Below are 57,671 nucleotides of genomic sequence, written 5' to 3'. Positions count from 1 at the left end.
TGCAGAGCCGACTGCTTGGCAGCCAACTGCTCAGCCGCCACCTTCTGCTGTTCTATCGTCATTCGGTGCATTTCCTGCTTCAGACTCTCGAGTTTCTGTGCCCACTGCTGGTCGCTTTCCGCCCTGAGTTTCGCCGCATACAGCCGCTCGTTCTCCATTTGAGATTTCATTGATTGAACCTCAGAAGCATGATGCAGTTTTATCTGTTCGATGTTAGCCGCCAGCACTTGAGCTTTCGCTACGAGCTGGGTTTTCTCCTCTCCCGCACTTTTTGCTTCCATCAGTTTCCCCACGAAGAATCCGATGGCAAGCCCTATGATGATTCCAATTACTATTTCCATTTATCCTTGTTTTGAATGATTCTGTAAATCTGCAAAAATTATGATTTGCAAAAGTAATCATTTCAAGACATAACACCAAACATCATGGGGGATTCTTGTAGATATTTAACTCTTCTGCATTTTACTATGCAAACAAAAAGAGCGCACCGCTATTGGCACGCTCTTTTCTTTAAATCATCTTTTAAATATACATTATCGGTTGGCAGTAGGCCACTGATAAGTATCAGTGCAATGGATATCAGCACTCTGGTCGGCAATCATCAACTTGAAATCGCCTTCCTCCAATCTCCATTTGCCATTCCAACCTACGAAGGCCAAATCGTCTGCCTTTAATTCAAATGTCACGGTCTTGGTCTCACCAGGCTGAAGTTCCACCTTGTCGAAGGCACGGAGACGACGGCCATCAGGCACAACACTAGCGATGAGATCGCTACTGAACAGGAGGACACTCTCCTTGCCTGCCACCTTTCCCGTATTCTTCACATCCACGCTCACCTTGATGATGTCGCCGTGGCGGAAATCAGACTGAGAAACCTTCAGGTTGCTATATTTGTAAGAGGTATAACTCAAACCATATCCGAAGCCCCACTGCTGGGTAATCTTCGCATTATAGTCGTAAGCACCTTCCATCGTACCCACCTCCTCACTCTTCTTGAAGTCATAGTTGGCGAGCGAATTGATTTCCTTAGGATAGGTGTAAGGCATCTTGCCACTGAAGTTTGACTTGCCCGATACCAGGTTTGCCAAAGCATCGCCGCCCATGTTGCCAGGGATAAGGATGTTGATGATGCCCTGTGCCAATGGTTCGATGTCAGCGATGAGACGAGGACGACCTTCATTCAGCACCAAGATGACAGGCTTGCCTGTCTGAGCCAAAGCCTTGACCAGATTACGCTGGTTCTCTGAGAGCCAAAGGTCGGTCAGGTTGCCCGGAGTCTCTGTATAGGAGTTCTCGCCAATGCAAGCCACGATGACGTCAGCATCCTTCGCTGCAGCCACTGCCTCCTGAATCTGAGGTTCGTTCTCCTCCCAGTATTTTCCCTTCTCATTATAGGTAACACCCTGGTTCAAGATAACATTCTCCTTGCCATACTCATTACAGAATGCCTCATAGATGGTATTGTACTTGCCGGCAAACTCATCAGCACGATGACCCTGCCAGGTATAGCTCCATCCACCGTTCAGACAACGCATCTGATTAGCATTAGGACCTGTAAGGAGAATCTTCTTGCCATGCTGCAAAGGAAGGATATTACCCTCGTTCTTCAGGAGCACCATACTTTCGGTAGCTCCCTCCAAGGCGAGCTTGGCAAACTCCTCACCACCAAACTTAGGATAATTCTTCAGTTTCTGGGTTGGGTTCTTGAAGAGGTCGAGACGGTACTTCATGCGAAGCACACGGCGACAGGCATCGTCGATGCGACTCATCGGAATCTTACCTTCCTTCACCAGTTCTACAAGATAGCCACAAGCATCGCAAGAATAAGGTTCCATAATCATGTCGATACCGGCATTGATGGCGATGCGGAGCGCATCCTTCTTGTCCTTTGCCACCATCTCACGAGTATAGAGATTGTTGATGTCTGCCCAGTCGGTGATGAGCACACCATCCCATCCAGTCTCTTCCTTCAGCCATCCTGTCAGGAATTCCTTGTTGGCATGCATCGGCACACCATTGACGGAAGCGGAATTCACCATCACGGTTAAGGCTCCAGCCTGCAGACCCGCCAGGAAAGGAGCAAAGTGCTTCTCTCGCAAGTCGGCAGGAGAGATATAGGCTGGCGTACGGTCTTTACCGGTCCAAGGCACACCATAGCCCATGAAGTGCTTCATTGAAGTAGCAATGTGATACTGGTCGATGTTGTTTGGGTCCTCGCCCTGGAAACCATAGACCATCGCCTTGCCCATCTCAGAACTGAGGTAGCAATCCTCGCCAAAGTTCTCCCAGATGCGAGGCCAACGGGCATCACGACCGAGATCAACGGTAGGACTGTAAGTCCAAGGCACGCTCACCGCACGAGTCTCATAAGCGGTAGCCTCAGCCGAACGGCGAGCTATCTCACGATTAAAGGTGGCAGCCACATTGATGTTCTGCGGGAAGAGGGTTCCACCCTGTGTATAAGTAGAACCGTGGTTCTGGTCGAGACCGAAGACACAAGGGATGCCGATGCGCTTCATCGAGATCTTCTGGATTTGTGCGATATACTTCTCCCACTGCTTAGCGGTTGGTGCGCAGGTATTTGGAGCGTTGAGGATAGAGCCAATCTTATAGCGGGAAAGGATAGAATCGGTCTTGTGCTCGTCGATATAGAACACACCATTCTTGTCGTTGGCACCAAAGAGGTCGGTCACCAATTCCATCATCTGACCTATCTTTTCCTCCAAGGTGAGTTTCTTCAGAGTTTGTTCTACCTGAGCCTCAATCTTAGGGTCGCTCTTGATAACCGGAACATTGGCACTGGCTGTATAAGCCAATGCCAACAATGAAATAGATAATAAAATTTTCTTCATAAACAGTAAAGGTTTGACGCTTTATGATAAAAACGGAAATCTTTCTAATATATTATTCAATAGTTACTTTCTTTACGGTGTAACCATCACCCACGAGGAGGAAACCATCCTGCTCTGTCAAGAGTTGGATAGAGAGGTCGGTCAGTACAAACTCCCATGTAGCAGGACCATCCACCATGAAGTCGCCACGTTCTATGTCGCCTCCCTTACCAGTAAGGATGTTGTTCCACCAAGCTGTGGTAGCGGTACCCTGACCTTTTCCATCCACATAGACACGGAGGATGGTGCCAACCTTCACCTTTGAGAGGAAGGTTTCCTTCAAGGCCTCGAATGGTGTACCCCATGTCACGGCAAACTCACCTTCCCAGAGGGTAGTCTCCATAGATGGACGCGGCTCTGTAGTTACCTTGATTTTACCGCAAGGGAACTGTACACCACTGCCATCTACCAATGTAATGTCGTAATCGCCATTGGCGAGGTCGGAAGGAGCAGTAACTTTCAATGCTGTACCCTTATCGAGAACTTCGAAGTCAGCCTCCTTACCATCGATGAGTACTTTCTGAACGTGATCCACCAGGTTCTTGCAGTTGCGGATGGTTGTAGTTTCTCCCGGAGCTACCCAAAGCTCGTTGGCATTGGTACCCAAGACTGGATCATCAGCAGCAGGAGTCACGGTAACGTTCAAGGTGCGAGAAGTGGTCTTGCCCTTGGTGGTGGTTGCCACAATCTTCAGTTCATGATCACCTAAAGGCAAAGTCTGGTCGATAGTATTACCTTCGGCAATCTGCTTGCCGTCGAGCAACCATGTCACAGTGGTGTAGTGAGCTGGAGTCACCTTGATTTCCAACTTATAATTAGTCTTGCGGTCTATCTTGGAATCAGCCAAGTCGGTGTTCAAGATACGTGGATTGTCATCTTCGCTGGCTGTGAAGTATGGTTCATCATCAGAAGAGCAAGAAGACAAGGTAGATGTACCAGCCAGTGCGAAACCCACGGCTAAGAGCATCATCATAGCCTTCAAGACTTTTCCCTTATATTGTTTCATTGTCTTATTCATAATTAATTATTCTATTCTATTGTCCTATAAGACTTAACATTTAACACTTAACATTAAACACTACTTGCTATATCCCTTTCCGAATGGAGGATTGAAGTCTGGCTGAAGGTTTACATCAGCCTTGTCCCACCAGAGGCGCTTGTGCCAATCGTCTGTACCACCCATGCGGTCGATGGCAGCCTTGTAGTTGGCATTGTTGTACTGAGCTTCCAATACAGGATACTGCAAGCGGACAGGCATTGACCAATCGGGATCCGTATAAGTGAAACCATTCTTGGTCAAGAGATCACGATTCAAGATGGCAGGATAGTCAGAGCGGCGCAAGTTAGCCCAACCCTCGGAAGGGTTCATCATGTGGAGAATCCAAGCCTGGGTGTTGATGGTCTCCTTAGGATTGTCACCCAACGGATTGCTGGCAATGAACGCATCAATCTCTTCCTTGGAAATCTTGTTGGATGTAAGATAGTAGTTGTTGAGCAACTCCATGCTGGCACGAACACCAGCCTCGTAGTGACTCTCAGCATCACCACCACCAACATTCCAATCCTTGGTTGCAGCCTCAGCCTTGAGGAACTCCACCTCAGCATAGCTCATCAAGTCGCCAGGACAAGAAGGCATCTCGAAGTCGATGTTCAGGCAAGGACGACTAGCTCGGGCTATATAATCAGAGTTGGCATAAGTGTTCTCGTCTATCTCTGCATACTTCTTCAAGGTAGGAAGGTCATCCACCGTAGGTGTATTCATCCAGTCTGTGTACCAGGCTGCACCAGGGTTGCAAGGCTCCTCACCGAGGTTCTTGCTCTTGAAGTAAGCCAGGAAATCATCGGTCAAGTCGATGTTCTGCTCCTTATCTGGCTTCACCTGACTACGCTTGATATTGTAGTAGTGACGGCAGATGCGATAGAGACGAGGGTCGTTGGTATTCTGCAACTGATAGAACAAGGTAGAGCATATCATGGTAGGCGATGTGGCATCCTGACCATAGAGAATCTCTCCCAAGGCATTGGTACGGAAATCATAATCATTGGCACCATCATAATATGTATAAGGTGCATCAGCATACTTGATATAAGCATCATCTGCAGCACTGGCGATAGCACCGGCAGCCACAGCCTTCTCAAACTCCTCCTTTGCCTTCTGTGGATTAACATCGGAAATGCGCATGGCATAGCGCATACGGAGTGCATTGGCATACTTCTTCCACTTAGCTACATCACCACCCATGCTGGTGACATCACCAGAAATGCGGTCGGTACCTGTGCCAAGCTGCTTCTCGCAAGCGTCAAGTTCCTCGAAGAACCAGCTGTAGAGTTCCTCTACGGTATCATACTTAGGGGTGGAGATACCTGAGATATAACCCAGACCTGCCTCCGAACAAGGCACGTCACCGTAGGTATCTGCCAAAACTGCCGTGAGATAGACACGATGGATACGAAGTGCCGCATTCAAGTTTGCCTTGTCAGTAGATTTGTGGATGGCATCCACAAGGTTCTTGATACTGATTTCATAATAGCGGTCCCAGACACGACGGGTCATATCATCTTCTCTGAAATTAGAACCAGCGTAATTGGATACATTATAACCACCAGCGAAATACTGTGGAAAACCCGTTATATAGTTACGGTAGGTATCCATCAGACTGAAGTCACCGTAAGTCTGCAACAAAGCTGTTGTCAACTGTGCGTTAGGGTCGAGCTCGTTCACCTTGGTCTTGTCGGTATTGATGTTACTCAAGGTATCATCAGAGCAAGAAGTCATCGCAGTGCCGGTTGCCATCAGGGCGAAAGCCATCATCAGGCTGCTCTTACCTATATATTTCTTGATTATATTGTTCATTTTCTTACCTTATTATATATTAGAACTCTTCTAAAGAAATTGATTCATTTTTTTCGGGACTAGAACTTCACGTTCACGTTCAAACCATAACTCTTGCGAGATGGCAGGGAACCATATTCCAGACCGAGACCTGAGGTGTTGTAGCTGGAGTCTGGGTCGATGTTAGGAATGTTCTTCCAAACAATGAATGGGTTACGAGCCACGAAGGATACGGTCAAGCCCTTGACATACTTGCCCAGGATGCTCTCTGGGAAGGTATAGCCGAAAGTAATCTCACGACACTTCACGTAAGAGTTGTCGTAAACGAAGGCACTCTGCACGCCTTTTGCCACATGCTTCCAGTAATCTTCAGGGTTCACGGCGATGTCGTTCTTGCGATAAGTACCGTCGCCATTGTCGATGACACCATCTACGACAAATCCCTTGCAGTTACCTGCTGCACGCCATTCGGCAAGTTCCATACCCGAAGCCTTGCGAGCCTCCTCAGAAGAGTACCACTCCTCACGGCCTGCCAATGTTCCCTTTGCCTTACCTGTCTCGTATGCAGAACGCATGGACATAGAGTAGATGTCGGCACCTACCTTCACATCGAAGGATGCAGAGAGGCGGAAGTTCTTGTAGCTGAAGGTTGAGTAGAAACCACCTGTCCAGTCCCAAGTAGAGTTGCCGATGGTCTTGATTTCCTGGTCAACCTTTGGAAGACCAGTAGCTGCATCGACAACCACCTGTCCCTTGTCGTTGTAGAGGAAGTCGTGTCCACGGATAGCTCCATAGTTCTCACCTACCTTGGCACCTACAGAAACACCGCACCAGGTTGCCTTCGCCAACTCGAAGTAGTCCATGCCATCGATGAGCGACTTCACCTTGTTGGTATTCTTCGAGAAGTTGACACCCAAGTCCCAAGCGAAGTCCTTGATTTGCAAGGCACGGGCATTGAGGGCAATCTCGACACCCTGGTTCTGAATCTCACCGGCATTGATGAGGCGGTAAGCATAGCCAGAGGTGGTGGTTGAAGCCAAACTCAAAATCTGGTCCTTGGAGTTCTGGTTGTAATAGGTGGCATCCAAGCCCAAGCGTCCGTTGAGGAACTTCATCTCCAAACCTACCTCGTAAGAACCTGTCATAGTAGGCTTCAAATCCTTGTTCGGCTGTGTTGAGTTGGCTATCATACCGATGGTATAACCCGAGTAGCTGTACTTGCCCGTGGTATAGTTGAGTGCCAACAGGTATGGATCGGTATCGCTACCTACCTTTGCCCAAGATGCGCGAATCTTACCATAATTGATGAACTTCTTGTTCTTGATAAACTCAGAGAAAACCAAACTACCCGATACAGATGGATATACGTATGTATTGTTATTTGTAGGGAGCGTAGATGACTTATCGCCACGGATGGTTCCCTCCAAATAGTAAGTATGCTTGTAGCCGAGGCTCGCGCTGGCATAGAGAGAGCTGATCTGCTTCTTGTACATACTCTCACGAGTGTTCTGTTCCTGATAGTTCATGATGTTCTGGATGCCATTCATCTGCTGGTTGAGACCGACGTTGGTAGTGGTCTTGTTGTTCACCTTGAAGATGTTACCACCAGCGGTAGCGTTGACATCGAAGTCGCCCCATGAGTTGTTGTAGAGGGCAAGTATCTCGGCGTTGAGTGTGCGGTTGTTGAAGATTTGGTCGGTAAGCTTTCCGGCAGGAGTTCCTGGAGTTGTCTTGGCGATGAATTCCTGGAAGTTCATGCTGTTGATGTCGGTACCGATAGTACCCTGCAACTTGAGGTGCTTGTTGATGTTCCAGATTGCCTTACCCGTAAAACGGAACACGTCCTTGTCGGATGTATTGCTGTTCTTATAGAGATCCCAGTATGGGTTCTTGTTATACTGATCGTTACCATTCCAGTTGGAGTAGTTGCCGTCGGCATCCTCATAGTGCTTCAGCCAAGCCTGGTCGTAGGTACCCGCCAGGGTCATGAGGTTCTTACCCACGTTACTCTGGGAGTCACCAAGGGCAGGACGGTTCTTTACCTTCTCACGAGTATAGTTGGCGGTGAAGTCGAAGTCAACAGGACCTGCAGAGGTATTCACACGGAGGTTGAAGTTGTCACGACTCATATTGGTATTTGGCAAGATATCCTTGTTGCGCATATCCGTAACAGAGAAACGCATACCCGTCTTACCGGAATTAACTGAGAGGATGGCAGAGTTCTGGGTGGTGAAACCTGTGCGGAAGAAATCAGAAGCATTGTTAGGATGCATCATGAATGGACGTTCTTCGCCATCGAAATATTTGAACATGAAGTCATCGGCCTTAGGTCCCCAACTTGAGTTCGTACCAGAAGTGCTGGATGTAGGAAGCTCGCCATTGTAGCCAGCACCATATATCTCCTGGATGTCGTCCCATTTAGCCAACTGGGTATCGATAGTATAAGAACCATTGTACTCCACGGAAATTCTATCCTTCTCCGCCTTCTTGGTCGTAATCAAGATAACACCATGAGAAGCACGGCTACCATAGAGGGCAGAGGCAGCAGGACCTTTCAATACGGTCATCGTCTCGATGTCATCAGGATTGATGGCAGAGATACCATCACCGAGGTCATAACCACCACTTTCACCAGCACTGCCAAAGTTGGTATTATCCAAAGGCACACCATCCACCACGTAAAGAGGCTGGTTATTGCCTGCCATTTCTGTATTACCACGAAGAAGCACGCGGGTAGAACCAGAAGCACCGCCAGCGGTGTTCTGGACAACGAGACCAGCCACCTTACCAGAAAGAGAGTTGATGACGTTAGTTTCCTTCGCCTTGGTAAGTTCCTCACCTTTCACTTCCTCCAAGCCATAGCCGAGAGCCTTGCGGTCGCGCTTGATACCAAGGGCGGTAACAACGACCTCATTCAAGGCCTTACCATCCTCTTGCATCGTGATTTTCATGCCATTAGCAGCTTTCACGGTCATTGTCTTGTAACCGATGTAGCTCACTTCGAGCGTTGCTCCAGGCTTGCAGTTCAACGTAAAGTTACCATCTATATCGGTAACGGAACCGTTGGTTGTACCAGCCACCTTCACGCTAGCGCCAATCAAGGTTTCGCCAGTGGCATCCACCACTGTACCCTTGATGCCTTGGTTCTGCTGAACGCTCATCGCTGCATTGTTCATCTGGGCAGCGAGAATGGCAGAAGCAGGCATCCACATCAAACCTGCACCGAGCAGGCCGAGAAACATAGTTTTCTTTCTCATAATTGATATTTTTGTTTTTAGTTTAACATTATTCTTTCCCAAAGATTCCTTCGAGAATCCAAGGAGCATTCACCTTCATACTCTTGAAACGGTCGAAAATGCCATACTTCTCAGAGCCGTTGCCGAAGTGGTTGTTGTCCCAAACGAAAGTAGAGAAGCCTCGTTTGCGAGCCTCCGTAGTCAAGAACTTACAGTAGTAGGTCATGTTTTCATGCACTTTCTCTGAGTTAGACTTATAGTGATCGGTTACTCCCCACTCTCCTATTACGATACCCAGTCCTTTGTTGCTCCAGGTATTCACCGCCTTGTCGAAGAAATCCGTCATCGTCTTCTCGTTTTCTGCAGGTATCTTGCCAGCATCCTTGTAGGCATCACCCCAGTAATCGTAGGTGCAATCGCCAGCGTAGCTCCATGGCTGATAGTAGTGAAATTCCACACTCATATAGTTGTTGCCATTGCCTTCGGCATCCTTCGGAATGATGAAATCTCCATTCTCTATGCCAAACCATGGGTTACAAACGTAAGTCTGTAAGATGAGGTGGCGCTTGGCATTGTTGCCGCCTGTGGCACGAACCATATCCACGAATATCTGATTGTAAGCATTCTGCACTTCGAGGTTCTCGGCAGTAGGTTTGCCCCAGTTGTCCCTGATGTGAACCTCATTGGTACCGGCGAAAGCCAAGCGACTGTCATAATTGGCAAACTCAGAGGCGATATTCATCCAGAGAAGCGCAAGCTTCTGGCAGTTTTCTTCCTTATATTGATAGGTAGGACGACCTTCGAGCCATTTTTCATGATGCACATTGATGATAACCTTCAAACCGTTGTCAAGGCACCAGCCCACCACCTCCTTGATGCGAGCAATCCAAGCCTTGTCGATGCTCATCGCCTGAGCGTTGGTAATGTGGCACTGCCAACGGATTGGAATACGGATGGCATTGAAACCTGCCTTCTTCACGGCTTGTATCACCTTCTTGGTAACAACGGGACTGCCCCAGGCTGTCTCTGCATGGATAGAACCATCAGGGTTGCCAATCTGCATCGACTCACCATCCTGTCCAGGAGCTGAGCACTCGAATGCGTTGCCAAGATTCCACCCCACAACATCTTTATTCCATTGCTGGGCAGTAGGTATGGATTCGCCTACACCTTGAGAACTGCTGGATGAGTGCAACGTACTTGCTTCGCATGAGAGACATGTGAAGACGCCTATTAAAAAGAGGCTAATTTTCAAAAAGTTCCTTTTCATTTTTATGTTTATATTGTTATTGTTTCGTTTTTTAAATAACTGTTTGACTTACTTAACAGAATCTGGTTGCAAAGATAAAGAAAAGGAACTTCCAGAGGGTTAGATAACAAACAAAAAAAGGTTTCAATTCAGACATATCGTCTAAACAGAAACCTTTTCTTTGAATTTAAAACTCTAATTTACAGATACTTACTTGGAGAAACCCCAAAGTGTTTTTTAAATACAGTACTAAAGTACTTCACATTTACAAAACCGGCTTTCACAGATACATCCAGCACACTATCCCCCTGTTTCAGGAAGATTGCAGCCTGCTCCAGACGTATCAAACGCATAAAATCCTGCGGACTTTGGCCCGTAAGAGTCTTCAGCCTACCATAGAAAAGCGTTCTGCTCATCGCCATCTCTCTACAGAGTCGGTCGATATTAAAGTCTGTGTCGCTCAGATGAGCCAACACCAAACGGGTAGCTTTATCTACAAAAGCCTGGTCTTGCGGATTCAGAACAGCTTCTGCCACATTTTCGAATGTCTGGCCTTGCTTATTCAAGACAGTATCATCCTTTTTCTCTTCAGAAGTTCCAGTAGGTTCCAAGTGTTCATAGGATGAATCAGAACCCACAATCTGCTCGGAAGAAGCAGACTCAGAAGCAACCTCTCCTCTAACAAGAGCAAGGCTTCTGTCCATATAATACTGATTCAACCGGCGACGATTCTTCAAAATACTGGCAACCTTACTCGCAAGAATAGCAGTATCGAATGGCTTGGCTATATAGTCATCAGCACCAAGTCCGAGTCCCTCTATCATAAAGTCACGACCAGCCTTAGCAGTCAGCAGGATAACAGGCAGCCATGATGTTTCCTTATTTTCCTTGATGCTGCGACAGAACTCATCTCCGTGCATTCCCGGCATCATGACATCTGAAACAACGATATCACATATCCCGCCCTCTTTCAAATATTTCAGGGCAGCCTCTGCACTCTCCACATCAACTACTTGATAAGAATCACCAAAAGTCATTCTGATATATTTGCGAAGATCTTCATTGTCATCGACAAAAAGAAGTGTATCCGTTGAAACATCAGCATCCTGCAGAACCGCAGAAGACACAGTCTGGCAAGTTTCATCATGCTTATCTTCAGCTAAAGAAGATTCAGTTACAACATTTTTCTTTTCTCCAACAAGCCGGACAGAAGAATCTGTTACATGACCTAATGGCATCTTCACACAGAAAGTAGTACCCTTTCCTTCCTCACTTACGAAACTAAGCTTTCCTCCTAATTTCTCTACAAGCTTTCGTGTAAGCATCAGTCCTAATCCACTTCCCATTTCCTGAGAATTTATCGCATTAGAAGCCCTGAAGAAGGTCTTGAAGATACTCTTAATTTCGGCCTTTGGAATACCTATACCTGTATCACATACATGAATCACAGCCATCTTACCTTCAACAGAAGCCGACAACGTAACCTTTCCACCTTGAGGTGTATATTTGATAGCATTCGAGAGAAGATTTTCCAATATCAGATCCATCATTTTGACATCAGAATGAATCTGTTGCTGCGGACACGTTTCAATACACAGTTGAATATGCTTCTCCTGAGCTGCCAATACAAACTTTTCCAACTGCACACGTAAAAGCATCGGCAATTCTATATCTTGCAGGCGAACCTGTTCGGCAGACTGCTCTATCTTTTGGAAGTCAAGCAATTCTGTAACCATCTTCAATAGTTTGTTGCCGTTGCGATGCGCCATATCCAAGAATCCACGACTTTTCTCACTCAAGTTGGAATCATTAGCCAGATTATCAAGAGGAGCCAACACGAGACTCAAAGGAGTACGTATGTTATGGGCAGTATTAACGAAAAAATTGATTTTCTCATCATAATACTTTCGCTGTAAGCGCTCTTTGTAATACTGCCAGACAAAATATAAGATGGCAGCAAAAATACAGAGATAGATAATCCATGCCCACCAGGTATTCCACCAAGGCTGGGCTATATGAATCTCCAAAGTTGTTTCTCCCAATTCTCTACCATTACTTCTGCAGATAGCCTTTACATGAAGCAGATAGCTGCCCGAAGGCAAATTTACAAATCGTACCAACTGATTAGAAGATGGTTTACTCCAATTACGGTCGTATTCTTCCAAATAATATTGATATTGAATATCATACTGGTATTGATAATTGATACTCTCGAAAGAAACAACCAGCGTATTCTCATTATGGCTAAGACTCAATTTGCCTTCCTTCAACATTTCAAAGAGACATTCATTCCAGTAATCGGAACGTTCGACACCTTCAACCTCAACACTATGAATACGAAGTGGAGCGGCATAATTCAAACCTTTGGCAAACATAGGAGTCAAAGCGACAACTCCATCGTTGCTGCCAAAAAGCACCCTGCCATCTGAAGTACACGCAACAGACATTCGGTTATACTCACGTTCCATTCCCTTAAAGATGTTGAGGTTTACTATCTTCCCCTGTTTCATGAACGCCAAACCTTTATCCGTACTGATCCACAAATTGCCATTAATACCTTTTATAAGTCCATAAACAGTATTAGAAGGCAAAGCGTCCTGATTAGTATAACGCTTAAACTTCTTTGTCAGTAAATCATAATCATAGAGTCCTCCTCCATCCGTTCCAATCCAGATATGACGGGAATCCTGAAAAGCCATACTGTTGACAAACAAATTAATGTCTTTTTCGGGATACTGTTCAGGAGAAAAGAAACGACGAGGATGCAAAGGTTCGCGCTTATCAATCAAATAGCCTCCATGCGAAGTTCCTACAGCAATAAAACGCTTATCCAGTGATTCCGTGATGCATTGCACTTCGTTGACAGGCAGATAGAATACCGACTTTCCCGTTCCATTCAAATTATATTTATCTGAAGGGAAACAAGCCATATCTCCATCCAAACATCCCACCCAAATATTACCATCGCTATCAGTAAAAAGACTGAATACGTAATCACTCTTCAACATTCCTGTTTCCACAGAATAAGCAAGCATACTAGTGCCATCAGCATGAACCTGATATACGCCATTACCATAGGTACCAACCAGAATTCTGCCGTCTACAGTCTGACAAATCGTAAGCGCCACCTTATTATATAATCCATGATGCCAAAGACGAGTCTGCGCATCATAAACACTTACTCCTTTATCTGTGGCATACCATATTTTCCCATCACGGCTTTGGAAAACATCGTTCACACAATTATCTATCAGTGATTGATTGTTGAGATATTCATGTGTGATATATTCCAATGTATGTTTCATTGGTATCGCCAAATCTACTCCTCCCGAGTAAGAGCCTGTCCATAAATCGCCAAAACGATCGCAGCACAAGGTATATAATCCATTTCCATTCAGTACGTTACCAGGACGTCCATCTGTATCAAGCAAGAGCTTGGTTTGTTTATTCGAACTGTCATAAGCATATATTCCTGCTCCATCTACAGCCATCAGAAGAGTCTGCTTATCATATAAAATGATTGAACGTACGGGAATTTTAGGAATGTTTTGCAAAGATTGGAAATCAGCAGATTTTATCAGCTTCCAAGTACGATCATCCATCACTTTAACTCCTTCGTGAAAAGTACCCAGCCAGATACGATGTCCCACAATATCATGATAAGAGGATACTACAGAACTGCCACTAATCTTCTTTTCTAACTTCCGGGCAGGCATCGAATAGCAATAAACATCTTTAAATGTTCCTATCAAGAGTTTCTGACCTATAAATTGGATATGATTAATATAAGTATTTTTCAATACAAACCTACCCTTAGCTGTCTCCCGAACGATCTCCTTTCCATCAGTAGCTGCTGATAAGCAATAAATGCCTCTATCCATAGCTAACCAGAAATTGCCCTTTTCGTCTACCAACAGTTCGTTCAACACGATACTTCCACCTAAAATTTTCTGAAGATTACATTTCAAAACAAATGTATCTTTCCTCTTATCATATATATACACCTTTCCCTTGTTGTCGTAGGCGTAAATCAGATGTTGCGCATCCTTAGTCAGTTTAATACTTCTACCACAAGCATCACTATACGGCATCTCTGTGTATAAAGTATAATTGGTAACTTGTTGCCCATTATATCGGTCAACTCCACGCTTAGTACTTATCCACATGGCACCATCCTCTGCCTCGACAATAGAATAAACACGAGAGCAGGAAAGACCATTGTCTGTATTGAGATTGGAAAGCATGAACATATTTCTGGAAATATGCGCATATGCCTGAAGAGCCGATGCCAACAGCAGCAATATAATTAGAGTACAGGATTTATATCGTTTCATAATTCTTTCATTGATCTTATTTGGGGACAAAGATAATACAAAAAAATGAAAAACAAATAGAATAATGAGATAAAATGAAAAAAATCTATTATCTTTGCAAGATATTAATATAAAGATATAGACTATGATCAAAAGATTATTATCCTTTCTAGACGCATCGCCAGTGAATTTCCTGGCAGTAAAGAATATCTCCGAGGAATTGGAGAAGAACGGGTTCCGACGTATGAACCCACAGGAGCCTTTGGGCAAGATTGAAGCGGGTGAAAAGTTCTTCGTTACCAAGAACGACTCTTCCATCTACGCCTTCCAAATCGGAAAGAAACCTTTGGCAGATGCCGGTTTCCACATGATCTGCGCCCACTGCGATTCGCCTACCTTCCGCATCAAGCCAAATGCTGAGATGCTTTGCGAGGGCGGTATCGTAAAACTGAATACCGAGGTTTATGGTGGTCCAATCATGTCAACCTGGTTCGACCGTCCGCTCACCCTGGCAGGTAGAGTTATCGTGAAGGGCGAGAATGCGATGAATCCCCAGACGCTCCTTCTTCATGTGAAGCGCCCATTGCTGCAGATCAGCAATCTCGCTATCCACTTCAACCGTCAGGTGAATGATGGTGTGAAGTTAAGCAAGCAGAAGGATGTACTCCCTATCCTCGGCATCATCAATGATGAACTGGAGAAGGGTAACCTCCTGATGAATGTGATAACCGACGAACTGAATATCCTGAAAGAGGATGTTCTTGATTTCGATCTCTACCTGGCTGATGCCACTCCAGCCTGCACCTTCGGTGTACACGATGAGTTTATCTCTTCAGGCAGACTCGACGACCTGTCTATGTGCTGGGCTGGTGTAGAGGCGATGATTGCAGCAGATGCCAATGATACCACCCAGGTTCTCGCCATCTTCGATAATGAAGAGACGGGGTCCCAGACCAAACAGGGAGCCGGAAGTCCATTCCTTTCATATATGCTCCAGCGCATCGCCCTGGCACAGAGCCATACAGAAGAGGCTTATTATCAGGCAGTAGAGCGTGCCTTCATGATTTCAGCCGATAATGCGCATGCCTGGCATCCTAACTATAGCGAGAAGTTCGACCCTACGAATCATCCTAAGTTGGGCGGTGGTCCGGTCATCAAGTTCAATGCAGCCCAGAAGTATGCGAGCGATGCTGTATCAGCAGCCATCTTCGCCAACATCTGCGATGCAGCCAGTGTACCATGCCAGCGTTTCGTAAACCACAGCGATGTGGCAGGTGGCAGCACATTGGGCAATATCCTCGCCTCTTCCATCCCATTGAAGGGTGTGGATATGGGCAATGCCATCCTCGCTATGCACAGTTGCCGCGAAACCGGTAGTGTTATCGACCACGAATATTGCGTGAAGGCTTTCACCAAGTTCTATCAGTTGTAAGCAATCCCGATTTATCTCTTCACTCTTCACCTTCTCGCCTGTACCCCCTCTGTTTATCGGGGTTTCGGGAGGTGAAGAGTTTTCTTTATCTCTTCACCCACTCTTCACCCATATAGAAATATACTATACGCAATATGGGAAGAAAAAAAGAGAAAAAAGCCCCCGAAGCGTAATAGCTCCGGGGGCTTTTTGTTCAGCAGCAAACGCCAGCATATAACTTATCTATAGGGAATATCAAATCCCAATTTTTTCCCCAAACGATATTTCCAAACTCTATCTTGAACTTTTTGAATTTGTTTTCATTCAAGTAAGAGTTATATTGCGGATGTGGGTGATTTCTAATAAAAGCCCCAACATCTATCGTCTTAACAGTGTCATCATTAAAGTGTAATTCAACTTTTAATGGTGCCACATATCTTGCAGAAACAATACTTAAATTCATAATTTCTTCGTTATTTTTGTTGAACGTATTCTTTTCTTATAAATAAAGAAGTTTACCCATTTATCAACTATATTCTTATAGTACTTCTTCACAAAGGCCTCTGCTGTAGCAGCATCCTTCTCACTTAAAGGTGGTATCTTGCTAGAAGTTCTTCTGTGAATTTCAACAAGTTCACCATTTTCTAATATTATCTCGAAAATAGCTTCATGTCCATCCTTCATTACATGAACGTGTATCGGTTCATGCTCATTCGAATAGAACAGAAAGATAAATCCGAAGTATTCAAATATCTTTGGCATCGCAACCTCCTTTTTTAACCTATCTTGATTGCAAAGTTACGACTTTATTTTGAAAGTGCAAAGAAAACAGGAGAAAAGTTTCGGAAAAAATGTTGTGGATGTTCATGAACTTACCTATCAACATGATACCTAGAAAGCAGAAACAGCCCCCGAAGCGTAATAGCTCCGGGGCTTTTTATTTTGCTCCCAGACATCAAATGTGATGCCTGGGGGACGATAGAGTAACAGGGGATAGTCGGCCCATGGGGGTTCCATTTCCATGACGCTAACCACTGGCTTGATAAAATTTCACACCATGTTTTGTTATTATATTTTACCAAGAAATTATTGAATACTGATTGGCATCAGACTGACCACCAGACACACGAACGTGATAAACACTACGCCGAGAATGAGGCAGATATAGAAACGCCCTCTCCTGATGAAATCACCCAGGCTGAAATGATACATCGGGTGATCATCAAGATAGGTCCTGTATTCCCTCACCATGACATTAATCATGATGCCAACATAAATGAGGAGAAACAAAGCTACTATCAGGATAGCCTGTTCTTCTTAGGCAAATGAATCTGTTATACTTTTCATGGTGCAAATATAGTGTTTTTCTTTGAAACAAGGTGTCACATTCCCCCCACAATGGTGTCGCATTCCTACAAAAAAGGTGTCTCCTTCGTGGGGGAAGGAGACACCTAGTACATACTTTTTATAACCAGCCATCGTGACACTTCATATCGCCGGTTCATCCACTTCATGTGCAGACGGGTAATACCCAGGATGAGGATATTGACGAGCATAAATAGGAAACAGGTGAACTGCAATAAATATAATGTATCCATTTCGTTCTTATTTTTGTATTTGGCATCTGCCAAGATTACAGTTTAATCGTCTTAATATGCATGCAAAAGTACATTTTTTATTTTGAAATGAGGGTAGAAAAAGGAAAAAGTGATTTTTAAAAAGAAAAAAATGGTTTTATTTATCGGGGACAGCTGACGAGTGAAACAAGAACAGCAGACTGGAGAAACTAGAACAGCAGACTAGCGGTAGGAAGAACAGTGGGCTGTCTGAGCCAAACAGCGAACGAAAACCGGTTTGCCAGGTTTTTAAATAACCGAAATATAACACCGTTTACGGCTGATATCAGAAAAGAAGAAAAATTGATTTTACTCTTTACCCAATCGCTTGGAATGCCTTTATATAAAGGGGATTCGAGCTATCGGATGAAGAGTTTTGGACTATTCCATTGCCTCATATCCTTTGTTCTGAACCAACTTGCCATTGAAGGCAAGGCTTCGCTGAGGTATCGGGAAGACGATGGAAGAGGACGAGAGAGCGGACTGAACAGAACGGCGAAGATGCGAGGACTTGAGGAACTTGCCGAAACGGATAAGGTCCTGACGGTGACAAGTCTCGCCCGCCAGCACAACCTGACGGTCTTCCAGAATATTGGCAAGCGAAGACTTGCGCGCAGGCAAACCGGCATGCGCACGAACCATATTATACTCTGCCCTGCCATCCCCATCGTTGCGCTCCATCGCCTCAGCCTTCATCAGCAAAACATCAGCATAACGGAAACGGAAAAGAGGTTTGGCTGGTCGGGAATGCAGAACAGAATCAGCCTCATCCATCACCAGCGCATCCTTCGGCATCAGATAACGCGCAGAACTGTTGAAGATTTCATCCTCCTCTAAACTGCAGCCTTCATCAGCCAATCTGTTGCAATAGAAGATACAGGTTTCCCAAGCATTCAATATTCTGCTGCGGTTCTCACTCGCCTTGCCGCCCGTAATGAGCGAGGCGCCATCGGCAGTACGCACCATAAATTCCAGGTCCCTACCCTTCGGACGCTTCCTGTAACCCTGCGCCCAATCGTTATACATATAGATTTCAGCATTCAGCGCCAGTTTAGCCAGCAGGAAGTTGACCACAGGCTGCGTGATGCGTCCATAATGAGAGCCTTCCTCCAAACTGGACGTCTGAGGAAGATAAGGCAATACCTGCTGCAATTCGCTGAAGATGAAATGGAAGATTTCGCTCCGTTCGCTCTGAGCCGACAGCTTTTCATCGGTAACAGAAGAGCCCGATGCCGGTTCATAGATGAGTGATTCTGCCGCAGACAGGAGTACCGGAATCCTGCCATACAAATCCATCGCCTCATAATACATCATGGCTCTGATGGCACGCACCTCAGCCTTGAACTGCACCTTCTGGTTATCGGTAAGGCGTACTGACTGTAAATCAATCATATCCAGCGACTTGTTGCACATACCGATAGCCCGATAAAGATATTGCCAGGAAGAATAAAGCTGCTCATCATCAGGAGAAAGAGAAAGCAGACTGTCCAGACGCTGAATATCGCAGATGCCTTCCCCATCTATCGTTCCACCCATAAAATCATACAAAGGAGCTATGGTCGTATCAAATATTTCAGACGCAGAACCATTGCTGCCACCCCCATCGAGCTGATCCTTAGGATGCTCATTCAAGCACGATGAGAATGCCAACAGGGTCAGGAAAGAGATGACCCACGTGAACAAATGTGAAATATATCGTCTCATAACCATATCACATGAAGTTTAGGTTTCAAACTGTCAAGACTGCGAATAACAGCAATCCGACTGCAAATATAAGAAAAAAGAATGATAAAAGGACACAAATATAGTAAAAATCTACGTAAATTTTGCGGGATTAAAATTTATTTGTACCTTTGCACCCGGTTAGCAGAGAGCTAACTAAGGGGTGCTACCGCCGGAAAAGAGAAAAAAGCGGATGCTGAGAATATACCCATCGACCTGAACCAGGTAATGCTGGCGTAGGAAAATAAGGCACATTCCCCCCTTATATGATGTTTTTAATTTAAATAAATGAAAAGATTCAACGGGATCGCACTCAGTGTAGCGTTTTGCTCTTTGGCAAGCCAGGCTGCACTGGCACAGACAAAAATCGACACCTTGAAGGTGCAGAATTTGAATGAAGTGATTGTAAAAGGCGTACGTGCCGCAAAGGAAGCTCCATACGCCGTGGCTAACATCAGGAAATCAGAACTCAAACAATTCTCTTGCTCAGGTCAGGAATTGCCATTTCTCCTTTCTCGTACACCGGGCATCCTCGCCTGGAGTGAGAACGGTATCGGCACCGGTACTACCTATATGCGCATTCGTGGCGCTGCCGGAAGCCGCATCAATGTAACACTCGACGGAGTGGCTCTCAACTCACCGGAAGACCAGACCGTTTTCTGGGCTAACATGAACAGTTATTCTTCGCTCCTGGGCAGCATCCAGGTACAGCGCGGCGTAGGCTCTTCTACCAATGGCGACGGTGCCTTCGGTGGAAGCATCTCTATGGCTACAGCTGCTCCTTCGCTCACCCCTACTGCAGAAGTTACCGGTTCTTTCGGTTCTTACAATACCTATCATACAGGCGCCAGCTTCTCTACAGGTCTGCTCGGCAAGCATCTGATTTTTGACGGTGCTTATCACGAGACAGCTACCGACGGTTATGTAGACGGCACAGAAGGCCGCTCAGGTTCTTACTATGGCGGACTGACCTGGCTGAGCGATAACTTCAAGGTAAGCTACAAGAACATCGGCAACTTCGAGAAGACCGGTCAGGCTTGGAACGGTGTGCTGGGCGGAGATTACAACTCTAACTTCAGCCTCCTTCAGGATGGCATCCGCACTTATAAAGATATGTATAAGGCAGGTCTGGATAAGTTTAACGTGCTGACAGGCGATATGGTTCGCAACGGCAAGGGCGATTATACCATCACTCCTTATACCCTGCGCGACGGAAGCAAATGGGACAAGACTACTGATAACTTCTATCAGAACCACAACATCCTTTCGGCTACCTGGACACCAAGCAGCCACTGGAGCCACAGCCTCTCACTGCATTATACCTATGGCTACGGCTACTACAAGGAGTTCAAGAACAACGCCAAGTTTGCCAAGTTCGGACTCGTTTACAAGGATGCAGAGGGCAACAAGGTTAAGAAGTCAGACTTCATCCGCAAGAAGGGACTCAGCCAGCATACCTACGGCATGGTATACAATACCAACTACAAGGATGAGCACTGGGATGTTATCGGCGGATTGAACCTGCAGCAGTTCCGCGGCAACCACTGGGGATACCTTACTTATATCGCCAACCAGGATGCCGAGAAGAAATTCTTCGACAGCAACGGCCAGTATAAGTACTATGATTCTGATGCCCACAAGTATGACTACAGCGCCTTCGTCAAGGCAAGCTATCGCTTTGCAGACTACTGGAATGCCTTCGCTGACCTGCAGTATCGCCGTGTAGAATACAAGACCGACGGTATCAACGATAAATTTATCGCCCAGGCAGATGGCAGCTACAAGAACCAGGAGCTGAACATCAACGAGAAGTACAACTTCTTCAATCCTAAGGCAGGTATCAGCTTCAACAAGGATGGCCACAAGGCATACGCATCTGTAGCCTACAGCAACCGCGAGCCAGAGCGCAACAACTTTACCGACAACTTCAACTATCCATTCCCTAAAGAGGAGAAGTTGCTCGATGTAGAGTTCGGCTATCAGTATCAGGGCGACAACTGGCATGCAGGCGCCAACTTCTACTATATGGATTATGACAACCAGCTGGCTCAGACCGGACAGCTGAGTGACATCGGCGAGGCACTGACCACCAACATCAAGGATTCTTACCGTATGGGCGTAGAGCTGACAGCCGGCTGGGCACCATTGTCATGGTTGTCTGTAGAAGGAAATGCCGCTTTGAGCAAGAACAAGATTAAGGACTTTGATGAGTATGTAAGCAACTGGGAAGACGACAAGAAGCCAGGCGTAGTACATTACGACAACTCAACCCTGTCTTATTCTCCATCAGCTATCCTGAACGGATTCATCGATATCCACTATGCCGGTTTCTCAGCTACCTGGCACACCAACTTTGTAAGTCGCCAGTATATTACCAATACAGAAGACCGCGACTTCTCACTGCCATGCTATTCACAGAGCGACCTGAGCCTGAACTACAGTGCTAAGGTAACCAAGGCACTCGGCATCAAGGAGATAAGCTTCGGTGTAGACATCAACAATATCTTCAACCGCCACTATGCAGCCAGCGCATTCACCTGGGGCAATGCTATCGGTTACGGATATACATTGGACAACCGATTCAAGCAGATAGCCTACATCCCGATGGCAGATACCACCTGGATGACGCATCTTACATTGAAGTTCTAATCAGAAATCATCATGATGGATTATATTGCATCACATGGTTTAGACATCTTTACCACGGTACTCGGACTGGTTTATATCCTGTTGGAGTACCGTGCCAGTATCTGGCTTTGGCTGGTAGGCATCATCATGCCTGCCCTGGACGTATGGCTCTATTGGAGTCATGGTCTTTACGGCGATGCGGGTATGGCGGTCTACTATACGATAGCCGGTATATATGGTTATGCCGTATGGAAATATGGCAAGAAGCACAACCAGAAGGAGAAAGAAGAACTTCCGATTACCTATATGAAGAAGTCGCTCTATCTGCCTACTCTTCTGTTCTTCCTGGCAACCTGGGGTATCACCTATTATATACTGATAACTTTCACCAACTCTACAGTTCCTCTGCAAGACAGTTTCACCAATGCCCTGAGCTTTGTGGGGCTCTGGGCGCTGGCACGCAAATATATCGAGCAGTGGTTCTTCTGGATTATCGTAGATGCCGTTTGCTTCTATCTCTATATCGTCAAAGGTATCCCATTCAAGGCAGGACTTTACGGTCTCTACGTCATCATCGCCGTAGCCGGATACTTTAAATGGAAGAAGATGATGATGAAAAAGAGTTGATAGTTAATAGTTCAGATATTATAGACGGAAAAAGGAAGCCAAGGCAAAAACAAACTTGCCAGGCTTCCTTTATTTCATTTATATAAACAAGAACCACTATACCAAGGTTCCGCGCTTAAACTTATCCTATCAGCGAAAAGCACATCCTTTATGCCCTTTTCACCTTTAATCCGTTTTCGATACTAACCAGTTCATCGCTGAATCCAGCATCAATCTTCAGTCTTTCTTCCACTTTTGAACAACTGTGGATAACTGTGCTATGATCACGATTACCAACGAGTTTGCCGATTCTCGAAGCAGGCATTTTGGTATATTTCTGTGCCAGATACATCGTTACCTGTCTTGCCACGACATAATCACGCTTACGGCTCTTGCTGTTCACGGCAGTAACCGTTACATTATAATGATGGCAAACCGTTTCAACAATATCATCGATGGTGAGCGGCTTATCATCCACCTTCACCGCACGCTTGATGACGCGTTCGGCAAGACGGATATCAATGCTGCTGTTATAAACAATGCTGTAAGCCAGAAGACCATTGATGGCTCCCTGCAAATCGCGCACACTTCCGTTACAGGTCTGGGCGATGAAAGAGATGACATCTACCGGAATCTTCAAACCGTCACGACGAATCTTATTGCTCAGGATATCCACACACAACTGGATATTCGGCTTCTCCAACTCGCAGACCAGACCGCAAGAGAAACGGGTGAGCAGACGGTCTGGCATATCCTTCAACTCTACCGGAGGGCGGTCGCACGCCAGGATAATACGCTTTCCGTTGCGGAAGAGGTGGTTGAAGATATGGAAGAAGGTATTCAGTGTCTTCGCCTTACCAGCCCACTCCTGGATATCATCCACAATCAGCATATCGATAGACTGATAGAAGTTGATGAAATCATTGCTCGCATTATGGAGCACGGCATCGGTATACTGGGTCTGGAAAAGACGGGCACTCACATAGAGCACACGCTTCTGAGGATACATCTGCTTCGCTTTCAGACCGATGGCATTCACCAGATGCGTCTTACCGCTACCCGAAGGTCCGTAAATGAACATTGGGTTAAACTGGGTGGTATTGGGATGCTCGGCAATAGACAATCCTACGGAACGAGGCAGCTTATTGCTGTCACCCTCCATATAATTGTTGAAAGTAAGCTTCGGGTCTAACTGCGTATCAATGTCTTCCTGCTGCTGGGGAGCGGCAGGCTGGGCAGCCGTCTGCTGGGCACACTCACGAGTTTGCTTTGCCATATCAGCATCGTCTGGATCTGCCTCAATATCTTGAGAAAGCTTATGCTCCTTATCGGTTACAACACGATAAGTGAGACGGATTCCTTCACCAAAATTACGATGCAGCACCTTACTTAACAAGTCAACAAAGTTCTGTTCCAAGTACTCGTATACGAACGGACTCGGAACCTGCACCAACAAAGTCTTTGTCGACGGCTTGTACGATTCAAAGACGATTGGCTTGAACCATGTGTTATATTGCTGCTCTGTTACACTGTTCTTTATGAGCAAAAGACTGTTGTCCCAGAGGGCTTTTGGACTTGCTAACATTGATTACTTATATTATTAATACTTTAATTCACAAATGACGGGACGCACCAAAAGATGCGAAATCACGTGCAAAGTTACAAAAAAAATAGGAGAAATGCAAATCCCCTTATTTAAAATATTTTAATAGATAGTCTTTAAATTACTGAATACCAAACACTTGTATAAAATACAAATATAGCAGACTGAAATTCAGTGAAACAATAATGTAACGTCCCCGAAACGGCTAACAAACAAACAGTTTGCGAGTCATTTCGGGGCGTGAAACATACCGAATCTTATTTAGACTAAATTTATTTAGCTCAAACTCTTTTTACTTGTCTTTTCTGCCGAAAACAGAGAAATGGACATAGCGTTTCGGATGTGCCTTCAAGTCGATAACCAAGGAGTCGGCATGACTCATGGTTGACGTCAGATTGTCGTACAGTTTGGTATCGTTCATCAGCAATCCGAGGCTGCCCTGGTTGCTGTTCAGCTTCTCAGTAAACTGATGAGCACTCTCCAAAGTCTGGTTCACCTTGTTCAAAGTGCCCTGCACATCAAGACTGGCCAGATTAGCTGTGAGGCGGTTGGTATTATCCAGCACGCCATTTGCCTTTCCAATCATACCCGGAACCTGTTTGTTGAGTCCTGCCATCAGGGTATTCAGTTCACGTGTAGAAACGGTGAGGTTGCTTGTGATGGTTTCCACATTATGCAGCGAAGCAGCCAGAGCCGGGTCAGCCAGCAGCGCATTCACGCTGGTAAGGATAGAATCCAACTTAGGCAACATCTTTTCCACTACCGGAACCAGGTTGGCAGCCTTATCCATCATGCCTCCGTTTACAGCACCCGGAATGATACCTCCCGGTTCTACTCTTTCGCGCGGATTGTTTGCCAGAAGCAGATTCACCTGCAGGTTACCCATCAAGTCTTTTACTATTTCGGCTTTACTGCCCTGCGGGATTCTCAAATCCTTGATAATATCCACCTTTACTTTGATAGGACCATTCTCCTTGTAATCATATTCCAAACCATCCACGATACCTACCTTATAACCATCCGCATAAATAGGCGTAGAGGCACCCAGTCCCTGGATGTCATCAAACGTCATATAGTAGGCGTTGTTGGTAGAGAACAGATTCATGCCTTTCAGAAAATTGATTCCGAAATACATAATCAAAATACCGACAATAGCTACAAGAGCTATCTTGATTTCTTTTGTTAGCTTCATATTTATCTCTTTATATATTCGTGCTTATATCTTATCCTTACTCAGGTCAATCAGCGGTTTCTGTTCTGTTTGAACTCACGTATAGCCTGATTCACATCATATTTCTTTCCATTCTTGAAAGCTATGATGAAAGCTTCCGGGAACTTCTCGGCAAGCGTCTTGCGCAAGCGGAAAATCTCATTATAGTTGGTAGAAGCTCCCATCGTATATTTCACCATATTGCCTTCCTGATAACTGTCATAACCGGTTTCGCCCTTAAAATGGGCATCGCCCTTGCGGAGCGTGCGGTTGCTGACAAATATCTGGAGCTTGAAGACAGGCGCATCGGCTACATTGGCTTTCTGCTGTGCCGGCTTGTTCTGAGCTACAGTTCTATTCTGCTGCGTCTGTCTGCTCTGCTGCGTCTGTCTGCTCTGCTGAGCCGGCTTATCCTGCGGGTTCTGTCTTCTGTTCTGCTGAACCGTTTTAGCCTTTGTTGCTCTGGTTTCCACCTGCTTCACCGTTCTTCTCGGCGCAGTATCCGCCTCCTCAGCACGGCGCTCGTCCTTTTCCTGTTTCGTATCAGAAACTATCTTGGCAACCGGCACCGATTCTGTATCCGCAGCTCGATAAGGAACCGAGATGGATTTATCGTATTTATTGCGATATTGCGCAAAACCTTCGTAGATGCCTCGGGCGATATCATCCACCCTGCTGGCATCGTTGAGCAGTCTTTCTTCATCGGCAGTAGTGATGAAACCGAGCTCTATCAGACAGCTAGGCATCGAGGTTTCTCTGAGAACCAGGAATCCTGCCTGATGCACACCCTTATCCGGACGGTTGGCACCGGAACATACCTTTCGCTGGATATTGCGCGCCAGTTCTACGCTTCTCTCCATATTCTTACCCTGTATAAACTCGAAGATGATGTAACTCTCAGAAGATCGCGGGTCGAAACCCTGATAGGTATGCTGATAGCCCTTCTCCATCGAGATAACGGAGTTCTCTCGCATAGCCACATCGAGATTATCCTTGGCACGGTGCATACCGAGCGTATAGGTTTCAAAACCGCGGGCTATCTTACCGGCTGGCAGCGCATTGGTATGTACCGAGATAAACAGGTCGGCATTGGCGCGGTTAGCAATGTTGGCACGCTGTTTCAGAGGAATAAAGACATCCGTCTTGCGGGTATAGATGACTCTCACATCCGGCATATTGCGCTCAACATATTTGCCAAACTGCAATGCCACAGAGAGATTGATATTCTTTTCTTTGGAAATAGCACCACGTGCGCCCACATCATGACCACCATGACCTGGGTCGATAACGAGCGTGAAACGGCGGTTGGAGCCTGTCGCTGTCAGCACCAACATACACAATAGGGTCAATATGAGTGTTATTTTCTTCAACATATCTTTCTGATGATTTTGCAAAATTACTACTTTTGTATCAGAAAACCTAAATCTACTATAAAGTTTTATCATTTGTTAATACAACTTCTACCCCTGCGCCGTCACAATCTGCTCCAAAAGGAGGATTAACTTTGGTAATAGCGAGTTGTATTTTCTGAATAGTCGGATATTCTGCAAAGAGTCGCTTTCCTATCCTTCCGGCTACATGTTCCAGCAGTTTGCTAGGTATCTCCATCTCCTGTTTCACGAGTTCATAGAGTTCTGCATAGTTGAGGGTTCCAGCCAGTTCATCGGTTTCCATGGCTCTGGAGAAATCATAGCTCACATCCAGATTCACCACATAATCGTTGCCCACCTGGGTTTCCTGTGACAGAACGCCGTGATACGCATGGAAACGGACATTCTTCAAGTATATCTTACTACAGAAAAGCATAGTTTATATCAGTTTCTATCTTGGGGATTAGGATTCGGAATCGCTATCATCGTAAAGTTTCATCAGGCTACCATCCTTCAGATATCTCTTCAGGGCTGTCACAACACCTTTCTTCCAGGTATTGATGTTATCTGAAGTAAGCTGGAGCTGATAAACGAGTTTGATGACATGTTCGATAGGCATACGGTAGCGCAGCACACCGGAAATCAGCTTGGCATAGTTCCAGTATTCAGGATTAAACTTCTCGCTCAATCCCTCAACCGTAATCTTATATCCTCGCTTGTTCACAAACTGGAAGTCGTATCGCTTCAAGCCTCCATCCAGAATGGTCTTCACGATTTTGCCTTTGCTTACAGATTTAGGCAGCATGATACCCTCGTCCTCATCCTGTAAACCCGTGAAGATTTCGTATGGATGACCGTCGAGCAGTCCTACAAGAGCCACCCATTTCTCCTTATTATTCTGGAATCGCACCACATCGCATTCGAGTTCTCGAGGTCGCACCTCCATCACTTCAGGAGAGAAAACAGGAAGATGAGTTTCCTCTGAAACAACATTGGCTATCTGATCATAGAGTTTATTCCAATCAGACTGTTCTACATGATAATTCTGATGAAGTGTTGCCAGATTAGCATTCAATTCATCTATAAGAGCCTTGGAAGCCTCTTCAAAAGTCATATTTTCAGTATATTTCATATCAAACGTTTCATATTTAGGTGCAAAATTAAACTTTTATTTCTAAAATCTGAAACGTTTTGCCATATATTTCACTAAAAAAGCGAAAGAAAGACAACTTTTTGGGAAACTTTCACTAACTTTGCAGCAAAATAGGGTTCTGAAATGGAACAGAACTCCTATATATATATTAAGGTATAATGATAAAATAAAAAAGATATGGAATCGATTAAGAACAGAACAAGCATCAGAAAATATGCAGAGAAGGAAGTATCTGAAGAACTCCTGAACCGCCTTTTGGAAGAGGCAGAGCGCACCCCGACAATGGGAAACCTGCAGCTTTACAGCGTTGTGGTAACAAGAAGTGAAGAAGGAAAGAAGGCACTGGCGCCAGCCCACTTCAACCAGCCGATGGTAACAGAAGCCCCGGTCATCCTCACCATCTGTGCCGATTATCGCCGCACAACCCTCTGGGCAGAGAGCCGCAAGGGAACCCCGGGCTATGACAACATTCTCTCTTTTATGAATGCAGCTACCGATGCCCTTCTTTTCACCCAGACCTTCACGAACCTGGCAGAAGAAGCCGGTTTGGGCACCTGTTTCCTGGGAACTACGGTTTATATGCCAAAGATGATTATCGACACTCTGAAGCTCCCTAAGCTCGTAATGCCAGTAGCCACATTGACCATCGGCTGGCCGGCAGAACATCCAGCCCTGAGCGACCGTCTCCCTCTGCGCAGCATCATCCACCACGAGCATTTCGAAGATTACACCCCAGAGAAGATTGACGACTTCTATGCAGGGAAGGAAGCTCTGGAAGAAAACAAGGAGTTCGTTCGCATCAACAACGTAGAGACCCTAGCCCAGGTTTTCACCGACATCCGATACACAAAGAAAGATTGCGAGGCGATGAGCCAAGGTTTCCTCGAAGCCCTCAAGCAGCAAGGATTTATTTAAAGGTAAAAAAGTAAAAAGGTAAAAAGGGCACCTCGCTGGTTAACATTCCGCTAGGCTTTTTTTACCTTTTTACCTTTTTACTTTTTTACCTTTTCATTATTCTACAACGATTGGCTTGTACTTAGGAACCAATGCCTTCATGATGCACCAGCCTACGAGGTAAGCAACACTACAGATGCAGAATACAATCATGTAGGCACCTGGCTTGCCATCGAAGCCCATGAAGCTGAAGGCTGAACCCTGACCATCTGCATAGGTGAAGAGCATACCGGAACCCTTGTTAATCAGGAAGGAACCGATACCACCTGCCATCGCACCAATACCGGTGATAGTAGCTACAGTTGACTTAGGGAACATATCACCGATGGTAGAATAGAGGTTAGCTGACCATGCCTGATGACCTGCACCGAGCAAACCGATGATGATAGCTGGCCACCATGCACTGTACTCACCCATAGGCTGGGCTATCAGACCGAGCAATGGGAAGCAAGCGAAAATCAACATCGCACGCATTCTACCGATATATGGATTCATACCCTTCTTGTCAACAAAGTAGGTTGGCAAGTAACCACCACCAATACTCAATACGGTTACAATAGCATAGAGAGTGAAGATGAGGGCGATACCCATACCTGAATCTGAAGAATAACCATACTGGTCAGAGAAGTAAGCAGGTGCCCAGAAGAGGAAGAACCACCAAACACCATCAGTCATCAACTTACCTACGATGAATGACCAGGTCTGACGGTAGCTGAAGCACTTCAGGAAACCGATAGTTTTCTCCTCAGCGGCACTTTCTGTCTCTTTCCCAGCCTCAATCTTTTCGAGGTCCTCATCCTGTTCAATATAAGTAAGTTCAACCTTGTTTACATGCTTGCTCTTAGATGGTTTGTCATAGAGCCATACCCAGAGGCCCATCCATACATAACCGAGCACACCGATGATGATGAATGCCCACTCCCAGCCCAGGCTGCGAGCCAACAATGGAATGGTAGCTGGTGCTGCCAAAGCGCCTACTGAAGCACCACTGTTGAAGATAGCGGTAGAGAAAGCACGGTCTTTCTTAGGGAAATACTCTGCTGTTACCTTGATGGCTGCAGGGAAGTTACCTGCCTCACCCACAGCAAGAATCAAGCGGCAAGAGAGGAACAGCCATACACTGATTGTAGCAATCGCTACAGCTGCATCACTACCAGCCTGTACCATGCGGAGCGCCTCGATAGAATCATAACCTTCCATCTGCATAGCTACCCAACCGCAACCGGCGTGCATCACAGCACCTGTTGACCATACGAAGATGGCGATGAGATAACCTTTCTTGGTGCCCATCCAGTCAACAAACTTACCTGCGAAGAGGTTAGCGATGGCATAGAAGATGGAGAAAAGACCGGTGATGGTACCATAGTGATCATCTGTCCAGTGGAATTCTGGAGCAATGAAGTCTTTCCATGTTAAAGAGAGAACCTGACGGTCCATGTAATTGACTGTGGTTGCGATGAAGAGCAGCGCACAGATTACCCAACGGAAGTTGGACATTTTACTTGTTGTAATAGGGCTCATTTTATAAAAAAGTTTTTAAGCGTTATACTTATTTTTATTTTAGATTACTATTTAGACGGCAAAGCCTGGCTCATATTAATCATAAACCAGGTTGCCATATCATGTATCTTATTATTCCAATGTAGGAATCTTCACTACCTGCATATCGTTGTAGATCAGATTCTCACCTGCCATACCCCAGATAAAGGTATAGTTGCTGGTACCTGCTGCACAGTGGATAGACCACTCTGGAGAAATCACAGCCTGCTCGTTGTTCAACCAGATAGGACGTGTCTCCTGTGGTTCACCCATTACGTGGAGAATCTTCTGACCCTCTGGTACATTATAATAGAGGTAAGTCTCCATACGGCGGAGGTGAGTATGAGCTGGCATGGTGTTCCATACAGAACCCTCCTTCAACTCAGTAACACCCATCTGCAACTGGCAGGTACGAACACCGGCTACACCGTCGATAATCAACTGGTGGATTACACGGTCGTTGCTCTCCTTCAGGCTACCAGCCTTGATGTTGTTGGCATCCTTCAGGGTAATCTTCTTGGTAGGATATGTCTGATGAGCACAAGCGCTGTTCATATAGAACTTAGCTGGCTTAGCTGCATCCTTGCTGCTTACCTCGATGTTCTTGGCACCACGACCTACGTAGAGAGCCTCCTGGAAACCGAGCGTATACTTCTTGCCGTCAACGGTAACAGTACCCTCGCCACCGATGTTGATGATACCCAACTCGCGGTTGTCGAGCAGATTCTTCTCATCGTTTGGCTTGTCTGTATAGAGAGGAGCGATAGAAGTCAGCTTCAGAGGAGCGGTTGTTGGCTCAGCACCACCAATGAGGAAGCGGTCGAACATGGTGTATGTCCAGTTTACCTCGCCTGGAGCAAACACCTTCTCGATAGCGAATTCACTGCGAAGGCGGTCTGTTGTATAGTGCTTTGCATCCATCGGATTGCTTGCATAACGAACGTTGTAGTTAGTGTAGGCATTTTCTGCCTTCACTTCATAACCACATTTTCCACACTGACCAAAAGCCTGACTTGCTGTTAATACCATTGCTGCTAATATTAATGTTAATTTCTTCATAATTATCTTGTTTTATTTTTTACCTTTTTACTTTTTTTCTTCCTTCACGATGCGCTGACGGTTGATAACCATCATGGCTACCGTGATGACTGCGAGAACACCCATACCTACGTATGAAAGCTTCACACCGCGATAGATAACCCATCCGAAGAGAGAGGATGCGAAATCGAGTGCACCGCCTGAGAATCCGTCAGGGATATGAGCGGCATTATCGCCTGTTGCTGCATAAACCTGGTTGGCTGCCAGCGTAAAGTCTGGTGCCATATCGGTAACGAAATAGAGACCGATGACGAGGGTTACCAGGCCGATGATAAGCGTCTTCACCACATTACCTCTTGTAAACGGCAGAATCATTGGGAAGAGGTAGAACATACCTGCCAACGAAGCCAAAGGCAAGAATTGGTTGCCTGGCAGGAAGACTGCGATAGCCAGGATAACCGGAATCAGAATCACAGATGCTACCAGAGTAGTAGGATGGCCGATTACCAGGGCAGGACTCATACCGATATGAACCTTCTTGCCGTTAAACTTGGTCTTCACCAACTCCTGTGTCTTCTCTGAGATAGGCTTCAAACCGTCGATAAACAGGGCTGTAATACGAGGAATCAGCTCCATCACGGCTCCCATCGTTACACCCAGGAAGAGAATCTTCTTGATATCGAGCTGGGCTGCCCAACCTATCAGGGCACCTACGATAACACCGAGTACCAGTGGCTCGCCGAGCACACCAAACTTCTTCTTCAGTCCCTCTGCATCGATATCGAGCTTAGAGAAGCCCGGAATCATATCGAAGAGTTTATTGAAAACGATTGCGAATGGCATGAAACTCTGGCAGAATGGCTGCGGAATAGAGATACCATCCAAATCGTAATATTTCTGGAATCTGTCGGCTGTCAGGTCTGCACAGACCAAGGTATTGATGTAGCAGACGATGGCTGCGAAATAGCCCCAGAGCAAACTCTGACCCATCACGAAGTAAGCCACTGCACCGATAAAGGCGAAGTGCCAGTAGTTCCAGAGGTCGATATTCACTGTACGTGTTGTCTTGGTAATCAACATCAGGAAGTTGACACCCAGACAGATTGGGATAATCAATGCTCCCACTGCTGTATTGTAAGCTACAGCTGCAGCTGCTGGCCATCCCATGTCAAAAACGTTTAACTGTAAGTGGTAGATGTCTGAAATAGCCTTCAATGGGTCGTTGAAGTTGGTAGTAAGCAATGCTGTTACCACGCCCAAGCCTACGAAACCCACGCCTACGAAGAGTCCCGACTTCAGAGCCTTTCCGAATTTCATGCCAATACACAGACCGATGACCGTGAAGATGATAGGCATCATCACGCTCGCACCGAGACTGATAATATAGCTAAATACTTGTTCCATTTTAATTTGTAGTATTGTTTAATTGTTAGAAAATACACGACAAAGAGCACCCTCTTTTGTCTTTTTATGATTTGTTGTGTGCAAAGATACACTTTTTTCTTCAATTACAATACGTTTTGATGGAAAAATTTACGCAAAAAAAATCCCATCAGAACATTTCTGATAGGATTTCTCTATTTTTATACGTTTTTAAATGATTTTTTACCGAATCGGTCTTCATTCTTCCCTCTTCGTTCTTCCCTCTTCACTTCCTAGTCCTGGAAGTAAACTCTCTTCACACGGTTGCTGATGGTGGTCAGCACCTCGTAAGGGATGGTCTCGAGGATGTCGCTCAGTGTCTGGACAGGCAGATGCTCGCCAAAGATTTCTACCGAATCTCCTTCCTTGCAAGGGATATCGGTCACGTCTATCATAGCCACATCCATACAGATGTTGCCCACATAATCTGCCTTCTGCCCGTTCACCAGACAGTAGGCATGACGGTTGCCCAGACGGCGGTTCAGTCCGTCAGCATATCCGATAGGGATGGCTGCGATGACGCTGTCTCTGTCGAGAATCGTCTTGCGGCTGTAGCCCACACTGTCACCTGCCTTCACGTTGTGCATCTGCAGAATGGTTGTCTTCAGGGTGCTCACGCAGTTGATGGTCTTGTTGTTGCGCGAATTGATGCCGTAGAGTCCGAGTCCCAGACGGCACATATCCAGCTGGCGCTCCGGGAAGTGCTCGATACCTGCCGAATTGCAGATATGGCGCAATATCTTATGGTCGAAGGCTGCCTGCAACTGCTTGCTGCCCTTGTCGAAGAGTTCAAACTGATGAGCTGAGAAATCATCGAAACTGTCGTCATCGCTGCCCACGAAGTGAGAGAACACAGAACGTGGGATGATGGCATTCTGGTGCTTCAGCTTGCCGATGAGTTCCTCCATATCGTTCTCAGGGTCGAAGCCCATGCGGTGCATGCCGGTATCCAGCTTGATATGGACAGGGAAACCGGTTACGCCCTCTTTCTCAGCTGCCTTGATGAGCGCATCGAGCAGACGGAAAGAGTAAACCTCCGGCTCCAGGTCGTAATCGAACATGGTCTTGAAGGCGGTCATCTCCGGATTCATGATCATGATGTTGCTGGTGATGCCGTTCTTGCGCAGCGTAACGCCCTCATCGGCTACAGCCACAGCCAGATAGTCTACACGATGGTCCTGCAGGGTCTTGGCTATCTCTACGGCACCTGCACCGTAGCCGTCTGCCTTGATCATGCATACCAGCTTGGTTTCCGGCTTCATAAACGCACGGTAGTAGTTCAGATTGGCTACCACGGCGTTCAGATTCACCTCCAGCGTAGTCTCGTGTACTTTCTGTACCAGCAGTTCGGTGAGCTGGTCGAAGCCAAACTGACGGGCGCCCTTCAGCAGAATCACCTCATCGCGCAGGGAAGCAAACACCTCGCTGGCGATGAATTCCTCTACATTCGGGAAGAAGAACTTCTCTGAAATCTGAATCACGTCGTGCTGCTTGCAGAGCTCAGGACCGATACCGATGAACTTTACCACGCCACGTTTACGGGCTAAATCGCTCACCTCTTTATATAATACCTCCGGTGCCTGACCGCTCTGGTAAATGTCGCTCAATATCAGCGTATGGCGACGACCGCGATGGTCTGGACGGCGGTTCATGAAGTCGAGAGCGATATCAAGCGAATTGATATCACTGTTGTAGCTGTCGTTGATCAGCGTACATCCGTGCTGTCCTACCTTCACCTCCAGTCTCATTGCCACAGGTTCGAGCTGTGCCATGCGCTTGTCGATATCTTCAGCCGAAAGACCGAGTTTCGATGCCACGACGGCAGAGATGATGGCATTCTGTACAGATGCATCGTCGATGAACGGGATAGAGAAACTGTCTTCCACACCTTTATATATATAGGTAATCACGCTCACGCTCTGCTGCTTCTCGATGTTCTTTACATAGAAAGGAGCCTCCGCATTCTTGAGCGACCAGAAGAGTTTCTCGCCCTTATAGTCGGGATATTCGGCTATCACCTTGCTGATAACCTCGTCATCGCCATCATAGATTACGGTCTCTGCATCATGGAAGAGGATGAGTTTCTCCCGGCATTTCTCCTCCATGGAAGAGAAGTTCTCCTGATGGGCAGCACCCAGATTGGTCAGTACGGCGATGGTTGGCTGGATGATGTCACGCAGGGCAAGCATTTCGCCAGGCATACTGATACCTGCCTCGAAAACGCCCACCTGGGTCTGCTCGTTCATCAGCCATACCGACAATGGCACACCTATCTGAGAGTTGTAACTGCGCGGACTGCGGGTAACAAACATGCTTGGCGAGAGCAGCTGGTAGAGCCACTCCTTGACCATGGTCTTGCCGTTTGAACCCGTGATGCCTACGATAGGGATATTAAACTCGTCACGGTGGCGCTCAGCCAGACGCTGGAGAGCCTCGAGCGTATTTACTACCTTCAGGAAGTTGGCTCCCGGATAATCAGAAGCATAGCCCTTAGGCACATTCGTTACAACAAAGTTTTTCACACCTCTGCGATACAGCTCAGGGATGTAATTATGACCATCATTACGTTCCGACTTGAGCGCAAAGAACAGAGTTTCCTCTGGGAAACAAAGTGAACGACTATCGGTCAGGATAAAACCGATGTTGGTATCATTGTCTCCATAGCGACGCGCACCTATCAGTGTGGTTACCTTTTCAATAGTATATGTCATTGTCTTGTTATTTAAATATTCTTTATTTTATAAGAGATGATATTTCTCCATTTTATAAGAGATGATATTTCTCCTCAAATTGTCTTTTCTTCTCTTCCGTCCTGGCGATGAACTTCTGGTGTTCCTCGCTCTCGGGATGGAAGGGTTTGTGGCCGAGTGCTTCGCGGATAGGCCTCCAGTCTTCCAGAAACTGCTCTGCTGCCTTGCCGAAGTAAGTTGTCCGGAACCGCTCCCAGATATATTCCACAGCCTGTTCGCTCGGGTGCAGCATGTCTTCCTTGTAGAAGCGGTAGTCACGAAGTTCATCGTTCATGATCTCGTAAGCCGGAAAATAGCTCACCACTCCGGGATTCTCCTTCACCAGCTTATCGGCTGCCAGCAGGAGCGTAGCCTTCGAAAGCTGACTCCCGTGATAGCCGTATTTCGCATAGCGGATAGGACTTACCGTGATGATTACCTTCAGAGTGCCTTCACTGCTACCGGATGCTGCGGTCTGCGATTTCAGCAGATTGATAGCCTTCTGCAGATAGCCGGCACATTCGTCCACGCTCAGTTCCCGCTCTTCGAAGAGGCGCTGCGGGCGCTTCTGGCAGTTGTCCACTATCTCGCCCGTCTCCTTCAGGATATACACATGGTTGGTACCCAGCGTAAAGACAGCCACACGGGGACGCACCTCGGAACATTTCTCTACCGTATGGAGAATGCTTGCCGGATTATACATCACCCCAAAGGGATTCACCGTAGCCCGGAAGCGGTTCTCCACAAACCGCCGCCCCAGATTGTCGGCAAAGCAACTGCCCACAAAGAGCATCCGCTCTGCCGCCCCTATCTCGAAGTCGGCCTTCGGAATATCTATTTCTGTTCTAAATCGCATCATCAGAATTTGCAATCAGTCTATCAGTCTAAGGGGATTTGCAATCCCCGCTATTCCTTCTTGCGCTTTCTCACCTCAACCACTACACCTATTATAATAAGGAGAGCCAGAACGCCATAACCGATGTAAGCCACCGTCTCGGTATTCTTGAGCGACTGAGGATGGAAATCGAGAACCACTTTGTGGTTACCAGCTTTCACGTTCAGCGCACGCAGAATATAGTTCACTCTGCCCAGCTCAGCCGGCTGTCCATCAACCGTAGCCGTCCAGCCCGGATAGTAAATCTCAGAGAATACGATCACGCCGCCCTTGCTCGACTTCACCTCGTAAGTCAGGTTGTTCGGCTTATACTGCGTCATCTTCACCACCGAAGTATCATCCTGCTTCACGCTCTGCGCCAGCTGTTCCTTGAATTTGGCATCAGCCACAGCCACGTGTCGGAGGTTCACCTTGCCCACGCCATCAATTTCCTCGTTGGCATTGTTCACATACTTCACCTCGTCTACGAACCATGCATTGCCGTAGGCATACGGATTCAGAACCGGAACGGTCTGTCCGCCCTGCAGCGGCATGATGAAGTATTTGGTATTCAGCATGTTCAATACCGGATAGATACTGTCGCCGTTCACCTTGGTCATATCGCCGCCCGCAGCAGCTACCGCCTGCATCGTCTTCTGCATCTCAGGAGCGATATGTGCATCTATCATCTCCTGGTAGCGACGGAGCTTGGCTGGATGATAACCGCCGATGCTCTTGTGGTAGTAAGAGGTTTCGTTCTCATTGAATGTATTCGATGCCAGATTCAGCACACGGTAGTCGAGTTCCTTGTCACGGCAGATAATCTTGTCGGTCTCGGTCATCTGCTGCGGTGTATCGCGCTGCGCCTTGTCAACGAACATATCATCGTAGAGATAGCGCTTGTTCACCATCCACATATCCACCAGACAGAGCACGGCGATGCCGGCAATCATATATTCCTTGCCCAGCTTCTTCATCTTGAAGAGCATCAGCAGTGCCGAACCGATGAGGATAATCCAGAACGAACGCCAGCAGTCGGATGTAAAGATGCCCTTGCGGATATCCGTCAGATTGCTCATGATTGGAGAGATATACTCCTGAGGCAACTGCTGCAGCGCCTGTGTCTCCTGTACCGATACGAAATCTGGGAAGAATACGCCCGGCATGATGGCAAAGAGCAGACAGAAGCCTGCTGTCAGACCGAAGCTGGCATATACATATTTTATCTTCTCTGTCAGAATCTCCGGCTCATCTACAATCTTCTTCAGCGCCATCATCGACAGGAACGGGATGGTGAATTCTGCGATGACCAGGATAGATGCCACCGTTCGGAACTTGGCATACATCGGCACATAATCGAGGAAGAAATTGGTAAACGGCATGAAGTTTCTACCCCAGGCGAGCAGAATGCTCAGGATGGTGGCAGCAAGCATCGCCCACTTCATCGGACCCTTCACGATAAACAGGCCCAGGATAAAGAGCATGCAGACGAAGGCACCTACATATACAGGTCCGCTCGTTCCCGGCTGGTTGCCCCAGTACTGTCCCAGCTGCTGGTAAATCTGAACGAAGTTAGGATCAGCCTTTTCCATCGCCTGCTGGTTCTGCGCCAGCGGCACGGAGGCACCGCCCTTGGCATTCGGAATCATCAGCGTCCATGTTTCGTCGATACCATAGCTCCACTGTGTGATATAGTCTCTATCCAGACCGCTGCTGGTCTGGTTAGCCGCATTTTTCTTTACGAGTTCACTCTTTCCACGCATGGTTTCCTGACCATACTGCCAGGTATGATAAAGGTTCGAGAGGTTGAGCGAGATACCGATGAGGGCACCCACCACGCATACCGCCGTAGCCTTTCCGAAGCGTGCGAGTTCACCTTTCTTGATGGCATCTGCCAGGAAGGCAATCACCATGAAGAGGATGATAAAGAGGTAGTAATAAGTCATCTGCACGTGGTTAGCCTGCACCTCGAAAGCCGAGAAGATGGCAGTAAGGAGCAGTCCCTTGAGATACTTGCCCCGATAGGCAAGCACCACGCCCGCAATCATCGGCGGCAGATAAGCCAGCGCCCATACCTTCCAGATATGTCCGGCAGCGATAATGATAAAAAAGTAGGACGAGAATGCCCAGATGATACTTCCCAGCGCCGCCAGCGACTGTCTGAAGTTGAAGGCACGCAGCATGATATAGAAGCCCAGGAGGTATACAAAAACATACCAAACATAGTCTGGCAACCACAGATGATATGCCTTCACAATCTGGCTGAGCACCTGATTACTGTCATACGAAGGCGACATCTGATAGGTAGGCATACCGCCAAACACCGAGTTCGTCCATCGTGTAGTCTCTCCCGTCTGCTGCTGGAAGAGTTCCTTTTCATGTCCCAGTCCCTTTCCTGCCGCTGCATCATGTCGGAAGAGGATTCGTCCGTCCATATCGGCAGGCATAAAGTAGACGAAGGAGATGATTGCAAATGCAATAACTACCAGAATATCCAGTAGATACTTCTTCAAAAATTTCATAATTTCTATATAAACGTTTATAATTTGAAGGCAAAGATAGCACAAATTGGAGACAAAACAAAAAATATAGCAAAAATTTATATTTTTTTTGTTGAGAAAGTTGTATTAGGTCAGAAATAGGGGTTCCCCTCTATCATTTAGGGAAACGCTCGCTGCCGTTTCGTTTTTTATTCGTACCTTTGCACCATAAAACAAGTTTCTTCAAACAGCATATATTAATGTATAAAAGAATAAGAATTATGAAAAGATTAGCATTCATCATGATGGCATTGCTCCTGGCTCTGATGCCGGCAGCAGCACAGAATTATCGTGACAGCAGATATTACAACAGCAGGACAGACCGTCTCGACTACCGTTACAACTACAGCAGCCCGTATTACGGATTCCGCATCGGTCCTGCCTTCACCTTTGTCAATTCCGACGATTCCCGTCTGGATGGTGGCGACTGGCAGACCGGTCTGAATGTGGGCGTAGTAGCCGGCATTCCATTGACCGACAGCGCCCCACTCTATCTCGAGACCGGACTTTCGTATATAGAGAAAGGTGGCAAGAAGGATCTTCCTGAAGGCAAGAAGATGACCTACGACCTCAACTATCTTGAGATTCCAGCCGTACTGAAGTACAAGTACGAGGTAGACGACCACTTCTCCATCCAGCCTCAGGTAGGCGGCTATTTTGCCGTTGGTGTAGGAGGCAAGATCAAGAACTTTGCCGAGCGTGAAGCAGAGAGCTCATTCAAGGATGCAAACTTCCGCCGCCTTGATGGTGGTATCCGCATCGGCTGCGGCATCGGCTACGACATGTTCTATGCCGATCTCACCTACGATATCGGTCTTGCCAACATCTGCCACGACAGTTTCGACAAATCGCGCAATGGAGCCCTCCAGTTCAATTTCGGAGTTAACTTCTAGGAACAAACAAAAGCCCCTGATGCAAGAACACATCAGGGGCTATAAACTATTAACTATAAACTTCACACAGTTCCAAGTATCGCTGGGCGAGGTCATGGATGAACTTTCGTCCTCGCTCGGTCCATACGAGATAGGTATGGGTGTAGGCTCTGCCCATCTTCTCCTGTCTGCCATCGCTCTTCGGGGCGAGGAAGGCGCTGTAGCGGGTGCGGCTCTTCGCCAAGCCCATGTGAGCATAATCAGCATAGAGGAGATACTGACCGCTCTGGTAGTACTGGATATGCAGAGCACAGAGCGAGCGGTTCAACTCCTGCGCAGTGATACCGAGTTCCTTCGCAATCTGCGTAGTAGTGAAGCAGGAAACGGAATCGAGCACGTTATCGCTGTAAAGCGCTTTAGGCAGAAGATTACCCACCTGATTCTCCAACTGGATGATGTTATCACCACTCTTAGCGATGTGAACCACCTGTTCATCCACAACTCCATTCAAACGTCGGATTTCCGTATCCTGTTCACCGATAAGCTTCTTCTGCTGCTCAATCTGCAGACGTTGCTTCTTCAGCAGATTCTCCTTCTCCTTGAGCGTAGCACGGAGGATTTCTTCCGCATGTCGGATTGTCTCCTCATCACTCTCGCCCTGCTGAACCGGGATATAACCGCCCGTCTTGCGAATCTGTGGCAGCACATCAGCCGTAACCCAGTTCTTGAACTTCACGGCAGTAGAAAGCTTAGAGCCGAGAACCAAAGCATAGAAACCGCTCTCGTTGACATAGAGCATCAGAGTACGACGCATCGCCGAGGTTCCATCCTTCTTCAGACCGGTTGCTACCCATGTACGGCGTTTCGCCGTATCAAGTGGCTTAACTAATTGATCTACAGCATCATTCGCTCTCTTATATCCCAGTACATTACAGAGATCCTTTGCACAGAACAATGGCTCCCCATTTTCATCGGTCAAGGTACGAACCTTACCGAATTCTGAGTTTTCAAACACGACAGCAATTGCTGCCTTCTTATCCATTTCTACTTTATTTGTATTAACTGACTTTACCATAATAATTTGTTTTTAAAAATTAATAACTCAACATTCAAAAATCAACATTCAACATTCAACACTACATCACCGTAATCCAAACGCTCTCCGCTCGTTCTCTCGCTGCGGTAATGGCATTCATGAGCCTGTGCAGCCAGATGCGGGAATTGAAGACGGCACCCTGTAATTTATTTTCACCTACCAGAATGCAGCCCTGCGTATCATCGGGATAATTACCGGCATGAATGCGGATGCCCTCAAAATCAGGAACACCCTGCACCAGCGGAAGCCACTTCTTAAACCTTGGCGATTTCGAGATAACAACAGGATACGAGCCTTCCGGTATCGCCGTATGACCCGGTATCTTGCGGGCTTTCTTGCCCGATACCCTGCTGTACCGTCCATCCTCCTCTTCCGGCTTCAGTTCGACACCCAGGAGGTTTCTCCACGTAGGCTCCAGGGTATCACAGAAGTAATGCTCCTTGTCCAACTTCGCCATATCAAAGCTGTGCTCAAAGATACGCTTGTCGCCTATTTTTACCCCCGAACGCCAAGTACGTTTCACATCCTTATCGCTCAGGATATAAAGATGACCTATCGTATAAGTCTTCTTTTTTGCAATTCTTTTTACTACTATTTCCATACTCTATGAATTCTCCTTTCGGAATTTAAGTTTAATAAAAACTGAGGAACTGAATTTCTGAGGAACCGAGTTGCTATCCTTAACCTTGATGTAATGACGTTCCTTCCAGTTACCTAACATTCTTGAAGTTCCCTTCTTATCCATACCTCGTGCTACACGCAAGTCTATCACCTGCTGGTAAGTAAACTCATCCGGCAACTGCATCAGCATGTTGGATGGTCCTCGCTTGCTCGACTTCTCGCCTGTATCATTCGCCCTCTTGATGGCATCACCGAAGAAACGCATCTTGCAGTAGAGGTCGTAACGCTCGCTCCAGCGGATGAACTCGTCAATCTCCGGTTCCCATTTGCAACCGTTCGCCACATACAGCACACACGCCTTCAGGTAGGCGATGACGTTGGCACGGAAAGAAAGATTCTCGTAAACTCGGTCCTGAGAGAGGCGTGAAAATTCCGCATTCTCATCCTTCAGTTTAAGGGCAAGCTGGAATGCCTCAGGGCAGTCAATCAGTCCCCTGGCGTTGTTCAGATTCTCGATATAAGGCTTCAGCGCCTCACGGTAAGCATCATCGTAATCGCCATAAACAGGCATTTCGTCACCGATTTCACGCTCCGGAATGGTACAGAAATTGATACGGCTTATCGGACCGTCTGTCAAAACTTTTGAGAAGTAGCGTTGCCCTTTCTGAATGGTGGTAGATGCATTCCAGTTGAACCTGATCGTTACCCTTTCTGTCACACTTTGAACGCCCACGCGCTGTTGGCCAAAGAGGTTGAAGGGGTCGAAGGCGAGGCACATGATGCGGAACTGCTGGTTACCGCTACCCCGGAGTGCATCAAACTGGTCCAGCTCGTTAAGCGAAGTATAGAGGAAACGCCCCTGCGCCTCTGCGGTTCGCATCACGAATGCCGGACTGGTCATATCAGCATCAATCTCCTGGATAACAAGATTATCCGGTCGTTTGCGCTTATCCTTGTTGGCACCCTTGCGCGTCACCTCCTCCTTCCATTCCTTCTCACGTTTCAGATTCTCCGCATCCCGCTTTCTGATATCCTCCATAATATACCTAATCGGCTTATCCACAGACGATTTACCTGCACCCGTACCGGCAAGCAAGCAAGTAGAAAGCGTAGCCTCATGCACTACATTATCAATATATCGGAAGCTCGTCTGCCAGAGGTGAGTAGCCAACGGTGGAAAGATAGCGTGCGCCACTGCCGGCTTATAAACCTCCGGTGTCCGAGATATCAGCAGTTCCACCAGTTTCGGCAGTTTCTCCGGCATCGCTGGCGGTTCCGGATAATCCTCCTCGCTACTTTGAACTTGGAGATTTGAACTTTGAACTGTATAATTACCATCTGCATTTGAATTTTTCACTCTTCGTTCTTCACTCTTCACTTCATTCGCCTTCTGCTCCGCCAGCGCATTCACCCTTATCACATCCCTCGACATCGGCTTGCAGCTGTCAGCATATTTCGCATAGAAATCATGTATCAGCTGATGGCAGTCATCCTCCTGATAGTAGCTCGGCATTTTCGTCCTCACCACCTTCATCAGTTCCTCCTCACTCATCACCCTCGAAGCGCCTGCGCTCATAATGGCGAGGAGCGAAGAGTGCCGAGACCCGACGGTATCAATCGCCATTCCTTCAAGCCCAGCCGACTGCACGAACAGATCAAAGGCTATCAGATTCTTCTCGCTGGCCTCTCCCAGTTCACCAGAGCCATGATTGCCCGAAAGTCTATTGTTTTGAACATTGTCATTGCTATTGCCATTAACTGTAAACTGTAAACTATTAACTTTTGCATCTCCCCTTCCGTCAACCGTCAGTCCACGGTCCAGAAAAGCCTTTCTGCGAGCCTGTACCTCGCTCTCCGGCAGCACTGCGCACCACATTTTAGACCGGTAGATTTCCGAGTCCTTATCCGTCAGGAAAATCATCCTCTCAGGTGTGATGCAGCTCTCATCATAAGGCACGCCCAGTGCCTCACAATACGCCTTCTGCGTCTCCTCGATGGTCATCCCCACCGGCATTCTAATCCCGATATGCAGCTTCTTTCTAGCGCTATAACAGAGATGCAGCAACGAGCCGTTCCATATCCCCGAAGAGCAGTTCAGCTTGCGCGCCTTCTCAATCGCCTTCTCCACATACTCCTTATCATCCACATCGATAATCGTCTGGAAGAGAAAGCTTTCCGGCAAGGCATTCTCCTGTCTGCGCACATTATTCTTGAACATGCCGTAGTGCGGACAGAAGAAAGGCAGCTCGCTCTTGAGCCTCTCCTGTGCCTTCTTCACCGCCTGCGCATCGTTCAAATCCACTCCGTCAATCGGCAATTCACCCCGAATCTGCTGAATCATCTTCTTGATTTCCTTCGATCCGATGACCTTATCATAAGTATCGATATTGTAAGAAAAAACTTTCCCTTTATTTCCCTTACGATAAGGATTAATTGCCACTACATGTACTGTCTCCATTTTACCTCCATATTTTTATTAATCGAACACTTCGCTGTTAATCATGATATACCCTGAGCCATAGCTTACATTGATAGGCAGAATCAGCGAGTTATCCGAAATCTCGTCGACCCCGTTCGCCTCGAAGAGCGAAGCATTCTCAGCATCATTCAGTCTGCTCTTGACGAAGCCTATTACCCATTTTGCCGCAATCTTCTCGGCAGCAACACGCCTGTCAACAAGGTCTTTCACCAGCTGTTCATCGCAGAAGTTGATATCCGCATTCACGTTCTCAGCCTCCGCTTCCTCCTTCCCCATTTCCTGGTTCTCGAAGAAGAGGTTATACTTGATTTTCATATCCTTCATCATCATGATGTTCAGATTTTTCAGTTCCCCCTCCGAGTCAGCAATCGTCTCATAGAGTTTCTGTACCGACTTCTTGAAGATGTTCTTCACGTCCATCAGGCAGTAATAGATTTTGCCTCCAATCACCACCACCCTCAGTTTTCCGTACTGCGGATGAACAAAATAAAAAGGTTTCATTGCTTTCATCTTATAAATTCCTTTTTAAACAGTTGGGCGCTCCCACAACGGTTGATGTGCCTATACACAAAAGCCCCCGAAACCCAGACCATATCGGTTCTGAATTCCGGGGGCAAATGTACGGCGATTCTGCGACACTGCTATGGTACGATGAAGTACGGTCGTACCACATCGTACCAAAAATTATCTCAAAATATCCATGATTTCTTCATCAAAATCATATTTATAAGCATGATCCTTAGCTTTATTGAATCCGCCTCTCAAACTTTCAGCATCCATATCCCAGAAAACGCCGAACACTTTCCAGGTGTGCTGGATGTTCAGTTCCGTTGCCAGTATATCGGCAAGTTCCCCTCTTTTCCACCACGGCATTTTGTTGACGGGCTTGAAATCATCATTCAGGATTTGAGCGTTTCTAAGTAGTCGGAATATCTTGGTTGCTCTGTCATTGCAAAGTTCAACAGGAACAACCCTGCCTTCCAATAGAAAACAAGACGGTGTATGTTCTTCATCTTTTCCTGGTTTAGATTGGTCATTCACCACTTTCAAGTCGACCGTAGGAGCTCTGTCTCTCGCTCCTGCAGAACCCGTTCCTGGCTCTTCCTCTTCACTCTCTTCATTCTCCTTTTGCTGATCATCATCTTTACCAACAATCATTCTGGATTGATCACGGAAGACGATTTTATCTATTCTAATTCTCATCTTCCATATTCATTAACTGTTTGAAACTAGCAGAATCAATAACCACTTTGCTGTTGCCACTGAATTCTACGTTAATAACTACCTCGATGTTAACCGGTCCAGTCTGCACTAGCCAGATTGGCAATCCGTAAAATATTTTAGTCATATATCTTCACCTTTTAAGATAGACTAAATTTACTTCCTCTATTTTAAAGAAGAGGTGGCCCCTGGAAGTTTTCCAGGGTGAATCCTTACTTCGGAGACATTGAGCTGCAGAGCAGTATGAGGAATGTCTCCCTAAATTTCATGTTGTATCTTTCATTTTTACACTGGTTAAGTTGTTGTTATTTATAAGAACTTATTACTCTCTACTGGTGTCAGACGACATAATCTCTTCTGCCCAGTTATATTTATTTTATTCCTTGCGTTACGAATTTACGCAAATCAATTTTCTTCTTATTCAGGTCTTTAACCACTTCTGCCCCTGCCCCAAAGATTTCTTCATATTGTCTTTTCAGATTTTTTATGAGTGCAAGTCTTTCGTCTCTATCTGTGATATGTTTTTTAGATTTGTAGTTGTCGACAGCCTCATATTCAACATGAAGATAATGACCTATAATGTGGCAAAATTTTGCAATGGTATCAAACTTTATTTTAGAATCGAAATTTAGGAACTTTCGAATCGTATCATAAGAGACATGAAACTCCTTCACGATTGATTTTCGAGGAGAAATATCCTCACCAATCATGATACTGAGAAGAGATCCAATCCTCTCTATATATGATAATCTCACCAATCTAACAGCCGGAGATTCTGAATTTTCTATTTCTTTTGCTTCTTCAACCATTGCTAATTTTATTTTTGTTCGTGTAAAATTAACAATAATCGTTGGAACCCGCAAGCGTTTTACGTCCCCTTAGGACGTAAAAAGAGTACTACTTTTTTAATGATTCTCAGAAAAGTATACAAAAAAGGGGAAAAGTGAGCAATTTACGTTACTCGCCTTCTTCCCCTTACTTTTACAAATTTACGGTAGGTGCATCGCTCTGCACAATCCTTATTTCGTCACTGCATCATACAATGCCTGATAGTCTGTGACAACATCATAAATGTAACCATTCTCGCTGATGGCAGCAAAATGCTTGCGGGCACACGCTATCTTGCTTCCCTCGATACCGCGTAGATGTGAACCCTGGAGATCATTACCCTTGGTTTCTGCCACAAAATACACATGCTTCACGCTGCCTTCACGGAATGCCACAGCCCAGTCGGGATTGTATTTGCCCATAGGCGTGTTGATGTAGAAACCACGAGGCAGTTTGGTATAAACTACCACGTCATCTTCACGTTCCAGAGACTCGGCAAAGTTCTTTTCTACACCCATGCTGTCGAGCACTACCAGGTCGTAGAGCGATTTCTTTGACTCAATGGCATTGATGCCCAACTTGCCTCGCAGAGCATCCACCGTAAAGATGTCGGTAGAGAACTCATCATTCAGCTTCTCGTATGTAATACTCTGGATAACAGCAAGAGCCTTGCAGTCGTTGATAATCAGACCGGTCTTGATGATAAATTCCTCAGGATTCATCTTGAACATGCTGAATGTTTCAGGCTTGATACCCTTCAGAATTTCCACGATGGTCTTTCTTGTCAACCCCGTAGCAGTTACCAGCTGACCTATCAGGTCGTATGTCACTTCCTTGCCCACTGCTTCCGTTACATGGATGGTCCGGACATCGCCCTGATCCATAGCCACGCCCGCTTCAAGCGACTCCTTGTCTCTGATTTCATCCATCGAACCGCCTTCTACCACTATGCGGATTTCCGTAACCCTCAACTTTTCATCAAGTTCCTCGATGGCTTTCTTCACAAGACCAGAAGTTTCAAAGCTTACCTGATAGTAGGTGCGGCGGTTGATGCGCTTCCAGAGATTCTGGAACTCCTTCTTGGCAAAATTGTCCTTCTGCAACTTGGCAAGCTTAGGCTTTCTTCCATTCTCCGGTCTTACAGCCGCAGGATCAAAGACGGTATCGAGGGCTGCTATAATGCCCTTCCTCCAATCGTTAGCCTTCTCAAAATCAAGCCTGTCATTGCGCTTATCCTCAAAATACTGAGCAGTCAAAGCACCGTTATCATCCACATAATCTTTACGGATGAGGGCATTATAGATAACTCTTGCCTGATTGATATCAAACTTGCCATTGGTTCCATCTGCCATCGTATATGACCTGCCCTCGAAAAGATGGGCGGTGATAACGATTGGTCGGTCGGCACAGGCTTCAGCCATTTCCGTCTGCAGTTTCTTTGCGAAATCATCATAGCTCTCGCTGGCTATCACGGTGAGGATATTGGTATCAAACACATGGTCGCCCAATACATCTGCATCCTGGCGTTCACCCTTCTGATTCACGCAAAGGCGCATTCCTCGTCCCACTTCCTGGCGTTTCTTGGTCTCATTGTCCGAGTTCTTCAAGGTGCAGATCTGGAACACGTTAGGATTGTCCCAACCTTCCTTCAAGGCGGAGTGCGAGAAGATGAAGCGGACTGGCTCGCTGAGCGAAAGCAGGCGCTCCTTATCCTTCATGATCAGGTCGAAGGCACGCTCTTCGTTCTCGCCCTGCCTTTCCTTCGATTCCACCGCCTTGCCCTTCTTATCCATGGAGAAGTAGCCCTGATGCACGTTGGATGCCGCATTGCGAGGGTCTGAAAGATAGCGCAGATAGGCTTCATCCGTAAACGATGGCAGCATTTCTGAAAGCACTCGGTTATATTCTTCCTCAAACATCTTGGCAAACTTACCCTTACTATCCTCGCCTTCATAGAGGCGATAGCTATCCACATGGTCGATGAAGAACAGACTGAGCACCTTGATATGCTGGCTGAACAGCTGGCGTTCACGCTCCAGATGGGTGCGGATGGTTTCACGAATCTGAATACGACGGATATAGTCTTCGTTCACACTGCCCACGGCATCGCCTTCATGGAGAGTCAAGCCGTTGAGGAAGCGGACGATTCCCTGTCTGCCGTCTATGCGTTCTACGATGAAGTTGTTGTCATACTCAGCCAGTCCCCCACTCTGTTCCTTCAGGTTGAAGCGCTCATCCACGAGTTTGCTTACCTGTTTCGTTCCGGTCTGCGTCTTGATGTCGAAGCTGATGCGAGCCTGCGGATTGCCCTTGCCGATGACGATTTCTTCCAGATAGACGTAGCCGTTGGTGGCGGTACTGCCTACCTGTCTGATACCCTTCACCTCAATCTTCTTCACCAGTTTCTGGTTGTAGGCATCGATGGCATCCAGCTTATACACCATATTATATATATCACCCTTGCGGTGGGTGGCGCTATACAGAAGGGTAAAAAGCGGCTTGAACATGGCTATACCCTTACGGGTCTTGTTCTTCTTGTCCACACCCAGCACCGACTGAGGTTCATCGATAATCATGATAGGATGGGTCTGTGCCAGCACGTCGATAGGACGGCGGGAACCGAACTCATCACGTCGTTCGAAGATGATGCGGGCTGCCTTATCAGGACGTGCGCCCTTACTCTTCTCCTCATTCATAGATGCGTTGAATGCCTGGGTATTGATAATCATCACGTGCATGCCGGCATCGCTGGCAAAGGCATCTATCTTGCTGAGCTGCTTGGAGTTATACATAAAGTATTGCATGCGCTTGCCGTATTCCTGGGCAAAATGCTCCTGCATGCTCTCAAAACTCTTCAATACGCCTTCTCGGATGGCGATGCTTGGCACTACCACCACAAACTTGGTCCAGCCATAGCGGGCATTCAGTTCATACATGGTCTTGATGTAGGTATAGGTTTTACCCGTACCCGTCTCCATTTCGATGGTGAGGGCGGTACCTACGCCTTGCAGCTGCTGCAGCTGTTCAACAGGTTTCAGGCCCTGTTCTGTCTGTATGGCTCTTACATTCTCGCAGACGGCTTCCGGAGCGAGGATGACGTTCTTGTTGCCAAAGCCTTTTACTACAAAGAGGTCTTGATTAACTCCCTGGTCCACGATATGGTCGCTCAGTCCGTCGCTTTTGGGCTGACCTGTAAAGGCATTAGCCACAGCCAGCGCCGCTTCGGTTTGGAAGCGTTGATGTTTATATCTGAGTTTCATAGGCTTAAATCACTCTAATATTCTTCACTACTTCCTGGTCGCTCCAATCCAGCTTCTGCTTGAAGGTCTCGTAGATATTAATCTTGTCGGCATCCTGAGCAAAGCAACTGTCACGGAAAATGACACGCAAAGGCATCTTTTCTGCCATGGCTTTTACTACGTCTTCTGATACGTTCTCGGCGAAGCAGGCCACCAGGTCGCCGTCGTTCACGGTATAGATGGTCTTGCCATCCACCACTTCCTGGGTCATAGGCAGAGAGAGCTGAACGCCCCAATCGAGCATACATCCAAAGAGCAAGTCGAGGTCGTTTCTGTCGGCCTTGATATTATTCAGGAACAGATCAAGATCATCCTGATTATAATCCTTTGGAGAAAGTTTTACATCCTCGTAATTGCCTTCTTCGAGACGGAAGACACGGAAGCCGGTATCGAGGTCGGCAGTGGTAAGAGGAGATTCCTCCTTGATTTTCTTGCCGGCACGGCGGATACGTTCCTTGGCAACTTCAGGGATGGTCTTATAGCCAGCCTTTCTTGCCTCGCTATCCTCCGGAGTTTCTTCGGGAATCTGAACCATAATGAATTTACGGTTACCTCCATCTTCGGCGTTGAGCTTCATTGCGGCATGAGCAGTAGAACTACTTCCGCTGAAAAAATCCAAAATTATACTATCTTTAACAGATGCTAGTTTTAGTAGATGAAGGGCCAGTTCTGTTGGCTTTGGAGTATCAAACACAGCAACACCATCAAATAATTTTTTAAGATCATTTTTTGCTTTTTCATTTGTTGAAACTTCATTAGCAAACAAGATAGTTTCAGGAGTTAGTCCTCTTTCCTTTGCATTCAAATAAGTTTTAATTCGTGGAACTCCATTACCATCTTTTCCAAACCATATTCGATTTTCGGCTATAGCCTTTTGCATTTCTTGTTCTGTATATACCCAACACCTACCACTAGGTAACTGGTGCTGCTTCCCATTAGGAGCAATTAGAGTATAAAATTGATTTTTAGTTCCATGACCACCTTGTGCATGAGCAGGATCAGATTTCCATAGTCCACGAGGATCATTGTCTGGATTTCCATAATTTGCCAATGCTTTATCATTCATAGGAAGCAATGCTAATCGTCTTCCTTCTTGACTAGATTTTGAATAACATAATATATGGTCATGACGTTGCGATACCTCTTTTCTATTTTCTCTATTAACTCTTTTCTCCCAAATAAAATTTGCAATAAATCCCTCACATCCAAATACTTCATCACAAATTTTTCGCAAATTTCCAACCTCAATATCATTAATCGAGATAAAAATCACACCATCCTCTGTCAACAGCGTTCTCGCCACCATCAATCTAGAATACATCATAGAGCACCAATCCGAATGAAAACGTCCATTCGAATCCATGTTCTTGATATATTTATTACCTAATTCATCTACTGAACCCGAAGCCTCAGCATACTCATCAGCAGACATCGCAAAATCATCATGATAAACAAAGTCATTACCCGTATTGTAAGGCGGATCAATATAGATCATCTTTACCTTACCCAGATAAGACTTTTGGAGAAGTTTAAGCACTTTGAGGTTATCACCCTCAATATAAAGGTTTTGGGTGTTGTCCCAATCCACACTATCCTCCTTTACGGGACGCAGTGTCTTCTTAATAGGCTCCAAAACTTCGGCACGAGCTGCCTGCTTGCCAACCCAGTTGAACTCGTATGTCTCAGGAGCATCTTCCACTGCGTTGTCACCAAGAAGCTGGCGAAGTACGTCAAAATTAATTACACGTTTTACCCCCCCCCGTACCAGGGGCGGCTACCTCCGTAAAGCACGAAGGCGCAATCTGATAAAGCGCATCCAGATTCAACTGCGCTCCATCTGCCGACTGCAATTCCATTCTATTGGGTCTATCCATATTATCTATATTTTATAAATTATTCTTCATTTCTTTTTCCCATTCCGCAACCTTCTTCTTCAACGCCCGAGCCTCGTTATTCAGCTCCAGCTGGCGGTTAAACTGCCTTTCAGTCCGAACCCGCTTCTGCAAGGCTGCAATCTCTTTCCTGCACTTCTGTATCAAGGACTCCAGCTCCACCATGCGCTTGGTTTCCTCGCTACGGCTCGTGCCATAGCCGGAAATCACGCCTGCCATATTTTCATAGATGGCATCCATCGTAAGCCCCTGGATAGGCAAAGACAAATCTGCCTCACGGAGCCATTCCGAAGCGAAAGACTTCACTATCCTGAAGGTTCCTGCTGAGGCATCCAGCCATTCCTTATAGTTGAGCAGCAGCTTATACTGCCCCTCATATTCCAGAACAAACACCACGTGGCGAGGCATGTTCCTATCGATGAAGAGGAAGACATCATCCGGACAATCCTGCGACTTCAGCTGCGCAGAAAAGACCACAATCTCGTGAACCTCCTTGCCATCTGCCACATTGAGAGTGGAAGGAGCCAGCTTATAGAGCCACTTGATGGCCACCACATCATCTACGAAGTGCTGCTTCATCTTCGCATTCACTTCCAGATGCCGGTAGAAAGCGTTCTTGGGAACGGGCTTGCCTACAAACGTGGTTGGAGGATAATGTAAATCTATCATACTATCTGATAATTAAGAATGTTATTAACTCAAAGTCATCCAGCCCCTTGGCATCTCCCAGCAAGGCACTCGTCTCGCCCATGGAGAACAGGCTGTCGATATCTGACTCTTCCTTCACAGAAATGATGCTGTCAACCGCCTTCGCCAACATATCACTATAATGACTCATCTGTCGGCCGTCAGCCGTTTCCCGGTTGATGATGGCGCACAACTCCTTATCCGGCTGGCTCTTGCCTCGGCAAACGTGGCGCATCACATCGAGCAGTTTCTTAGGCTGCAGGTGGTCGCAGATGACGGAGCCATCTTCACCCAGATACACCATATAGAACGGATGCAGCAGGTTCTTCCTGTCGATATTGATATTCTTGTTTCTATTCTTCAGGATGAAGATAACACCCGGCTTGGCGTTCTCAGAACTAGCCACCACCGCATTCATGCCAAACGGCGAGTGCTCTACATTCGGATTTTCCTTGACGTATGCCAGCAGGTCGAGGCGGAATTCATTCAGACCCAAATCCATGATGTTGATGCCGGTATCCATATCCTCTATGTCTATCACTTCTTCCTGAAGCTTCTTGAGCTGGTTCTTGCGGTATTCCAGGTCGCCCTTCTCGTTCTGCGACAACAGGTTGTCGTCGCCTGTACTGGTGAGGACGGTGGCCTTCATACGGCTCTCTACACGGCCTTTCAGTTCGATATACTGGTCCAGTTCCATATCCGGCCAATAGTTAACCAGCTGGATGACATCGTTTCTGCTGCCGATACGGTCCACACGGCCGAAGCGCTGGATGATGCGCACTGGATTCCAATGGATATCATAGTTGATGAGGAAATCACAATCCTGCAGGTTCTGACCCTCGGAAATGCAGTCAGTGGCAATGAGCACATCAATCTCCTCGGTAGCATCCGGGAAGAGAGCAGCCCGGTCTTTCGATACGGGCGAGAAATAGGTCAGCACATTGTTGAAACTCATCGGGAACTTCGGTATGGTGCATTTGCCATCCGTAGAACCCGTGATAAGCGCCACATTCAACCCACAATCCGCCTTGATGCGTGCTGCCAGCTGGTCGTACAGATAGTTGGCGGTATCAGCAAAGGCTGTAAAGATAATCACTTTCTTGTTGCCCGGATTGATGGGATGCTCAAACTTGTGTTTCAAATCTTCGATGAGCATCTGTAGCTTGGAGTCGTGCTCGGGAGAAATATCCTGGAGCATAATCTGAAGCAGGGCAAGATTCTCCTGGTCGCTGCGAAGATCACGTGACCAGCGAATCACATCAATATCCCGGAGGTTGATTTTGGAATTTCTGCCCACAAATGGGTCGTTATCGCTATCTGCGCTATCCAAATCATCCGTAAACTCGGTAACATCCACAGAACCGCTGCACCCATTGCTTTCAATGGTATTCAGCGTTTCGTCTATATATTCCTGGATGCGCTGCAAGGTAAGACGGAAGGAGTTGACGCTGCTCTCCAGACGTTTGAGCAGGTTGGTAGCCATCAGCTTGCGGAGACCTTTCTCTCGTCCGTCGATAGAGATACCCGAGCCTTCCATATTGATTTCATAATCCTCCTTCACGCTATCAAAGATATAGAGTGAAGGCGTATAAATGCTCAGATTCAGCCTGTTAAGCTGTTCAGCAATCTCGCTGAAAGAGATGCTATCGCTCAAATCCGTCAACTTTGGGCGGCGGGATATAGGAGCCAATCTTTTAGGGAACTTACCGATATCCTTCGTATCGTAGTATTTCACGATGTGGCTTCGGCTTCGGGCAATGGTAACCGCATCCAGCAATTCAAAGAAATCGAAGTTCAGTTCTTCAAGCAGGCGTTGCGTGGTGCGCTCTTTGGGCTGCAACTTGGTCCATCGGTTATATGCCAACTGTGCAGAGCGGAACACATCATCTATGCTGCGGTCGATGTCAAGAACCTCGTTGATTTGCTCAGCATGACCTTCGTATGCCAGTTGCAACTGGTTCTTCAGGTCGTTGAAGCGGTTGTTGACGGGAGTGGCACTCAGCATCAGGACTTTTGTCTTGATTCCTGCTCTAATCACCTTGTTCATCAGTCGCTGATAGCGATTTTCCTTCTTCTTACCATCATCTACGATATCCAGGTTGTCAGCCTCATCATCCTCGTCATCCACATTACCGCCATTGCGGAAATTGTGGCTTTCGTCTATGACTATCAGGTCGTAGTTACCCCAGTTGATTCGTTCTAGATCAATTCCGTTTGACATACCTCTATCTCGGCTTAAATCGCTGTGAAACAGAATATCATAGCGAAGGCGGTCGGCGGCAAGAGGGTTGTTTTTGTAATTAGTCTTGAAGGTGCTCCAGTTGTCATAGAGCTTCTTAGGACATAATACGAGAACCGACTTGTTGCGGTTTTCGTAATACTTGATGACGCTCAGTGCCGTAAAGGTTTTACCCAGACCCACAGAATCGGCAAGGATACAACCATTGTATTTTTCGAGTTTATTGATGATAGCCAGGGCAGCATCTTTTTGGAAATTATAAAGTTTTTTCCAAATCACACTCTCCCGGAAGCCGGTCTTCTCGTTAGGAAGAACATCCTCGTTGATATCATCGAGAAACTCGCTGAAGATATTATATAGCGTAATGAAGTAGATAAACTCGGGTGAATTTTCCTGATAAACGGTTTCTATGTATTCCAGCACCTTGGCAGTTACATCTTCAAACTTATCGCCATTCTTCCACTGTTCATTGAATACGTTCAGATACTGCTCGGCGAAAGGTGAGGGCACAACCTGAACCATGGAATACAAGCTGTTTCCTCGCTCGCATCCCAACTCTGTGGTGGTAAACTCATTAAAAGGTGCATAGGCATAAGGGGCAGTGCCGTTTACGTAAATAAAGCCGCCCATCGACTCCTGTGACACATTTGATTTAAACTTCACCTTGCGTCTTATCCAGTTGGCGCACTCCTTGGCGATGGCTTTCTGCTCCAGTTTGTTACGGAGTTTGATTTCGAAGTCAGAGCCATAAAGATTGCGCTCACGGTTGAGTTTTGGAATGAAGAACTCACGCTTCTCCTTCTTCACCTTATCCTTGATGAAGGTAGGCGAAGTGAAGATAAAACGCAACTCATCAACGTTCTCCAGTTCTTCCTTCAATGCTTCGAAAGCATAGATGGAAAAAGAGGCTGCAGCTATTGACACACGAGATCCTTCAGATAATTTGGCCTTCAAATCATCTACTACCCGTTCTGACACGTTGTTTATAACCTTAATCAATTCCATAAGTTTCACCTAATAATCAGATAGTTACGCTACAAAAAGTGCATTTCCAATACACTTACTCCTTCAAAAGTACAACAATATTTCGAAACATGCAAGAAAATCAGGGAAAAAGTTTTGGAAAAAGTTACTGGCAAGGGGGAAATGTTTATAAGTGCGCGAAAAATATAAGAAAGATGAAATGGTATCCGATTATTCGAATTCTTTTGTATCTTCGCGACATAGAATCAAAAGAAAAGAATTATGAAGAAAGTATCAAATGACATGAGATGGTTCGTTGACCGAAATTCCGTTATACAATGTTAAATAACATATTTAAAATGCATATTCTTAAACAAAAAGTTGCCATTTTGGAATGAAATTAGTATTTTTGCAGCAACAGTTCCTGCCACGCCTCTTCTTGAAAGCGTACCACGGCAGGACTTCGTGTTTTATATTATACTGAAGTAATATGCAGTACACAAAACAAGCAATGGATTTTTATTGTCAACTTGACATTTTGAAAGAACGCGGGCTGACAATCGAAGATGAAGAAGATGCTATAAAATTTCTTCATTCTGTAAGCTATTTTCGTTTTGCGAACTACCTACAACCGATGGAACTGAATACAGAATCACATAGATTTGCACAAAATAGCAGTTTCACTTTTGCTACTAATTTATATGTCTTCGACCGTGAACTTCGTTCTTTGATTTTTACGGCAATCCAAGACATAGAAATAGCATTCCGTACTCGAATCATCCATTATTTTTCAATGGAACATGGTCCGTTTTGGTTCATGGATGCCAGCAAATTTAAGAATCAAAGTATTTTCAATTCTTGCCTTGACAATATAGCAACCGAGGTAAATCGTTCAAAAGAAGATTTTATTTCAGAATACTACAACAGCTACACGGCTCCCTCATTTCCACCAGCTTGGAAAACTTTGGAGGTTGTTTCCTTTGGTACACTATCCAAATTGTTTTGCAACTTCAAAGACAACTCTGTCAAGAAGAAGGTGACAAAAGAGTTTCTACTTCCACAATATCTATATTTAGAGAATTGGATAAAATGTATTGCGGTGTTAAGAAATGCTTGCGCTCATCATGCTCGCATTTGGAACAGACGTTTTCCAACAATGCCTATAATGCCCAATTATTTACCTTCTCAATGGCTTATTACCGGCAATTTTCGTCCCAATAAATTGTATCCTCAACTGTGTTGCCTTGCATATTTGGAACAATCTATAGCTGCAAATGGAAGTTTTTCCAAACGCCTTTTGAAACTCATAGATAAAAGTGAGATTGTAAATACTCGTTCTATGGGATTTCCACAAGAGTGGAAAAACGAACCGTTGTGGATTATAAACGGATAGGATTGTCCGGTAACTTAATTAAGTGAAACGGAAGAGAAAGATAGATGAAACGATTCACAAAGAAGGGTACCCATCTGTTCTGCATCTCAACGATGAAATGTTTATCATCGTCGGTAACACAATAGATATCAAAGATGCAGCCACGGAGATCATTCGTTTCTCCAGGCAGTTCCTTATCCTTTCAGCTGCTGTAACTGGCTCTCCGACAATCCTGTTATTTCCATCACCGTGGCAGCATCCATACCATTCGCCAGCATCTTTCTGGCAATCTCAAGGCTTCGTTTGTTCATGCCCTTCTCCATGCCTTCAGCCAAGCCCTTTTTCATTCCTTCAGCCAGTCCCTTCTCCATGCCTTCAGCCAGGCCCTCTTCTTTACCTTCTCGCTTGGCGGTATCAATCGAATTCTTGATATCACGATATGCCATCTTGCTGGCTTCATACTCCCGCTGCTCCTGTGGAGTGAATTTTGCAATCTCGGCTTCTTCGAAGAGGCGATCGAAGACCTTGTCGCATAACGCCTTAGGGCGCTGAGTAAGCTTGTAGAGGTTCTTCAGGGCATAGAGCCACTTGTCGTAGAGCGTTTCCAACTCATCAAGCGACTTGTTGAACTTGGCGATTTCCACATAGATAAATTCCAGCTTATCGTAGAAAATCTTGTGCGTGGCAGTATCGCACAACTGCACATGATGGCGGATTTCTTCCTTATTGAAGGCTTCCTCGTTCATGTTAAAGTTGAGCAGAGCAATTGTGTAAACATGGTTGAGCTTGAAGTCCCATTCACTACCCTTAGGAGCCTGCTCACGAACCGGAAAAGTGGAATAGAACAGGGCACGGTCCTTGAAGTATGTCTGGTATGCATTCTGCATTTCCACGATAAACTTCTCGCCGTTTTCTCCTTCGCAATATACGTCAAAGATGGCCTTGCGGTCGGTATAGATGTCGCCCACGTTCTCCGGATTCAGATACTTCACGTCCTTAACAACCTGTCTTCCATTGAACAAGCTGTTGAGGAAACAGATCAGCAAATCCTTGTTGGGAGCTGATCCAAAAATTCGCTTGAAACCGAAATCGGTCAGCAAACTGATATATCTTTCTTCTACCTGCTTCATAATCCGTAGATATTATTGTTTCGTTTATGTGAGCA

General features: G+C 46.3%; 41 protein-coding genes, 1 pseudogene and 1 riboswitch (1 of these 43 only partly in view). Of the genes and pseudogenes, 7 read left to right on the top strand and 35 right to left on the bottom strand.

Annotation, left to right across the window (positions count from 1 at the left end; all coding sequences use genetic code 11):
• The 7 genes from KUA48_RS12140 to KUA48_RS12110 all read right to left on the bottom strand — a co-directional run.
• Nucleotides 1-341: the beginning of a DNA recombination protein RmuC gene (locus tag KUA48_RS12140; RefSeq protein ID WP_218432353.1), read on the bottom strand. 976 nt of this gene lie to the left of the window's left edge; only the first 341 of its 1,317 coding nucleotides appear in the window; its start codon is at nt 339-341; the stop codon falls past the left edge of the window.
• A gap of 192 nt (nt 342-533) precedes the next feature.
• A complete protein-coding gene (locus KUA48_RS12135; protein ID WP_153079325.1) occupies nt 534-2,852 on the bottom strand; it encodes a glycoside hydrolase family 3 N-terminal domain-containing protein in 2,319 nt (772 codons plus the stop codon).
• 52 nt (nt 2,853-2,904) lie between these two features.
• Nucleotides 2,905-3,897, bottom strand: coding sequence for a hypothetical protein (locus KUA48_RS12130; protein ID WP_256624424.1), 993 nt, complete (start codon nt 3,895-3,897; stop codon nt 2,905-2,907).
• A 72-nt stretch (nt 3,898-3,969) separates the two neighbouring features.
• The gene (locus KUA48_RS12125; protein ID WP_218432355.1) at nt 3,970-5,745 is read right to left on the bottom strand and encodes a SusD/RagB family nutrient-binding outer membrane lipoprotein; all 1,776 of its coding nucleotides are present in this window, start codon (nt 5,743-5,745) and stop codon (nt 3,970-3,972) included.
• A 59-nt stretch (nt 5,746-5,804) separates the two neighbouring features.
• The gene (locus tag KUA48_RS12120) at nt 5,805-8,981 is read right to left on the bottom strand and encodes a SusC/RagA family TonB-linked outer membrane protein (protein ID WP_218432356.1); all 3,177 of its coding nucleotides are present in this window, start codon (nt 8,979-8,981) and stop codon (nt 5,805-5,807) included.
• A 28-nt stretch (nt 8,982-9,009) separates the two neighbouring features.
• Complete coding sequence (locus KUA48_RS12115; protein WP_218414911.1) at nt 9,010-10,230, bottom strand: glycoside hydrolase family 5 protein; 1,221 nt, start codon at nt 10,228-10,230, stop codon at nt 9,010-9,012.
• 179 nt (nt 10,231-10,409) lie between these two features.
• Nucleotides 10,410-14,543 carry a hybrid sensor histidine kinase/response regulator transcription factor gene (locus KUA48_RS12110; protein ID WP_218432366.1) on the bottom strand — a complete coding sequence of 1,378 codons (4,134 nt, stop codon included), beginning with the start codon at nt 14,541-14,543 and terminating at the stop codon, nt 10,410-10,412.
• A gap of 124 nt (nt 14,544-14,667) precedes the next feature.
• Here KUA48_RS12110 and KUA48_RS12105 point away from each other — a divergent pair, with 124 nt between their 5' ends.
• Complete coding sequence (locus KUA48_RS12105) at nt 14,668-15,954, top strand: M18 family aminopeptidase (RefSeq protein ID WP_218432368.1); 1,287 nt, start codon at nt 14,668-14,670, stop codon at nt 15,952-15,954.
• Between the two features lie 193 nt (nt 15,955-16,147).
• Here KUA48_RS12105 and KUA48_RS12100 read toward each other — a convergent pair whose 3' ends face one another.
• Nucleotides 16,148-16,396, bottom strand: a complete 249-nt coding sequence (locus KUA48_RS12100; RefSeq protein ID WP_118254233.1) for a DUF2442 domain-containing protein — start codon at nt 16,394-16,396, stop codon at nt 16,148-16,150.
• Entirely contained in the window at nt 16,393-16,695 is a 303-nt protein-coding gene (locus tag KUA48_RS12095; RefSeq protein WP_119238464.1) for a DUF4160 domain-containing protein, read from the bottom strand. Before KUA48_RS12095 ends, KUA48_RS12100 begins: the two co-directional genes overlap by 4 nt.
• 327 nt (nt 16,696-17,022) lie before the next feature.
• On the opposite strand from KUA48_RS12095, the gene KUA48_RS12090 reads away from it, so the two are divergent.
• Nucleotides 17,023-17,262, top strand: coding sequence for a hypothetical protein (locus tag KUA48_RS12090; protein WP_147380585.1), 240 nt, complete (start codon nt 17,023-17,025; stop codon nt 17,260-17,262).
• A 122-nt stretch (nt 17,263-17,384) separates the two neighbouring features.
• Here the strand turns inward: KUA48_RS12090 and KUA48_RS12085 are convergent, their stop codons facing one another.
• Together KUA48_RS12085 and KUA48_RS12080 are read right to left on the bottom strand one after the other, a co-directional pair.
• Nucleotides 17,385-17,531 (bottom strand): hypothetical protein, encoded by a 147-nt coding sequence (locus KUA48_RS12085; RefSeq protein WP_153079331.1) that lies wholly within the window; start codon nt 17,529-17,531, stop codon nt 17,385-17,387.
• Between the two features lie 399 nt (nt 17,532-17,930).
• Nucleotides 17,931-19,253, bottom strand: a complete 1,323-nt coding sequence (locus tag KUA48_RS12080; protein WP_218432371.1) for a RagB/SusD family nutrient uptake outer membrane protein — start codon at nt 19,251-19,253, stop codon at nt 17,931-17,933.
• A gap of 167 nt (nt 19,254-19,420) precedes the next feature.
• Nucleotides 19,421-19,531, top strand: a riboswitch (TPP riboswitch).
• A gap of 28 nt (nt 19,532-19,559) precedes the next feature.
• Here KUA48_RS12080 and KUA48_RS12075 point away from each other — a divergent pair.
• Together KUA48_RS12075 and pnuC are read left to right on the top strand one after the other, a co-directional pair.
• The gene (locus tag KUA48_RS12075; RefSeq protein WP_256624425.1) at nt 19,560-21,920 is read left to right on the top strand and encodes a TonB-dependent receptor; all 2,361 of its coding nucleotides are present in this window, start codon (nt 19,560-19,562) and stop codon (nt 21,918-21,920) included.
• A gap of 12 nt (nt 21,921-21,932) precedes the next feature.
• Nucleotides 21,933-22,526, top strand: a complete 594-nt coding sequence (gene pnuC / locus KUA48_RS12070; protein WP_218432373.1) for a nicotinamide riboside transporter PnuC — start codon at nt 21,933-21,935, stop codon at nt 22,524-22,526.
• Nucleotides 22,527-22,674: 148 nt separating this feature from the next.
• On the opposite strand, the gene dnaA is transcribed toward pnuC, so the two are convergent.
• The 5 genes and pseudogenes from dnaA to KUA48_RS12045 all read right to left on the bottom strand — a co-directional run.
• Nucleotides 22,675-24,090 carry a chromosomal replication initiator protein DnaA gene (dnaA, locus tag KUA48_RS12065; protein WP_153079334.1) on the bottom strand — a complete coding sequence of 472 codons (1,416 nt, stop codon included), beginning with the start codon at nt 24,088-24,090 and terminating at the stop codon, nt 22,675-22,677.
• 310 nt (nt 24,091-24,400) lie between these two features.
• The gene (locus KUA48_RS12060; RefSeq protein ID WP_118201291.1) at nt 24,401-25,300 is read right to left on the bottom strand and encodes an MlaD family protein; all 900 of its coding nucleotides are present in this window, start codon (nt 25,298-25,300) and stop codon (nt 24,401-24,403) included.
• Nucleotides 25,301-25,350: 50 nt separating this feature from the next.
• Complete coding sequence (locus KUA48_RS12055) at nt 25,351-26,652, bottom strand: N-acetylmuramoyl-L-alanine amidase (protein ID WP_371833710.1); 1,302 nt, start codon at nt 26,650-26,652, stop codon at nt 25,351-25,353.
• Between the two features lie 94 nt (nt 26,653-26,746).
• A complete protein-coding gene (gene folB / locus KUA48_RS12050; protein ID WP_153072817.1) occupies nt 26,747-27,124 on the bottom strand; it encodes a dihydroneopterin aldolase in 378 nt (125 codons plus the stop codon).
• Between the two features lie 66 nt (nt 27,125-27,190).
• Nucleotides 27,191-27,649, bottom strand: a pseudogene (locus tag KUA48_RS12045) (ribonucleoside-diphosphate reductase, adenosylcobalamin-dependent); the annotation flags it as partial.
• Nucleotides 27,650-28,018: 369 nt separating this feature from the next.
• Here KUA48_RS12045 and KUA48_RS12040 point away from each other — a divergent pair.
• Nucleotides 28,019-28,756 carry a nitroreductase family protein gene (locus tag KUA48_RS12040; protein ID WP_218432375.1) on the top strand — a complete coding sequence of 246 codons (738 nt, stop codon included), beginning with the start codon at nt 28,019-28,021 and terminating at the stop codon, nt 28,754-28,756.
• A 96-nt stretch (nt 28,757-28,852) separates the two neighbouring features.
• Here the strand turns inward: KUA48_RS12040 and KUA48_RS12035 are convergent, their stop codons facing one another.
• The 6 genes from KUA48_RS12035 to KUA48_RS12010 form a co-directional block, all read right to left on the bottom strand.
• Nucleotides 28,853-30,316, bottom strand: coding sequence for an MFS transporter (locus KUA48_RS12035; protein ID WP_118153798.1), 1,464 nt, complete (start codon nt 30,314-30,316; stop codon nt 28,853-28,855).
• Nucleotides 30,317-30,427: 111 nt separating this feature from the next.
• Nucleotides 30,428-31,393: a 5-dehydro-4-deoxy-D-glucuronate isomerase gene (kduI, locus tag KUA48_RS12030; protein ID WP_153079339.1), complete on the bottom strand. Its 966-nt coding sequence runs from the start codon at nt 31,391-31,393 to the stop codon at nt 30,428-30,430.
• 27 nt (nt 31,394-31,420) lie between these two features.
• Nucleotides 31,421-32,776, bottom strand: coding sequence for a PTS galactitol transporter subunit IIC (locus KUA48_RS12025; protein ID WP_117695507.1), 1,356 nt, complete (start codon nt 32,774-32,776; stop codon nt 31,421-31,423).
• A 251-nt stretch (nt 32,777-33,027) separates the two neighbouring features.
• Complete coding sequence (locus KUA48_RS12020) at nt 33,028-35,505, bottom strand: bifunctional UDP-N-acetylmuramoyl-tripeptide:D-alanyl-D-alanine ligase/alanine racemase (RefSeq protein ID WP_153079340.1); 2,478 nt, start codon at nt 35,503-35,505, stop codon at nt 33,028-33,030.
• Nucleotides 35,506-35,557: 52 nt separating this feature from the next.
• Nucleotides 35,558-36,379, bottom strand: coding sequence for a GSCFA domain-containing protein (locus tag KUA48_RS12015; protein ID WP_153114392.1), 822 nt, complete (start codon nt 36,377-36,379; stop codon nt 35,558-35,560).
• A gap of 50 nt (nt 36,380-36,429) precedes the next feature.
• Nucleotides 36,430-38,919 carry a YfhO family protein gene (locus tag KUA48_RS12010; protein ID WP_218432377.1) on the bottom strand — a complete coding sequence of 830 codons (2,490 nt, stop codon included), beginning with the start codon at nt 38,917-38,919 and terminating at the stop codon, nt 36,430-36,432.
• A 239-nt stretch (nt 38,920-39,158) separates the two neighbouring features.
• Here KUA48_RS12010 and KUA48_RS12005 point away from each other — a divergent pair, with 239 nt between their 5' ends.
• The gene (locus KUA48_RS12005) at nt 39,159-39,830 is read left to right on the top strand and encodes an outer membrane beta-barrel protein (protein WP_256624426.1); all 672 of its coding nucleotides are present in this window, start codon (nt 39,159-39,161) and stop codon (nt 39,828-39,830) included.
• A gap of 49 nt (nt 39,831-39,879) precedes the next feature.
• Here KUA48_RS12005 and KUA48_RS12000 read toward each other — a convergent pair whose 3' ends face one another.
• The 11 genes from KUA48_RS12000 to KUA48_RS11950 form a co-directional block, all read right to left on the bottom strand.
• Nucleotides 39,880-40,884, bottom strand: coding sequence for a phage antirepressor (locus KUA48_RS12000; protein ID WP_218432380.1), 1,005 nt, complete (start codon nt 40,882-40,884; stop codon nt 39,880-39,882).
• Between the two features lie 61 nt (nt 40,885-40,945).
• A complete protein-coding gene (locus KUA48_RS11995) occupies nt 40,946-41,506 on the bottom strand; it encodes a DUF5675 family protein (protein WP_203053250.1) in 561 nt (186 codons plus the stop codon).
• 3 nt (nt 41,507-41,509) lie between these two features.
• Nucleotides 41,510-43,984, bottom strand: a complete 2,475-nt coding sequence (locus tag KUA48_RS11990) for a hypothetical protein (protein ID WP_369503263.1) — start codon at nt 43,982-43,984, stop codon at nt 41,510-41,512.
• A gap of 18 nt (nt 43,985-44,002) precedes the next feature.
• Complete coding sequence (locus tag KUA48_RS11985; protein WP_118256003.1) at nt 44,003-44,515, bottom strand: spore coat protein; 513 nt, start codon at nt 44,513-44,515, stop codon at nt 44,003-44,005.
• A 174-nt stretch (nt 44,516-44,689) separates the two neighbouring features.
• Entirely contained in the window at nt 44,690-45,208 is a 519-nt protein-coding gene (locus KUA48_RS11980; protein WP_218433664.1) for a hypothetical protein, read from the bottom strand.
• A gap of 389 nt (nt 45,209-45,597) precedes the next feature.
• Nucleotides 45,598-46,035, bottom strand: a complete 438-nt coding sequence (locus KUA48_RS11975; RefSeq protein ID WP_119236068.1) for a hypothetical protein — start codon at nt 46,033-46,035, stop codon at nt 45,598-45,600.
• A gap of 210 nt (nt 46,036-46,245) precedes the next feature.
• A complete protein-coding gene (locus tag KUA48_RS11970) occupies nt 46,246-49,314 on the bottom strand; it encodes a type III restriction-modification system endonuclease (protein WP_218433663.1) in 3,069 nt (1,022 codons plus the stop codon).
• A 4-nt stretch (nt 49,315-49,318) separates the two neighbouring features.
• Nucleotides 49,319-51,052, bottom strand: coding sequence for a site-specific DNA-methyltransferase (locus KUA48_RS11965; RefSeq protein ID WP_369503262.1), 1,734 nt, complete (start codon nt 51,050-51,052; stop codon nt 49,319-49,321).
• A gap of 37 nt (nt 51,053-51,089) precedes the next feature.
• The gene (locus KUA48_RS11960) at nt 51,090-51,227 is read right to left on the bottom strand and encodes a hypothetical protein (RefSeq protein ID WP_367397153.1); all 138 of its coding nucleotides are present in this window, start codon (nt 51,225-51,227) and stop codon (nt 51,090-51,092) included.
• 12 nt (nt 51,228-51,239) lie between these two features.
• Nucleotides 51,240-51,914, bottom strand: coding sequence for a DUF4391 domain-containing protein (locus tag KUA48_RS11955; protein ID WP_256624511.1), 675 nt, complete (start codon nt 51,912-51,914; stop codon nt 51,240-51,242).
• Nucleotide 51,915: 1 nt separating this feature from the next.
• Nucleotides 51,916-55,176: a helicase-related protein gene (locus tag KUA48_RS11950; protein ID WP_218433662.1), complete on the bottom strand. Its 3,261-nt coding sequence runs from the start codon at nt 55,174-55,176 to the stop codon at nt 51,916-51,918.
• Nucleotides 55,177-55,624: 448 nt separating this feature from the next.
• Here KUA48_RS11950 and KUA48_RS11945 point away from each other — a divergent pair, with 448 nt between their 5' ends.
• Nucleotides 55,625-56,527, top strand: coding sequence for an Abi family protein (locus KUA48_RS11945; protein ID WP_256624510.1), 903 nt, complete (start codon nt 55,625-55,627; stop codon nt 56,525-56,527).
• Here the strand turns inward: KUA48_RS11945 and KUA48_RS11940 are convergent.
• Together KUA48_RS11940 and KUA48_RS11935 are read right to left on the bottom strand one after the other, a co-directional pair.
• Nucleotides 56,514-56,654 (bottom strand): hypothetical protein, encoded by a 141-nt coding sequence (locus KUA48_RS11940; protein WP_334649367.1) that lies wholly within the window; start codon nt 56,652-56,654, stop codon nt 56,514-56,516. The genes KUA48_RS11945 and KUA48_RS11940 overlap by 14 nt on opposite strands.
• Nucleotides 56,655-56,700: 46 nt before the next feature.
• Nucleotides 56,701-57,636: an Rpn family recombination-promoting nuclease/putative transposase gene (locus tag KUA48_RS11935; protein ID WP_217756645.1), complete on the bottom strand. Its 936-nt coding sequence runs from the start codon at nt 57,634-57,636 to the stop codon at nt 56,701-56,703.
• Between the last annotated feature and the right edge of the window lie 35 nt (nt 57,637-57,671).

Origin of the sequence: Segatella copri, assembly GCF_019249795.2 — a bacterium.
GTDB lineage: Bacteria > Bacteroidota > Bacteroidia > Bacteroidales > Bacteroidaceae > Prevotella > Prevotella copri_B.
The sequence above is the reverse complement of the archived record's forward strand: the minus strand, read 5'-3'. Positions and strand labels throughout refer to the sequence as shown.

Excerpts from the sequence above, each read along its gene's own strand:
- KUA48_RS12135 (WP_153079325.1), bottom strand. The coding sequence starts at position 2,852 with ATGAAGAAAATTTTATTATCTATTTCATTGTTGGCATTGGCTTATACA.
- KUA48_RS12130 (WP_256624424.1), bottom strand. The coding sequence starts at position 3,897 with ATGAAACAATATAAGGGAAAAGTCTTGAAGGCTATGATGATGCTCTTA.
- KUA48_RS12125 (WP_218432355.1), bottom strand. The coding sequence starts at position 5,745 with ATGAACAATATAATCAAGAAATATATAGGTAAGAGCAGCCTGATGATG.
- KUA48_RS12120 (WP_218432356.1), bottom strand. The coding sequence starts at position 8,981 with ATGAGAAAGAAAACTATGTTTCTCGGCCTGCTCGGTGCAGGTTTGATG.
- KUA48_RS12115 (WP_218414911.1), bottom strand. The coding sequence starts at position 10,230 with ATGAAAAGGAACTTTTTGAAAATTAGCCTCTTTTTAATAGGCGTCTTC.
- KUA48_RS12110 (WP_218432366.1), bottom strand. The coding sequence starts at position 14,543 with ATGAAACGATATAAATCCTGTACTCTAATTATATTGCTGCTGTTGGCA.
- KUA48_RS12105 (WP_218432368.1), top strand. The coding sequence starts at position 14,668 with ATGATCAAAAGATTATTATCCTTTCTAGACGCATCGCCAGTGAATTTC.
- KUA48_RS12100 (WP_118254233.1), bottom strand. The coding sequence starts at position 16,396 with ATGAATTTAAGTATTGTTTCTGCAAGATATGTGGCACCATTAAAAGTT.
- KUA48_RS12095 (WP_119238464.1), bottom strand. The coding sequence starts at position 16,695 with ATGCCAAAGATATTTGAATACTTCGGATTTATCTTTCTGTTCTATTCG.
- KUA48_RS12085 (WP_153079331.1), bottom strand. The coding sequence starts at position 17,531 with ATGGATACATTATATTTATTGCAGTTCACCTGTTTCCTATTTATGCTC.
- KUA48_RS12080 (WP_218432371.1), bottom strand. The coding sequence starts at position 19,253 with ATGAGACGATATATTTCACATTTGTTCACGTGGGTCATCTCTTTCCTG.
- KUA48_RS12075 (WP_256624425.1), top strand. The coding sequence starts at position 19,560 with ATGAAAAGATTCAACGGGATCGCACTCAGTGTAGCGTTTTGCTCTTTG.
- pnuC (WP_218432373.1), top strand. The coding sequence starts at position 21,933 with ATGATGGATTATATTGCATCACATGGTTTAGACATCTTTACCACGGTA.
- dnaA (WP_153079334.1), bottom strand. The coding sequence starts at position 24,090 with ATGTTAGCAAGTCCAAAAGCCCTCTGGGACAACAGTCTTTTGCTCATA.
- KUA48_RS12060 (WP_118201291.1), bottom strand. The coding sequence starts at position 25,300 with ATGAAGCTAACAAAAGAAATCAAGATAGCTCTTGTAGCTATTGTCGGT.
- KUA48_RS12055 (WP_371833710.1), bottom strand. The coding sequence starts at position 26,652 with ATGTTGGTGCTGACAGCGACAGGCTCCAACCGCCGTTTCACGCTCGTT.
- folB (WP_153072817.1), bottom strand. The coding sequence starts at position 27,124 with ATGCTTTTCTGTAGTAAGATATACTTGAAGAATGTCCGTTTCCATGCG.
- KUA48_RS12040 (WP_218432375.1), top strand. The coding sequence starts at position 28,019 with ATGGAATCGATTAAGAACAGAACAAGCATCAGAAAATATGCAGAGAAG.
- KUA48_RS12035 (WP_118153798.1), bottom strand. The coding sequence starts at position 30,316 with ATGAGCCCTATTACAACAAGTAAAATGTCCAACTTCCGTTGGGTAATC.
- kduI (WP_153079339.1), bottom strand. The coding sequence starts at position 31,393 with ATGAAGAAATTAACATTAATATTAGCAGCAATGGTATTAACAGCAAGT.
- KUA48_RS12025 (WP_117695507.1), bottom strand. The coding sequence starts at position 32,776 with ATGGAACAAGTATTTAGCTATATTATCAGTCTCGGTGCGAGCGTGATG.
- KUA48_RS12020 (WP_153079340.1), bottom strand. The coding sequence starts at position 35,505 with ATGACATATACTATTGAAAAGGTAACCACACTGATAGGTGCGCGTCGC.
- KUA48_RS12015 (WP_153114392.1), bottom strand. The coding sequence starts at position 36,379 with ATGCGATTTAGAACAGAAATAGATATTCCGAAGGCCGACTTCGAGATA.
- KUA48_RS12010 (WP_218432377.1), bottom strand. The coding sequence starts at position 38,919 with ATGAAATTTTTGAAGAAGTATCTACTGGATATTCTGGTAGTTATTGCA.
- KUA48_RS12005 (WP_256624426.1), top strand. The coding sequence starts at position 39,159 with ATGAAAAGATTAGCATTCATCATGATGGCATTGCTCCTGGCTCTGATG.
- KUA48_RS12000 (WP_218432380.1), bottom strand. The coding sequence starts at position 40,884 with ATGGTAAAGTCAGTTAATACAAATAAAGTAGAAATGGATAAGAAGGCA.
- KUA48_RS11995 (WP_203053250.1), bottom strand. The coding sequence starts at position 41,506 with ATGGAAATAGTAGTAAAAAGAATTGCAAAAAAGAAGACTTATACGATA.
- KUA48_RS11990 (WP_369503263.1), bottom strand. The coding sequence starts at position 43,984 with ATGGAGACAGTACATGTAGTGGCAATTAATCCTTATCGTAAGGGAAAT.
- KUA48_RS11985 (WP_118256003.1), bottom strand. The coding sequence starts at position 44,515 with ATGAAAGCAATGAAACCTTTTTATTTTGTTCATCCGCAGTACGGAAAA.
- KUA48_RS11980 (WP_218433664.1), bottom strand. The coding sequence starts at position 45,208 with ATGAGAATTAGAATAGATAAAATCGTCTTCCGTGATCAATCCAGAATG.
- KUA48_RS11975 (WP_119236068.1), bottom strand. The coding sequence starts at position 46,035 with ATGGTTGAAGAAGCAAAAGAAATAGAAAATTCAGAATCTCCGGCTGTT.
- KUA48_RS11970 (WP_218433663.1), bottom strand. The coding sequence starts at position 49,314 with ATGAAACTCAGATATAAACATCAACGCTTCCAAACCGAAGCGGCGCTG.
- KUA48_RS11960 (WP_367397153.1), bottom strand. The coding sequence starts at position 51,227 with ATGGATAGACCCAATAGAATGGAATTGCAGTCGGCAGATGGAGCGCAG.
- KUA48_RS11955 (WP_256624511.1), bottom strand. The coding sequence starts at position 51,914 with ATGATAGATTTACATTATCCTCCAACCACGTTTGTAGGCAAGCCCGTT.
- KUA48_RS11950 (WP_218433662.1), bottom strand. The coding sequence starts at position 55,176 with ATGGAATTGATTAAGGTTATAAACAACGTGTCAGAACGGGTAGTAGAT.
- KUA48_RS11945 (WP_256624510.1), top strand. The coding sequence starts at position 55,625 with ATGCAGTACACAAAACAAGCAATGGATTTTTATTGTCAACTTGACATT.
- KUA48_RS11935 (WP_217756645.1), bottom strand. The coding sequence starts at position 57,636 with ATGAAGCAGGTAGAAGAAAGATATATCAGTTTGCTGACCGATTTCGGT.